Source organism: Phenylobacterium soli, from assembly GCF_003254475.1.
Classification (GTDB): domain Bacteria; phylum Pseudomonadota; class Alphaproteobacteria; order Caulobacterales; family Caulobacteraceae; genus Phenylobacterium; species Phenylobacterium soli.
This window is the reverse complement of sequence record NZ_QFYQ01000003.1, coordinates 1-55,142: the sequence shown is the minus strand read 5'-3', so window position 1 is coordinate 55,142 and position 55,142 is coordinate 1. Positions and strand designations below refer to the sequence as shown.

Below are 55,142 nucleotides of genomic sequence, written 5' to 3'. Positions count from 1 at the left end.
CGACAAGGCGAGCGGCCGGGTGCTCTACCGCTACAACACCGCCACCGTCTGCGCCCGCATGCTGCCGGCCTGCGACAGCCCGGGCGCGCGCACGGTCAAGGACCTCGCCGACGTCACCGCCAAGGACGGCCAGGCGCGGCGTCTGTCCTGCAACACCGCCGCCGACGGCTCGCGCGGCGTCGCCTGGGCCTCCGGCGTCCTGCCCAGGAAGGGCTACGTCTACGCCGCCGTCATGGAGGGCACGCGGACCTTCCCCGGCCTGATGATGGCCGAGCGCATCGAGCCGCGCCTCAAGGACCTCGGCCTGGACTGAGCCCTACCGGGCGAGCTCGTAGAGCCCGGTGATGTCGACCCGCACCTGCATCTCGCCGGGCGACACGGCGGTCTCGGCGCGGAAGCTCGCCTTGGGCGCGGCCATCATGATCGGCGAGGGCGGCCGCACGTCGAAGCTCGTGCCTTCGCTCAGGTTGACCAGCCGCAGCACCGGCCGGCCCACCGCCTTGGCGTAGAGGTCAGCCTTGGCCTGCAGGGCGCGCACCGCCGCCAGCCGCGCCGCATTCTCCGCCGCCGTCGGGTCGAGCAGGCCGAAGCTGATCGAATTGACGTTGGTCGCCCCGGCGCCCACCGCCGCGTCCACCGTCTGGCCGAGGCGCTTCAGGTCGCGGGCGGTGATCGTCACCTGGTTGGAGGCCTGGTAGCCGGTCAGCCGCGGCGGCTGGTTCTGCTCGTAGGCGTACTGCGGATTGACGCTGAGCTGGGAGGTGCGCAGATCGCGCTCGGCGAGGCCGGCCCGCTTCAGCGAGGCCATCACCCTGGCCATCTGGTCGGCGTTGGCGGCCAGCGCCTGGGCCGCGCTCGGGGCGTCTGTGGTCACGCCCAGGGTGATGGTCGCCATGTCCGGGACCACCTTGGCCTCCCCATAGGCCGAGAGGCTGAGGGTGGTGGCCTGGAAGACGGCGTCGGCGGCCGAATCCGGGGCCGGGGCCGGGGCCGATTGCGCGAGGGCGGCGGGCGCCGCGGCGCCCATCAGCGCCAGGCTAAGGGCGCCGGCGCGAAGCAGGGTCTTCATCGGTGTCTCCATCGAAGATCGGCGACCAAGTTCGCAAGGCCAAGCTGAACGCAAGCTTTAAGGCCCGTGCAGCCCATGGTAACCGCCGGGAACGCTGCGGGGGCCCGTAGCTCAATGGTTAGAGCCGGCCGCTCATAACGGTCTGGTTGCAGGTTCGAGTCCTGCCGGGCCCACCAGCGCCTATTCTTGCGGCGTGGGCCGTGGCGCTACCGATGTAGGCTGCCCACCGTCCGCATCTGACGCTCGGCGGGACCGTCCTTACCCGCGGAACTGGCGATTCAGCTTGCGCATGCCGCCGATCCACCGACCGTAATCGGCCGTCTTGTTGCGCATGTACTGCAGGACCTCGGGGTGCGGCAGGATCAGGAACTCCTCCCGCTCCAGGCACCCCACGGTGACTTCCGCCAGCTCCTCGGGCTCCATCATCCCGTCGATGGAGGCGACGCCGTCCGGATTGCCGGCGGTCATCGCGGTGCGCACCGCCTGGGGGCAGAGCACCGAGACCTTGATGCCGTCATCGCCGTGCGTGATGGCCAACCATTCGGCCAAGCCGACGGCGGCGTGCTTGGTCACCGCGTAGGGCGCCGAGCCGATCTGCGATAGCAGGCCCGCCGCGGAGGCGGTGTTCAGCAGGTAGCCGCCGCCGCGGGCGACCATCCGCGGCACCAGGTGGCGGGCGGCCCAGACGTGGGCCATGACATTGATGTCCCAGATGCGCTGCCAGTCGGCGTTGGCGGCCTCCGCGCCACCGCCCACGCCGATGCCCGCGTTTGAGCAGAAGAGGTCGATCGGGCCGATGTCGCGCTCGACCGTCTCGATGAGGCCGGCGATCTCGTCTTCCCGTGCGACATCGACGCGGAATGCGACGCCGCCAATGCCCGCTGCAGTGGCCTTGGCCCCGGCCTCGTCGCGGTCCGCGCAGACCACAGCCTTGGCGCCCTCGGCCGCGAACCGCTGAGCCAGCGCCCGGCCGATACCGCTCGCCGCGCCGGTGACGACGATGACCTTGTCCTTCAGTTCCATGGCGTTCCCTCTTCCTGACCCGACGCTTAGCGGGGATGGCCGCCGGACGCCACGGCGCGGTGCGGCTCGGAAGAGCGCGCTTGAGGTCGGCTGGAGGCGCGCCAACTTCCCTCTTGAGGCTTGGCCTGGCCACTCGGCCGGCTCTGCCGCAGGTCTGCGCGGGACGGTCGTCAGGACGGCAACGACGCTGATGCGCCCTCGGCCAAACGCCCGGCGGCAGCTCAAGAGCTGAGGAAGGCTTCAAGCTCCGCCATGAAGCCTTCGAGCTGATCGTGGTGGACCCAATGGCCGGCGTTCTCGAAATTGACGAGCCGGGCGTTGGCGAAATGCCTGATGCGCCCGTCGATCACTGGATCAGAGGCCCAGGAGTCTGCGCCGCGCACCAGCAACACAGGCGCCGTGATCTTGGCCCAGAGACGATGCTGGTCTTCGTGCGAGAGGCCGCCTACGCCACCACCCCAGCGCGTTGCGTTGTCGAATTTCCAGGAATAGGTCCCGTCTTCGTTCTGCTGGACCCCGTGCACCGTGAGGTGGCGCGCCTGCTCGGGGCTGAGGTGGGCATTCTCCTCGGCCATCCGCGCGACGGCGTCCTCCAGGCGTGCATACCGGCGCGCAGTGCGTCCAGAGTTCTGCCGACGGTCCGCCACCCAGGCGCGCAACCGCTCGTCGACAGCGCGTTTGGCCTGCTCGGCCATGACCCGAGGAGAAGGTCCAAGGCCTTCGATGGCCACGAGCTTGGCCACAGAGTCCGGAAACGCACCGCCGTAGTTCAAGGCAATGCCCGCGCCGAGCGAATGAGCGACCATGGTGACTGGAGCGGCCGTCTTCTGGTGGATGAGCTGGGCCAGATCGTAGACGTAGGCCCCCATGTCATAGCCACCCCCGACGGCCCAGGCGCTGTCGCCATGTCCGCGGAGGTCCGGAGCGATCACGTGATAGCGGTCGCGCAGCCGCTGTGCGACCCAGTCCCAGTTCCGGCAGTGATCCTGGCCGCCGTGCACCAGCACCAGCGGTGGCGCATCGCTGTTGCCCCAATCGACGTAGTGCAGCCGCAGGCGCTGAGAGAAGTAAAAGTGTGACGTGGGACCAGCCATGCCGCTGTTTAGGCCAGGCGCCGATCACCTTGCCACCCTCAAGTGTCCGCCGCAGCGGCAGCCGGGTGTGTGCGGGGCTGACGGCCTGAGGCCGCCGCGTCGAGCCTCGCCTAATCGGCCTTGCCGCTCGTCCGCCGGCGCCGGCCGCCGCTCAGGTGCAGGATGGCGAGCGCCGCGCCGGCGAGGCCGGTGGCGATCAGCACGGCCGGCGGCGGTCCGCGGCGCCCCGTGTGCACCACGTAGCGGTGGAAATCGGTCCCGTCGGAGGCCCACCAGGCGCCCGAGGGCTTATGGAAGCCGTGGTCGGCGAAGCTCTCGGCGCTGGCCCGGGCCAGGTCTGCGGCGTCGGACGCCGTGCGGCCGCTGGCGACGCGTTCGCGACGCGGGCGAATGACCTTGGGATCGTCGGTCAGCTTCCAGGATTCCCGGGTGACGTTGAACACGCGCCCCAGGGTCGGGCCCGCCGAGTGGACGGGCGCGTGTCGGAGAAAGCGGTCGAAGCGGCGCGACATGCGACAGGAAGTCCCTAGTGGGCGGTTCTGATCCGCGAGCCGTCGACGGCGGGCCTCGGCGGGTCTACGTCGGGGGACGCGAGCATCGGGTCTCCATGAAAGCCATCATCGATCTTAAAGGCGCCTCGGGCGCGACTTACCGGTTCCGGCTGTGGCCGCAAGGCGCGGCGCACCCACCGATGGCCGGCAACTATGCCTGCATCCGCATGCGCGGCGAAGAGGCCGAGATTCTCGGCGTCGGCGAGGCGCTCGACCTGTCGCGGCTACACGAGGCGCTTCCCAAGCGCGTGCGCGAGGCCGCGCCGCTGGTCTACACGCGCCTGAACGTGGCCAGGGCGACGCGCACCGCCGAGCACGAGGACCTCCTCGCCGCCCACGGTCCGGTGAAGCTGCGCGAGCGCGCCTGACGCACCGCTGACCGGAGTCCTCCCGGCGGCCCGACGGAAATACATCGTGAGACGATGGAACGGCGCGCGGCGCCTGGCCGTTTGCCGCCTTGGGTGGATCACGCGGGCGCGGCAGCGCCCCTGCCAGGACATCGCCATGCGCGCATGCCGCCTGGGCGGCCTTGTGGCCGCCGTCACCACCCTCGTCCCCGCGGCGGCGCTCGCCCAGGCGCAGCCACCTCAGAAGCCGCCTCAGGCGGACTCCCCCAGCAAGCCGCCCGCCGAGCACCTCCTCGGCGACTGGGCCGCTGGCCCCGCGGCGACGGGGGTCGAGCTCTCCCTCGAGTACAAGGGGGAGGTGGTCGGCAACCTCTCCGGCGGCCATGGCCACGGCCTCGACTATTCGCACCTGATCCTCGGCGAGGCGGCCCTCGACGGCGCGAAGCTGTGGAACTTGAAGGGCTTCAAGCTGTACGCCGCCTTCGCCAACGTCGCCGGCAACAGCCTGTCCGCCGACACCCTGGGCGACGACTTCCTGGCCGTGCAGGACGCCTATGTGCCGAACGTCACCGTCGGCGCACGGCTCGCCTGGCTCTACGGCGAGCAGTCCTTCGCCGGCGACCGGGTCAATGTCGCGGCCGGCCGGCTGCCGGTGCACCGCGACTTCGCCCGTTCGGACTTCTACTGCCGGTTCATGTCCACCGCGATCTGCGGCGGGCCGCACACCCTGCCGGCGCAGCCCGCCTTCACCGACCTGCCGTTCGCCACCTGGGGCGCGCGGGCTCAGGTCAAGCTCGGCGGCGGCCTCTCGACGACCCTCGGCGCCTACGAGGTCAATCCCAAGCACGGGGGCCCCTCGGGGCTGAACTGGTCGACGGGCGGCTCGACGGGCACGCTCTACCCCGTCGAGCTCGCCTTCGCGCCGGGGGGCAAGTCCGCGCGCCTGCCCGGTCACTACAAGCTCGGCTGGATGTACGACACCTCGGCCTATCCGGACCTCTACGCCGACGCCGCCGGCCAGCCGATCGCCGTCAGCGGCCGGCCGGGGCGCTCGCATCGCGGTCGACCGACCGGCTATGCGCTGTTCGACCAGATGCTGGTGCGGCACGGCAGGGGGAAGACCGCCGGCCTCGTGGCCTTCGGCGGCTACGTGCGGTCCGACCCGGCCACCTTCCGGCTCGCCCAGCTGTCGTTCCTGGGCCTGTCGGACGAGGGGCTGGTCGCTTCGCGCCCGAAGGACGTCGCCGGTCTGCTCGTCGCCCATACCCAGGTCAGTTCATCGCTCAGCCGCACCGAGCGCCTGCAGGCCGCCCTCGGCGAGCCGTTCACCGGCGGGGTCGACGGCGTCCAGCGGTCAGAGTGGGTGGTGGAGGCGAACTATGCCGTCCACGTGCGCGACGGGCTCACCCTGATGCCCGATGTCCAGTGGGTGCGCTGGCCCGGCGCGATCCGCGGCCACGGCGACGCCCTGGTGCTCGGCGCGCGGGCCGACATCCACTTCTGAGCTCAGCAGGGCGCGAGCGTCACCAGGCCCACGGTGTTGAAGACGATCAGCCCGGTGAAGCCGACGCTCGTCAACAGGGCGACCATGGCCAGGAAGCGGGTGCGCCCTTCGCCGATCTCGACCATCGCCCCGCGGCCGCCCTCGTGCTCGTGGCGCGTCCGCCGCCAGGCCCGCAGGCTGACCAGCACCGCCGCGACGCCGACGATCAGCGCCACGAGGTGAACCGTCCAGACGATCGGCTCGGTGGAGAACCGCGGGGCGGCCAGCGGATGGTCGGTGGGCAGGCAGGCGCGGCCGACCACGCCCATGCCGATCAGCGTCTCCAGCGCGGCCGCGGCCGGAGCGGCGAGCAGGCCGTAGAGCAGGGGCAGGACGCCGACCTCGTCCCGCGCCGGCGCCGGATGGCCCGCGCTCTCGCCGCTCGAGGGAATGGGGCCTGCCATCAGAAGATCCCCATGCGCGGCGTCAGGTAGAAGGTGGTGAACACCACGAGCCAGACCGCGTCGACGAAGTGCCAGTAGAGCAGGCCGACGCCGACGTGCTCGTGCCGCGCGGCGGTGAATTCGCCGAGCGCGGCCCAGACCAGCAGGGCGAGCAGCACGGCGAGCCCGACCGCCACGTGCGCCAGGTGGACGCCGGTGATGGTGAAGTAGAGCGACAGGTAGGCGCTGTCCGAGGGTCCGTGCGGCTTGGCCGCCCACTCCAGCCCCTGCACGCCCGCGAAAACGGCGCCTAGGACGAGGGCGATCGCCAGGCCGAGGACGAGCTGGCCGCGCCGGCCCCGCTCGATCCCCTTCTGGCCCCACCACGCCGCCAGGCTCGAGGCCAGCAGCACGACCGTGTTCGGCCCCGCCAGCCGCAGGGCCGGCGCGCCGCCGGGCGGCCAGGGCGTCGCCGACTGCGAGCCGAGATAGGCGTAGGCGAAGATCAGGAACACGAAGAGCGCCGCCTCGGTGGCGATCACCGTGGCGAGGCCCCACCAGCCGGACGAGCGATAGCCGGAGGGGGCGACGGGCAGCGGCCGGTCGAGGGACAGGTCAGCCACGGGCGCTCTCCTCGCGCGGGGCCCGGCGGCTGGGCCGAAGCCAGGCGGCGGTCAGCAGGGCGCTCACCACCAGCGCCGCGCCGGCCAGCCACCAGCCCTTCCACAGCAGGGCGAAGAACAGCACGGTGAGCGCCAGTCCGAGCAGCAGCGGGATCGGCGTGTCGCCCGGCATCCGCAGGATGGCGTCCGCCTCGGCGTCCAGCGGCGTGGTGGCGAGCGTTTCGCGCCCCTCGGTGAGCCGGATGTCGCTGTCCAGCACCGAGCGACCGGTGCCTTCGCCCAGGCGGTCCTCCCACAGCGGATGGCGGCTCGCCACGATCGGCAGGCGAGCGAAGTTGTAGGCCGGCGGCGGCGAGGCGACCGACCACTCCAGCGTCGGCGCGTCCCACGGGTTGGCGCCGGCCGGCGCGCCGCGCGTGCGGCTGCGGATCACGTTCCACACCGTCAGCAGCACCCCGGCGGCGAACACGAAGGAGCCGACCGAGGTGATCAGGTTCGGCCCGCCCCAGCCCATGCCGGCCGGGTAGGTGTAGATCCGCCGCGGCATGCCCATCAGGCCCGCCACGTGCATCGGGAAGAAGGCGACGTTGAAACCGATGAAGGCCGTCCAGAAGCTCCACTTGCCGAGCCGCTCGTCCATCAGCCGCCCGGTCATCTTCGGGAACCAGTAGTAGAGGCCACCGATCACCGGGAAGACGTTGATGCCCAGCAGCACGTAGTGCAGGTGGGCGACCACGAAGTAGGTGTCGGTGAGCTGCCAGTCGAGCGGCACGGCCGCGGTCATGAACCCCGACACCCCGCCGATCACGAACAGCAGGATGAAGCCCGCGAAGTAGAGGAAGGCGGTCGTCCAGACCGGCCGTCCGGTCCAGATGGTGGCGATCCAGGCGAACACCGAGACCGCGCTAGGGATGGCGATCACCATGCTGGCCGCGCCGAAGAAGCTCATGGCGAGCGGCGGCATGCCGACCGCGAACATGTGGTGCACCCACACCCCGAAGCCGATGACCATGGTCGCCACGGTGGCGAGGGCCACGGCCGTGTAGCCAACCAGCGGCCGGCGGCAGAAGGTCGGCAGGGCGTCCGAGACGATGCCCATGGCCGGCAGCACCAGGGCGTAGACCCAGGGATGGCCGAAGAACCAGAACAGGTGCTGCCAGAGCAGCGGCTGGCCGCCGCCGGCGATGTCGTAGAAGTGCATCCCGAACTGCCGGTCGAGCCACAGGAGGAGGCAGGCGGCGGTCAGGGCGGGCACGGCGAACAGGTTGGCCACCGAGGCGGTGATGGTGCCCCACACCAGGATCGGCATGCGGTTGATCGACATGCCCGGTGCGCGTGTGCGCAGCAGGGTGACGACGAAGTTGATAGCCCCGACGGTGGTGGAGACGCCCAGGAAGACGATGCCCAGCGCATAGACGTCGATGTTGAGGCCCGGGTCGTGCTCGCGCCCGGCCAGCGGCACGTAGTCGAACCAGCCGGCGTTGGGCGCCTGGCCCATGAACACCGAGGCGTAGATGAACACACCGGCGCCCAGGAAGGTCCAGTAGGAGAAGGCGTTGAGCCGCGGGAAGGCCATGTCCCGCGAGCCGAGGAGCAGGGGCCACAGGTAGTTGGAGAACCCCGACAGCACCGGCAGGGCGTAAAGGAAGATCATCGTCACCCCGTGGAGGGTGAAGATCTGGTCGTAGGCCTCGGGCGACAGCACCGCCTCGTTGGGCCGGGCGAGCTGCAGCCGCAGGATCAGCGCCTCCACCCCGCCGAGCAGCAGGAAGACGAAGGCCGTCACCAGGTAGCGCTTGCCGATCTCCTTGTGGTCGACGCTCGACAGCCAGCCGACGACCGTCCGCGGCGTCTCCCAGGTCTGGGCGAGCTGGCGCCGCTCGAGGACGACGGCTGGATCAAGGGCGCGGTCGACCATGGGCCTAGCTCAACGACTGGAGGTAGGCGACGAGGGCCGCGCGGTCACCGTCGGTGAGCGGCACGCGGGGCATCTCGTTGCCGGGTTTGATCGCCTGCGGGTCGGCGAGCCAGGCCGTCAGACCCTGAGGGTCGTTGGTCAGGGTCCCCGCGGCCAGCGTCCGCCGCAGCGCCAGGTGGCTGAGGTCGGGGCCGAACAGCCCGCCGGCCGGCGTGCCGCGGATCGCGTGGCAGGCGCCGCAGCGCGCCTGGAAGACTGCCGCCCCGGCGGCGATGGGTGGGGAAGCCGCCGGGGCGGGCGCGGCCAGTTGACGATCCCGCCAGGCCTGGAAGGCCGCCGGCGGGTCTGCGACGACCTGGAGAGCCATGCGGGCGTGTTCCAGCCCGCAGAATTCGCCGCATTGGCCGCGATAGTCGCCGGGCCGGTCCGCCTCGATCCAGGCCATGTTCGTGCGGCCCGGGATCAGGTCGGTCTTGCCGCCCAGCTTGGGAATCCAGAAGGAGTGGATGACGTCGGCCGAGCGCAGCTCCAGCCGCACCGGCTGGCCGACGGGGATGTGCAGCTCGTTGGCCGTGGTGAAGTCGCGCCCGGGCGCGTCGCCCAGGTAGCGCGCCTCCCACCACCAGTCGTGGCCGGTCACCTGGATGGTCAGGGCCGGCGGACGCGGCGGATGGCGCACCGCGGCCAGGGTGGTCAGCGTCCAGACGGTGGAGACGAAGAGGGCCAGGGTGGAAATCCCCACGCCGACCCAGACCCAGCGCAGGCCTGGCCCTCTCCGTTCCACCGGCAGTCGCCCCTCCGGGTCCGGCGACACCCCGGCGCGTCGCCGCCACAAGGCGCCCGCCAGGAGCGCGCCGACCATCAGCACCACCACGATCGAGATCGTCAGCAGGCCCCAGCCCAGCCGGGTGATCGGCGCGGCCGAGGCTCCGGCGGTAGCGAGGTACGACATGGGGTAGGCGCCTGCGGCCATGGCTCACCGCCGCGCCGCGCCGCCGGGCGCATGGGTCTCGCCCGCATTGGCGGCGTTCTGTGCGTTCTGGCCGGCCCCGCCGGGCGCCTTGGGAACCAGGTCTCCTTGCAGCCCGGCCTGGTACTGCCCGGGTTTCACCGCGCCGCCCTGGCTCTCGATATAGGCCGCCAGTTTCCAGATGTCCGACGGCGGCAGGGCCACGCCCCAGGCCGGCATCCCCTTCGGCCGGCCCTGGTAGATGCTCTGGTAGATCGCCGCCGGCGTGCCGCCGTAGCGCCAGTAGGTGTCCGTCAGGTCCGGGCCCATGCCGCCCTTCAGCTCATAGCCGTGACAGCCCGAGCAGTTCATCGCGTTGAACAGCCGATGGCCCTCGGCGATCGCCCCCGGATCCCCGGCGTAGGGGTTGGCGAACACCTGGCCGGCGGTGCTGGCCGCCGCGCCCGCCAGGTCCCCCGTCGGCATCTGCGGCAGGCCCCGGCCGGCGGGCAGCTGGGCGCCGCCCGCGCCGGTCGGGTGCAACTCGCGGCCGCAGCCGGCGAGGGCGAGGGCGAGGGCGGCCAGGCCAAGGGCGAGGGGGAGCTTCATGCGCGCCTCCTCACGTCTGGCTCGGGCTGGTGTTGTCGGGCTGGGCCGCCGGCTTGCCCGGCTGGCTGCTCAGCAGGCCTGGGCCCGAGTTGTTCGACGCTCCGCCGACCGAGAAGACGTAGAGGGTGTCGCCGCGCGGCGGGAAGCCGGGCTGCTGGGCGGCCACCATGGCCGCCCCGCCGACGCCCGCGTAGACCGCCACGTACTGCCGCCCGTCCGGGCCCAGGTAGGTGATCGGCTGGCCGATCACGCCCGAGCCCAGCTTCTGCGACCAGAGCACCTTGCCGGTGCGCGCGTCCACGGCCCGGAACCAGCCGTCCACGGTGCCGTAGAAGACCAGGTCCGAGCCGGTCACGAGCGCCCCGCTCATGGTCATGAACGGCTCCTTGATCGACCACACCTTGCGGCCCTGGATCGGGTCCCAGGCCATGAACTCGCCCCAGTTCCCGCCCGGCCCGGCGTGACGCTTCATCTCCATGCCGTCGTAGGGCGTGCCGGCGATGTAGGAGACCGGGTGGTCGGTCAGGTCCATGCAGATGTTGAAGATCCCGGCGTAGAGCAGGCCGGTGCGCGGGCTGAACGCCGCCGGCTGCCAGTCCTTCACCCCGATGTCCGTCGGACAGGCGTTGGGCAGCTTCACGCCGGGCTTGGGCTGCATCGCCGGATTGACGATCGGCTGGGCGGTCTTGGGATCGACGCCGAGCGCCCAGTTGAGGTTGCCGAACGGCTTGGCGACCAGCACCTCGCCGGTCTGGCGGTCGATGGTGTAGGCGAAGCCGTTGCGGTTGAACTGGACCAGCGCCTTGCGCGTCTGCCCTCGCCACGGGATGTCGATCAGCACGTCCTCGTTGACGCCGTCGTAATCCCACTGGTCGTGCGGGGTGAACTGGAAGGCCCAGCGGGCCATGCCGCTGTCGGCATCGCGGGCGAACATCGCCGCGCTCCACAGGTTCAGCCCCGGCCGCTGCGCCGGCACGCGCGGGCTCGGGTTGGCCGTGCCGTAGTAGATCAGGTTGAGGTCCGGATCGTAGGTGATCCAGCCCCACGAGGCCGAGCCGCCGTGCTTCCACATGTCCGCCGGCCAGGTGGTGGCGCCGAGGTCCTTGCCGCGCATCCAGGGATAGAAGGGCTTGAAGTCGGCCCCGATCTTCACCTGGTCGTCCGGCCCGGTGTTGTAGGCGCGCCAGAGCTCCTTGCCGCTCTTCAGGTCGAGGGCGGCCAGCCAGCCGTGGACGCCGAGTTCGCCGCCGGAGTTTCCGACGAACACCTTGTCCTTGTAGACGGTGGCGGCCATCGTCGTGGTCACCCCGTCCTCGACATTGGCGAGCTTGGTGCGCCACAGCTCCTTGCCGGTCTGGGCGTCCACCGCGACCGTGTGGTCGTCGAGGGTGTTGAAGATCAGCTTGCCGTCGGCCAGGGCCCAGCCGCGCAGGACGGCGTCGCAGCACGCCTTGCCGATCGCCATGGGCGAGGGGTTCGGCGAATAGGTCCACTTGATCGGCGCGCCGGGCTTGGTGAGGTCCAGCGCGTAGGCGACGTTCGGGAACGGCGTCACCAGGTACATGGTGTTGTCCGCCACCAGGGGCGCGCCTTCGTGGCCGTAAGGCACGCCGTCGGCGAAGCTCCAGGCCATCTTCAGCTCGGCGACATTGCCGGCGTTGATCTGATTGAGCGGGCTGTAGCGGGTGCCGGCGTAGTCGCGGCCCGGCCGGCGCCACTCGCCCGGCGGGTCGTTGGGGGCCAGGTTGGCGGCCGCGCCGTTCCAGCCCGGATCGTGGGCCATCTTGGCGACGGCCTGGGCGCCCAGCCCATGGTCGGCCTTCTGGCAGCCGGCCAGCCCGGCGCCGACCATCGCGGCCAGGGCGAGAAAGGTGCGCTTCGTCATGCCGGCGCCCTCACGCGAGCGCCGCTTCGGCGGCGTCGGCGCGGCGCATCGCGCGCACCAGCCCGAGGATCGAAATGGCCGCGAAGGCGAGGCATCCGGGCGCCCACATGATGAGGCCGCCGATCTGCTGGTCGTCGAGCGGGCTGAGCCCCCAGGCGGCGGTGGTCAGGGCGTGCGGCGCATAGAGCGGCCGCGGCGCCAGGGTCAGCAGCGCCCCCAGGAAGGTCATCTGCGCGGCCGACAGGATGCCTGCGCCCACCGTGCTCGCCGGCGCCTGCTCGAGCCCGTCCTGCAGGCCGGTCCACAGCAACAGGGCCGCGCCGAAGGCGGTCACGTGCATGCACCAGTAGATCGCGTCGCTGGTGAACGTCAGGTCGTAGGGAAGCGGCGCGTGCCAGTACCAGAGCGCCACGGCGAAGATGCCGGCCGCCAGCAGGGGCCTTGGCGGGGCCGCGGGAAGGTCGAGGCGCAGCAGCGCCTCATAGACCCGCCAGGGCCGGCCGTAGGCGACCAGCGGCGCGGCGGCGAGCTCCAGCAGCATGTGCTGGCCGACCCGGGCCGAGAACAGCGACACCGACAGCCGGCAGAGCGGGGAGACCAAGGCCAGGGTGGCGATCGTCCAGCCGAGATAGAAGGCGGCGCGCCGTCTCCGGCCAGGATCGGCGCGCCGCACGCCCGCCGCGTAGGCGGCCAGGAGTCCGATGGCCGCGGCGAGAAGGATGGGATCGAGGTTCCAGGCCGCCGCGATGCGACCTGGCGCGACGGGCGCTCCACAATAGGGAACAAGCGCAGCCTGCACGTGCGACCTCCCGGCTTGACGCTTGCGCGTCGGTCCAGAACCAGTCGCCTCCCCCGTCGTCGTGAGTTAGATCGTGACACGATATAATGGGGTGTTCAAGAGGGATTCCCGCCGCCCGCCTCGCCTTTTTCGCGGCCGATGCGCCGAACAGTCTTGAGCAGCTCACCGAAGATGGGGGCGCTGCTGCTCAGCTCGCGCAGGTTCCGGCGGGAGATCGCCTCCAGGCGCGACGCGGCCTCCGGCGTGAGGCTGAGCAGGATGCGCCGGCGATCCGCCTCGGACGGGCTGCGGGTGAGGAGCCCGGCGGTGACCAGCCGTCCGACCAGCTCCACGGCGCTGTGGTTCTTGATCAGCAGGCATTCGGCCAGCTCGCCGATGGTCATCGCCTCCACGCCGCTGTGGGCGCGCACGGCCAGCAGGGCCTGGTGCTGCTGGGCGGTCAGTCCTTCGGCGTGGGCCGAGGCGTCGCTGAAGGCCGCGAACTTGCGCAGCGCCAGCCGGAACGCCCCCAGCGCCTGGTAGTCGGAGAGGCTGATGCGGGTCTGGCGGCGGGCGCTTCGCGGTGAGGGTTTCGGTTTCAAGGCACCCCCCGGGGTCAGTGCAAGCCGAGCCGCTGCACCGCCTTTTATATCGCGCCACGATCTGATTGTCGCCACGACCCCGCGTGGGGCTATCCCGAAAGATCGACGGCCGGCGCGCGCCTTGCGCAGCCGGCCGTCGTGGTTCCCTTGGGCCGCGCCGCCCGGGGCGGCCCAGCGGCTAGCGGGCGGTGGCGCGGGCCTGGGTGGCCGGCTCGAGCTTGGCGAGCGCCAGGTCGACCTTGGCCAGTTCCATCTGCATCTCGCGGCGGCGGGCTTGCAGCTTCGCCAGCGCCGTCTGGCCGCGGACCTCTTCCTCGACGTCGAGGACGTCCTGAATGTCCTTCAGCGACAGGCCGGCCGCGCGCAGCGGGCCGATCCAGCCGAGCCGGCGGCGGGCGACGCCGTCGTAGAAGCGGCAGTTCATCCGGTCGCGGCGGACCTCGATGAGGCCCTTCTCCTCGTAGAAGCGGATGGCGCGGGCGGTCATGCCGAACAGGCGCATGGCTTCGCCGATGCCGATGCGGGGCAGGTGGCGGATGTTGTCTTCGGTCACTGGCGTGTCCTCCGAGGGGGAGCGGCGGAACGGGGTCCGGGGGGAAATCGGGTTCGCAGAAAACTGGGTTCGTGAAACTGAGTGGCGACTGCGCGGGGTGCCCCGGCTATGGCCGCGCTGCATTAGCCTTTGAGTTTACCTCGGTTTCAAACGATAAGGTGCGAAGTCTTCGCCGTTCCGCGGCGGCAAATTGTGAAACTGTGAAATGCGGTACAAGCTGTTCGTCGGCCCCAAGGTGCGGGCCCTGCGCGAGGAAAGGCGCTGGCGGCTCGAGGATTGCGCCGGCCGGCTCGGCATCTCGGTGAGCTATCTTTCGCAGATCGAGGCCAACCAGCGGCCGGTCACCTCGCGCGTCCTGATGGGCCTCGTCGACGTGTTCGGCGTGCGCCCCGAGACCCTCGACGCCGACACCGACCAGCACCTCATCGCCGACCTCCGCGAAGCGGCCGCCGACTTCGGCGGCGCCGACCCGATCCCCTTGAGCGAGCTGCGTCAGGCGGTGATCCACGCTCCCGGCCTGGCCCGCCGGTTCCTCGACCTGCACCGCGCCAACCACCGGCTCGGCGAGCGGCTGAAGATGACCGAGGAGGCCGTCGCCCTCGACGAGGCCACCGCCGCCTCGTCCCTGCTGCCGTACGAGGAGGTGCGCGACTTCTTCCACTACAAGGACAACTACGTGGACGCCCTCGACCGGGCGGCGGAGGACCTGGCGCGCGAGGTCGGGCTGGAGCCCTACGCCTCGGCCGAAATGCTGCTCGAGATGTACCTGCGCGAGCGCTGGGGGGTCAGCGTGCGACGCGACGCCGCGGGGGATGTCATGCGCCGCTACGACCCGGCCTCGCACGAACTGTCGCTCAACGCCGCCCAGCCGCCGACCACCCGGGCCTTCCAAATGGCCTTCCACATCGCCACCACCGCCCTGTCGGACATCATCGAGGCGGAGCTGGCGCGGGCCGGCTTCAAGAGCCGCGAGGCGGTGGATGTCTGCCGCGTCGGGCTCGGCAACTACGCGGCCGGCGCGCTCTTGATGCCCTATCGCCGCTTCGCCCAGGCCGCGCGCGAGAAGCGCCACGACGTCGAGCAGCTCGCCCTGATGTTCAGCGCCAGCCTGGAGCAGGTCTGCCATCGCCTCTCGAACCTGCAGCGGCCCGGGGAGCGGGGCGTGCCGCTCTACTTCGTGCGGGTCGACTACGCCGGCAACATCACCAAGCGCCACTCGGCCACGCGCTTCCAGTTCGCCCGCTTCGGCGGCGCCTGCCCGATGTGGAACGTCCACGAGGCGGTGGGCGCGCCCGACCGCTTCCTCGTCCAGGTGGCCGAGATGCCCGACGGCGTCCGCTACCTGTGCGTCGCCCGCAACGTCGTGAAGAGCTCGGACTCCTACCTCACGCCCGACCGCCGCTACGTGCTGGGCTTCGGCTGCGAGATCACCCACGCCTCGGAGCTGGTCTATTCCGAGGGCGTCGACCTGAAGGGCCCGGCCACCCCGATCGGCGTCAGCTGCCGGATCTGCGAGCGCGACGACTGCCTGCAGCGCGCCTTCCCGCCGGTCGACCGCTCGCTGCACGTGCCCCAGCACGAGCGGCGCACCGTTCCCTTCCGTCTCGCCAAGGGCTAGCGGCCGGTGGCCCGGGTCGTCGTCTTCGGCGAGTGCATGGTCGAGCTCAGCCTGGGGCAGGGCGCCTCGGCCGCGATCGGCTACGCCGGCGACACCTTCAACACCGCCGTCTACCTGGCCCGCGCCGGCCTCGAGGTCGCCTACGCCACCGCCCTCGGGTCCGGCGACCGCTTCAGCCAGGGCGTCATCGCCCTCATGCGGCAGGAGGGGATCGACGCCGGCCTGGTGACGGGGGTCGAAGGCCGGCTACCGGGCCTCTACGCCATCGAGCGCGACGCGGCCGGCGAGCGCAGCTTCCACTACTGGCGAGGCGAGGCGCCGGTGCGCGACTTCTTCCGCCTCGCCGATCTCGACGCCTTCGCCGCGGCGCTGAGTGCCGCCGATCTCGTCTATCTCTCCGGGATCTCCCTGGCGGTGATCGGGCCCGAGGGGCGGTCGCGGCTCACCACCATGCTCGCGGCATCCGGGACGCCGCTCGCCTTCGACCCCAACTATCGCCCACGGCTCTGGTCAGGCCCCGCCGAGGCCCGCGCCGCGGTCGAGGGGATCCTCCCCCTCTGCCGCTACCTCTCCTTCAGCGCCGACGACGCCGAGGCCCTTTGCGGCCGTCCGCTGCCGCCGGAATGGACAGTGGGCGGCGCGGAGGTGATCCAGCGGGACGCCGACCGCCGCGTCGGGGTGCTGAGCGGGGGCGAGATCGCCGACTTCCCGCCCGGGCCCGCGGGGTCAGTGGTCGACACGACCGGCGCCGGCGACAGCTTCAACGCCGCCTATCTCGCCGCCCGGCTGCAGGGGCGCTCCATCGTGGACGCGGTGGACGAGGCGAGGGCGCTGGCGGCCAAGGTCGTGGCCGCGCCGGGGGCGATCCTTCCGCGCGGCTAGTGCAGCCGCGCAGGGACCTCGATCTCGATGTCGAGCAGCTGTTGGGCCTTGCCCTTGGCCAGGGGATCGAGGCGCAGGCTGGAGAACTGGCCGCCGCCCAGCGCCTGGATGCAGTGGAAGTTGAGCGCGCCCATGCCGGGCAGCTCGTAGCGCAGCACCTTGGGCGCCTTGGCGCCCTCGAACTCGTGGGCGAACCAGGCCTGCACCGTCTCCGGCGTGAGCGCGCGGCGGATCCAGGGCAGGTATTCGGGCTTGCGGGCGATGACGCCGACGTTGAACGCGTCGCCCTTGTCGCCGGACCGGGCCCAGGCGAGCTCGACGAGCGGCCGGCGGGTGAGCGGCTCCTCGGCCGTCGGGTCGGCGGGAACGGTCGGGCGCACCACGGCGGTGGCGTCGAAGGCGACCTTCGGTGGCTCGGCCTTCACCTCGAAGCTGCGGTCGCCCAGGCTGACGGTGGCCGGCACGGTCTGGCGCGGCACGAAGACGGAGAACACCCGGGCGACGGGCGTGATGGTCGGCGCGCCGCCGAACCAGCCGGTGCAGCCGACGCTCATCGAGGTCGTCGGCGACTGGAATTCGCGCATCATCAGCCCGAGCGCATCGGCGCTCTCGTGCTCGGCGCCGACGCGGTAGACGACCTCGCGGGTCTGCTGGGCCAGGGCGCTGGCGTTGGCGCCGTAGGTGGCCTCCGCGCCGAGCACCTCGATGCGGGTGTCGCGCAGCGGCGGCAGGTTGCGGTCGCGCAGCATCTCGCCGACCCGTTCCAGCACCGCCGCGGCCTGGCGCTGCGCCTTCTTCGCCGCGTCGCGGCCGACGATCGGCATGGCCCCGATGAAGCGGAAGCCGTCCTCGAAGGTGACGCAGACCTTGTACTGCCCGCTGGGCGGATAGCCCTTGGCGCCGGAGACGCGGACGCGCTCGGCGCCGGCCGCCTCGACCTTCAGCTCGGTGAAGTCGCAGACCACATCGGGCAGGGCGTAGCCCTGCGGATCGCCGACCTCGTAGAGGATCTGCTCGGCCACCGCGGCCGGCGAGACGAGGCCGCCGGTGCCCGGCGGCTTGGTGACGACGAACGCGCCGTCGGCGTGGCACTCGACCACCGGATAGCCGATGTGGGCCCAGTCCGGCACGTCCTCCCAGTCGGTGAACAGGCCGCCCGTCGCCTGAGCGCCGCACTCGATCACGTGGCCGGCCAGCGAGCCGGCCGAAAGGCGGTCGTAGTCCTCGTCGGTCCAGCCGAACTCGTGCATCAGCGGCCCGAGCGTCAGGGCGCTGTCGACCACCCGGCCGGTGATGACCATGTCCGCGCCCGCCGCCAGCGCCTCGGCGATCGGCCGGCCGCCGAAATAGGCGTTGGCCGAGAACACCTTCTGAGGGTTCGGGAACGGGGCGTCGGTGTAGATTTCGCGAAGGGGCGTCAGCTCGGAGAGCCGGCCCATCAGGTCGTCGCCCTCGACGACCGCGATCTTGAAGGAGAGCCCGGCCTCGGCGGCCAGCTCCTCCATCCGCGCACGGCACGCCTGGGGGTTCAGTCCGCCGGCGTTGGTGACGATCTTCACGCCCTGGGCCTTGAGCTCGTGGAGGTTGTCCTTCCACACCCAGTCGGTGAAGTCGCGGGCATAGCCCTGGTCGGGACGCGCGGCCTTGAGCTGGCCGAGCGCCGACATGGTCGCCTCGGCCAGGTAGTCGAGGATCATGTAGTCGAGCTTGCCGCCCTTGAGCAGCTGTGGCGCGGCCACCGAGGAATCCCCCAGGAAGCCGCCAGCTCCACCGATCCTGACTACCTTGGCCATAGGCTCTACCGCTTAGATGCGCTCGATGATGATGGCCGGAGCCATGCCGCCGGCGGCGCACATGGTGACCAGGCCGTAGCGCTGCTCACGGCGCTCCAGCTCGTCGAGCACGGTGCCGATGAGGATCGAGCCGGTGGCGCCGATCGGGTGGCCGAGGGCCATGGCGCCGCCGTTCACATTGACCTTCTCGCGGTCGAGCTTGAGGTCGCGGATGAACTTCTCGGCGACCACCGAGAAGGCCTCGTTGATCTCCCACAGGTCGATGTCGTCGACGGTCAGGCCGGCCTTGGCCAGGACCTTCTTCGCCGCCGGCACCGGCGCGTTCAGCATCAGCGTCGGGCTGTCGCCCATGTTGGCCATGGCGACGATCCGGGCGCGCGGCTTCAGGCCGTGCTTCTTGGCGTAGCTTTCCGAGGCCAGCAGCACCGCGCCGGCGCCGTCGACGACGCCCGAGGAGTTCCCGGCGTGGTGGAAGTGCTGGATCTTCAGGTCCGGATAGACCTGGTTGATCAGGCCCGCGAAGGTCGTGCCGTTCTCGTCCAGCGGCACGTTGGCCATGGCCTCGAACGAGGGCTTCAGGGCCGACAGGCCTTCCATCGTGGTCTGCGGGCGGGGGAATTCCTCGTGGTCGAGGGCGACGCTGCCGTCCTCACGAAGCACCGGCACCAGCGACTTCTTGAAGCGGCCTTCCTTGATGGCCACGTCGGCGCGCTGCTGGCTGACCAGGGCGAGCTCGTCGAGCGCCTGGCGGGTGATGCCTTCCATGGTGGCGATGGCGTCGGCGCAGATGCCCTGGTGCGACTGCGGGTGCAGCTTGCGCAGGTGGGTGTTGCCGGCGTCCATCAGCGGCGGGCCTTCGCGCGGGTCGCGCTGGGCCGCGGTCGCCGCCGTGTAGGACATCATTTCGGTGCCGCCGCCGATGACGAGGTCTTCCATCCCCGACATGATCATGGCGGCCGCCAGGTTCACCGAGGTGATGCCCGAGCCGCAGAAGCGGTCCAGGGTCACGCCGCTGGCCTTGATGTCGAAGCCGGCGTCCAGCGCCGACATGCGGCCGAGGTCGCCCCCTTGCTTGCCGCGCTGGGACGAGGTGCCCCAGATCACGTCGTCGACTTCGGCGGTGTTCAGGTTGTTGCGCTCCTTCAACGCCTTCAGCACCGTGGCGGCCAGGTGCTGCGGGTGGAAGTCGGCGAGCGCGCCCTTGCCCACCTTGCCGATCCCTCGCGGGGTCCGGCAGGCGTCGATGATCAGGGCTTCCGGCATGGTCTTGTCCTCGTGTCAGCTCCGCGGGGCCGGCGGACGCCGGACCTTCGAACAGGTGTTTTGACCGGTGGCCCTAGCGTCAGTCCAGTGGCTGTTGAAAATGCGGCGACGCTCTGTCGCGGGCCGTGCAGGGGCAATTTCCCCAACTTTGACGCGCGGTTAACCAAGGCGCGGCAGCTTTCCGCCCAAATAACGGGGGGAGGCGGCTGTTGAGCGCGATTGCCGACAGCGTACAGGGCGTCTCGCCGCGCGGGGATCACGGGCAGGGCTGGCGCCTGTTCGCGATGTCCGCGCGCAACCTGATTCCGCGCCTGGTGAGCAGCCTGGCGGTGGGGTCGGTGGCGGCCTTCTACGTGGGTGTTCCCTGGACGCTGGCCTGGCTGTGCGCGGTCTGGGGCGGCCTGCTGGTCGGCGCCCGGCTGACCCGCGGCGGCGCGGCCGGGGCCGAGCGGCCGATGCTGGCCATCAGCCTCAACTCGATCCTCGCCACCCTCCTGCAGATCGTCATGATGCTGGCGCTGTGGCGCAGCGCCCAGCCGCTGGCGCGCGCCTTCGCCCTGACCAGCACCTTCATCGGCGCCAGCTACGTCATGCTGCAGTACTACGCCGAGCTCGGCCTCTTCCGGCTGCTGCTCGCGCCCTATGCGCTGGCCCTGCTCTACATGGGCTGCGACCTGGCCTTCGCGAGCGGCGTCAGGACGCCGGCGGTGGTCGTCGTCGCCGCCGGCTTCGTCAGCCTGTTCAACTACTTCTTCCTGGCCCGCCGCCAGCTCGACCGCTCGCGCAGCGCCATGCGCGCCGCCAAGCGCCGGGCCCAGGAGGGCGAGCTCGCCGCCGAAGCCGCCAACGCCGCCAAGAGCGCCTTCCTGGCGACCATGAGCCACGAGATCCGCACGCCCCTCAACGGCGTGCTCGGCATGGCCCAGGCCATGGCCGCCGACGAACTGAGCGAGGTCCAGCGCGAGCGCCTGACCGTCGTCCACCGCTCCGGCGAGGCGCTGCTCGCCATCCTCAACGACGTGCTCGACCTCTCCAAGATCGAGGCCGGCAAGCTCGAACTGGAATCCATCGAGTTCGACCTCGGCGACGTCGCCCAGGGCGCCTATTCGGCCTTCACCGCCCTCGCCAACAAGAAGGGCCTCTCCTTCGCCCTCGATATCGCCGGGGCGCGCGGCCGCTACCGCGGCGATCCGACCCGCGTCCGCCAGATCCTCTACAACCTGATCTCCAACGCCTTGAAGTTCACCGACGAGGGCGAGATCCGCGTCACCGCCCGCCGCGACGGCGAGCTCCTGGAGATCGCCGTGGCCGACACCGGCGTCGGCATCTCGCCGGAGAACCTCGTCCGCCTCTTCGAGAAGTTCGACCAGCTCGATAGCTCGACGACCCGCCGCTTTGGTGGCACGGGCCTGGGCCTCGCCATCTGCCGCGAGCTCGCCCAGCTGATGGGCGGGGAGATCGCCGTCGAGAGCCAGGCCGGCGTCGGCTCGCGCTTCCTGGTGCGCCTGCCGATCGCCTGGATCGGCGAGGAGCGCGCCCCGCCCCAGCTCGCCCCCCAGCCGCCGTCGGACCTCAAGCCCCACCGCCTGCGCGTGCTCGCCGCCGAGGACAACGCCGTCAACCAGCTCGTCCTCAAGACCCTGCTTCACCAGCTCGGGGTCGAGCCGACCGTGGTCGAGGACGGCCAGGCCGCCGTCGACGCTTGGGCCTCGGCCGAGTGGGACGTCATCCTGATGGACGTCCAGATGCCGGTGATGGACGGCCTTGGCGCCACCGCCGAGATCCGCCGCCGCGAGGCCGAGACCGGCCGCCCGCGCACCCCGATCATCGCCCTGACCGCCAACGCCATGGCCCACCAGGTCGAGCAGTACCGCGCCGTCGGCATGGACAGCCACGTCGCCAAGCCCATCGCCGCCGCCGACCTCTTCCAGGCCCTCGCCGAAGCCGCCGACCCGAACGAGACCGACGAGGCCGCCGAGGTCGCCTGACACCCTTCTCCTCTCCCAGGCGCGCAGCGCTGTGGGAGAGGCCGGGAGAGGATGCTTGGACTACCGATACCGCTCGAACCACCCGAGGATCGCGTTGGCCTTGGCGCCGGCCTGGCTCGGGCGGGCCGCCAGGCCGCCGTGGCTCGCGCCCGGCACGCGGACGAGCGCCGTCGGCACGCCGCGCAGCTGCAGGGCCTGGTAGAACTGCTCGGATTCCGGCGGCGGGGTGCGGAAGTCCTGCTCGCCCACCACAACCAGGGTCGGAGTCGTCACATTGCCGACCAGCGACAGCGGCGAGCGCGCCCAATAGCCCTGCGGGTCCTCCCACGGCATCTTCCCGAACCAGTACTTGGCCATGAAGTTGTAGCCGTCGACGGTCAGCACCTCGCTCGTCCAGTTGATCACCGGCTTCTGCGCCGCCGCCGCGCGGAAGCGATGGGTCTTGCCGACGATCCAGGCGGTCAGCGCCCCGCCGCCCGAGCCGCCGGTCACATAGAGCCGGTTCTCGTCGACGAAGCCCTTGGCGACGGCGGTGTCGACCACGCTCATCAGGTCGTCGTAGTCGTGGCTCGGGTAGTTGCGGTCGATCTCATTGGCGAAGGCGTCGCCGTAGGAGGTCGAGCCCCGCGGATTGGCGTAGACCACCACATAGCCGGCCGCCGCATAGAGCTGATCGTCGGTCGAGAAGTAGGGGCCGTAGGCCGCGAACGGCCCGCCGTGGATCTCCAGGATCAGCGGATACTTCTTCTGCGGATCGAAGTTCGGCGGGGTCACGATCCAGGCGTCGATCGGCTTCTTGTCATAGGCCGAGACCACCGGCATCGCCTCCACCTTCGCCAGGGTCTTGCCGGCGAAGAGGTCCTCGTTCAGCCGCGTCAGGCGGCTCACCTTGCCGCCGCGCGCCACGGCCAGGTCCGGCGGCTGGTCGGGGCCGCCCTGGGTGAAGGCCACCACCCCGCGCGCCTGGTCGTAGTCGCCGCCGGTGTAGGGCCGGTCCAGCTCCTCCGCCCCCGCGAGCCCGCTCGCCACGTCGGCGAGTTTCCCGTCGAGGCTCACCCGGGCCACCTTGCCGAGCCCGTGGTCCTCGTACTGGACGTAGATGCTGCGCCCGTCCGCCGCCCACTGCGGGGCGCCCACCGAGCGGTCGAGCCCGCCGGTCAGGACGCGCCGGTTCTTGCCGTCGCGGTCCATGACGTAGAGCCGGCTGTTCTCATAGCCGCGGATCCGGTCGTCGTAGCCGACGTAGGCGATCTTCGTGCCGTCGGGGGAGAGCGCCGGCTGCGCGTCCGGCCCCTTGCGGTCGGTGAGCCGGCTCAAGGTCCCGTCGGCCAGGGAGACGCGCCAGATGTCGCTCTCGCCGGGGTCGCGCTCGCGGTCCTCGGCGCGGTTGCTGGAGAACACGATCGAGCGCCCGTCGCGGTCGAAGCGGATCGGGCCGGCCTCGTCGTACTTGCCGAAGGTGATCTGCCGCGGCTGGCCGCCGTCGGCCGACACCGTGAAGATGTGCCGGTAGCCGGGCTTGAGGTAGCCGGCCCCGTCGGCCCGGTAGGTCAGCCGGTCGATGACTTTCAGCGGCTCCGCCCACTTGGCGCCCTCGGGCCGGGCGATCGGCGCGCCCAGCGGCTTGCCCTCGTCGAGCACCAGCATGGTGAAGGCCAGCGTCTTGCTGTCCGGCGACCAGGCGATCTGGTTCGGCGCCTGCTCCAGCGTGGCGACCTTCGCCGACCGGCCGCTGGCCATCCAGCGGACGTAGAGTTGCGGCGGTCCGCCGGCCCCGGCGACCACATAGGCGAGGCGCGTCCCGTCCGGCGACCAGCGCGGCGTCATGTTGGCGTTGTCGTCGGCGATCAGCGGCGACTGGGCGCCGGTCGCCAGGTCCACCAGCCAGATCGACGGCTTGGTGCTGTCGCTCATGATGTCGTTGGTCAGCCGCACATAGGCCACCTGGCCGCCGTCGGGACGGACCTGCGGATCGGAGGCGGCGCGCAGGCCGAAGAGGTCCCGCGGCGCGAAGCTCCGCGCAGGGCCCTCCGCCACCTGGGCCCAGGCGGGAACGGCGACAGGAACGGCCGTCGCGACAGACGCGGCGGCGAGCAGCACGGAAAGACGCATGGAACCCCCAAACACGGCCCGTTACACGGCCCGTTACTCGAAATGAGTATGCCGGCTCGACGCGCCGGCCCGGCATAAACGGACCGTCAAGGCCCGGCGGTCAAGCGTGGCTCGGTTTCAGCCGCGTAACCTGTCCATGGCCCCCTCCCGCACCCTTCCCAGCACCAGCCTGCGCCCGGCCGATCTCGGCGGGCTCAAGGTCCTGGTGGCCGACGACCACGCCGTCACCGCGCGGCTGATCTTCGATGTCCTGCGCGCCGCCGGGGTGGGGCAGGTGGAGCGCGCCGGCGACGGCCTGCGCGCCCGCGAGCTGCTCAAGGCCTGGGACCCGCACATCCTGTTCACCGACTGGAAGATGCCGCTGATGGACGGGCTGGAGCTCACCCGCTCGATCCGCCGCGCGGCGGTGGTCCGGGACCGCATGGTGCCCAATCCGCGCCTGCCGGTGATCATGCTCACCGCCGCCCGCAGCCAGGGGGAGGTCGAGCTCGCCCGCCGGGCCGGGGTCAACGAGTTCGTCATCAAGCCCTTCACCCCGGCCTCGGTGATCTCGCGCATCCAGCTCGTCCTGACCCGGCCGCGGGACTTCATCGTCTCCGACAAGTACATCGGCCCCGACCGCCGGCGGCGGGTGGAGATCAGCTACTCCGGCCCGCTGCGCCGGGCCGGCGACCCTGCCGAGGTGGTCGACCGCGGCGAGCGCGACGCCACCCGCGAGACCATCGGGGTCGAGCTTGAGGCCCTGCGCCGGCTGATCCGCACCCGCGGCGGCATGGACCGCGAGACCCTGCAGATGACCCACCGGGTCATGCAGCACACCCGCTTCCGCGCCCGCCAGGTCCGCGACCCGATGGTCGAGAAGGTGGCCCAGTCGATGCTCGACTACGCCGACGCCATGGGCGGGGCGGCCGCCTGCGATCCGGCGGTGCTCGAGGTCCATTTCGACGCCATCGGCGCCCTGCTCGGCGCGCCGCAGGGCGATGCGGCCCTGGCGGCGCGGGTCATGCGCGACCTCCAGCGCGCGGTGAAGAAGAAGCTCGCCAGCGCCGCCTGAGGAAGACCTCACGGAGAGCCTCGCCAGGGGGTTGCGCAGAAAGCTTGACGGACTCAGGTTCGAGGACCAGCGTTCTTATCCTGTGATCGGCCGAGCCCGCGGGGCCTGAGTCCCGTCGGAAGCGCGCTCCAGACGCTCAGAAGAGCCGATCCGAAGGGAGGCGACGATGCGCCACGCTGCGTTGGCGGTGTTGCTGGTCTTCTCCGCGGTCACGGCGGCCCACGCGGCCGACCCGTCACCGCTGACTCCGGCCGACATCCGCTATCTGAAGACCCTGGGCCAGTCCCAGGCCGAGCTCGTCAACATGCAGCCGACCGCCGAGATGCTCGACAAGCTGCACCAGCTGATCAACGACCCGCTCACGGCCCAGAAGCCCAAGGCCCGGTCCGACGCGGTCTTCCGGGAACTCGACCACATCAGCGCCCGCTCCCTCTGGTGCGCCGACCACCCCGCCGACAAGGACTGCGACGGCTTCAAGCCGGTGTCGACACGCTGACTCTCCTCCTCTCCCAGGCGTAGCGATGGGAGAGGCGGGAGAGGGCGGCTCAGCGACCCGGCCAGGCGTGGCCTTGGCCCCGGACGCACATGACCGATCCTTTTCCGCTTGCGGGAGAGGTGTCAGCGAAGCTGTCGGATGAGGGGGAACAACCGACCTCGGCGGCCGCATCAGTAGATCGGCTTCGGGTTCCACCCCGTGAAGCCAATCAACAAGACGCCAAGGTCATGGAAAGTCCCTGATGCGGGTGTCCAGCGCTTGAGCAGGCTGTAACGGCCCTGGTCCCTAGTCTCGATGATCCACTCCGAACCGTCCGCTCCGTTTCCGCAGCCGATCCTCGGAAGGCTCGCTAGCTGACTGTAGGCTTTTTCGTAGGCCTCGGCTTCTTCCGGCGAAAGCCGGCGGGTCACCCTTCGGTCAATCCTGCCCGGTTCGTAGCCACCGTTGCCCTGCAGCAAGGTGGCCGTGAGCCAATACGTCCCGCGCGCCGGTTCATCGATCCTGATGACGGCAGGCGCATGGAACGACCGCAGCCAAAGAAATCGCAGCGTGCGCCCCCTGAGTTCGCTCGCGGGTTGCCACAGGGACCGCTCCTGCGCGGCCCGTAGATGCGATCCGAACCAATTAGCCTCGAGATTATCGACCAGCTGTTCAGACCGAACGCCAGCGCGGGCCTGGTCCGGGGACCGCGCTCCCTCCGGATCGCAGTACATCAGGCTCGCCTGGGCAAACTGACGGGGAAAGTAAGGCTGTGGCGGCAATCGATCGAACCGCCCCGCTGCGGCGGCAGCCACCACTACGACGGCGGCCAGCGAGCACAGCACCAGTACGAAGGCGACGCGCGGGATCATGCCGGTTCCCAGCTTACGGTCGCGGCAAAGCCTAAGCTCAAATAGGTCCGCTAGCCACCCTTCGCCGACCTTCGGACGGTTCACATCCGAGAGGACGCGCACGAAATCCCTTGACCTCCCGCAATTTGAATGTTCTACGTTTGTTCCAATGAACCCCGCCCTCGACGAAATGCGCATGCGGATGCTCGGCAGGTTCGCCGAGATGGCGGTGGTGCTCGCCGAGGACCTGCAATGCGCGGCCCTGGCGGCGGAGGACACCGACGAGAAGGTCCGGCTCGCCGAGGCCTTCCATCGGGTGGGGCGGGGCCTGCGCCAGAGCCTGGCGCTGGATGCGAAGCTCGAGGCCGACCGGCATCGCGACGGGCGCGAGGCCGAGCTCCACCTCGCCAAGGTCGGCGATCTGCGCCGCGAACGCCGCAAGGCCGAGATCAAGGGCGTCGTCGAGGCGCTGGTCTGGACCGAGAAGGAGCGGCTGGACGTCGATCCCGACGACGCGGTCGAGGCGCTCGACGCCATTCTCGACGCCGAGGCCCAGGCCGCGGGCTTCATGGACACCGATCCGCAGGTCTTCATCGCCCGCCTGTGCAAGGCGCTGAAGCTGGAGCTCATCTCCCTGGAAGGTCATGGACCGCCTTGCGCCGGCCAGCCGGACGCCCCGAGTGACCTGCGGCCGGCCGCCTCCGCCTTGTCCCCGACGCCGACGCATCCGGGTCCCCGGGACAAGCCCGCGGATGACGGGTGGGCCGGCGAGTTCGACTCCTCCGCCTGAGGTGCCGCGCGGACGCGTGACCTTCGGCCCTCGCGGCACTACATCGGTCCCATGGCCGAAGCCTTCAACGACCTGACCCTGACCGGCTCCAAGGGCGAGCGCTACGCCGCGGTGGCCGAGGAGATCGCCTCCGTGCTGGAGGGCGAGCCCAATCGCACGGCGCGCATGGCGACCGTGTGCTCCATGCTGGCCGCCACCTTCGACCACTATTTTTGGACCGGGTTCTATGTGGTCGATCCGGACAAGCCGCGCGAGCTGGTGGTCGGCCCCTACCAGGGCACCCTCGGCTGCCTGCGCATCGCCTTCGGCCGCGGCGTCTGCGGGACCGCCGCCGAGACGGGCCGCACCCAACTCGTCGAGGACGTACATGCCTTCCCCGGCCACATCGCCTGCGACAGCCGTTCGGCCAGCGAGGTCGTCGTGCCGGTGCGCGATGCGACCGGCGCACTGATCGCCGTCTTCGATGTGGACTCCGAGGCTCCGGCGGCGTTCGACGCCACCGACGCCGAATGGCTCGAACGCATCCTAAAACAGGTGTTTGGGTGAGCCGTTGTCTTCCCCAACGGCGCCTTTCCTAAGAGGGGCGCCGACGCGCTGACCGCGCTCTGACGAACTCAAGGGAGTATGGATATGGCCGAGGCCTATATCGTCGCCGCCGCCCGCACCGCCGGCGGTCGCAAGGGTGGACGTCTTCGTGAATGGCACCCGGCCGACCTGGCCGCGGTGGTCCTCAACGACCTCGTGGACCGCACCGGCATGGATCCGAGCCGGATCGAGGACGTGATCATGGGCTGCGTGGGCCAGGTGGGCGAGCAGTCCACCAACATCGCCCGCAACGCGGTCCTCGCGTCGAAGCTGCCGGAATCGGTGCCGGCCACCTCGGTCGACCGCCAGTGCGGCTCCTCGCAGCAGGCGCTGCAGTTCGCGGCCCAGGCCGTGATGAGCGGCACCATGGACGTGGTCATCGCCTCGGGCGTCGAGAGCATGACCCGCGTGCCGATGGGCCTCGCCGTCGTGCTGCCGGCCAAGGAAGGCTTCGGCGTTCCGAAGAGCCCGCGCCAGGAAGAGCGCTATCCGGGCATCCAGTTCAGCCAGTTCATGGGCGCCGAGATGGTCGCCGAGAAGTACGGCCTGACCAAGGACCAGCTCGACGAGTTCGGCTACACCTCGCACCAGCGCGGCATCGCGGCCACCCAGGCCGGCGCCTTCAAGGACGAGATCGTCGCCGTCGACGGCAAGGACGCCGAGGGTAACACCGTCCGCCACGACGTGGACGAGGGCATCCGCTTCGACGTCTCGCTCGAGGGCATGAAGGGCGTGAAGCTGCTGCGCGAAGGCGGCCGCATCACCGCCGCCACCTCCAGCCAGATCTGCGACGGCGCCTCGGGCGTGATGGTCGTGTCGGAGAAGGCGCTGAAGGAGTTCAACCTGACGCCGCTGGCCCGCGTCCACCACATGTCGGTGATGGGCCATGACCCGGTGATCATGCTGGAAGCCCCGATCCCGGCCACCGCCCGCGCCCTGCAGAAGGCCGGCATGAAGATCGACGACATCGACCTCTTCGAGGTCAACGAGGCCTTCGCCTCGGTGCCGGTCGCCTTCGCCCAGCACCTGAACGCCGACCCGGCCCGCATCAACGTCAACGGCGGCGCGATCGCCCTTGGCCACCCGCTCGGCGCCTCCGGCACCAAGCTGATGTCGACCCTGCTCTACGCGCTCAAGAAGCGCGGCAAGCGCTACGGCCTGCAGACCATGTGCGAAGGCGGCGGTCTCGCCAACGTGACCATCGTCGAAGCGCTGTAAGTCTCCTTCTCCCCTCGCGGGAGAAGGTGTCGGCCAAGCTGACGGATGAGGGGTCGCACCGCGCGACCCCTTTTTCGTTGCCGCTGACTTGGGCATAGCTGGCGGCGAACGGAGGGACATCCATGGCCGGTCGCATCTACGCCATCACCGGAGCCTTCGGCGCGCTCGGCCGAGCCGTCGCCGAAGCCGCCGCCGCCGAGGGCGCGCGCCTCGCCCTCATCGACTTCGCGCCAAAGGCGCCGGACGGCCTGCCCAAGGACGCCCTGGTGTTGGCCGGCGTCGACCTCACCGACGCGGTCTCGGCGGGCGCGGCGATGGACGCCATCGCCGACCGCTTCGGCGGCCTCGACGCCCTCTTCAACATCGCCGGCGGCTTCCGGTGGGAGACGCTGGAGGGAGGGTCCTACGAGAGCTGGCCCGCGCTCTACCGGATGAACGTCCTGACCGCGGCCAACGCCGCCCGCGCCGCCATCCCGCACCTGAAGCGCAGCGCCTCCGGCCGCATCGTCAACGTCGGCGCCAACGCGGCGCTGAAGGCCGCCGCCGGCATGGGCCCCTATGCGGCGTCCAAGGCCGGCGTCCACGCGCTCACCCAGTCCCTGGCCGAGGAGCTGAAGTCCGACGGCGTGACGGTCAACGCGGTCCTGCCCTCGATCCTCGACACGCCGACCAACCGCGCCGACATGCCCAAGGCGGACGTCTCGGCCTGGGTCGCGCCGGCCGACCTCGCCGCGGTGATGCTCTTCCTGGCCTCCGAGGCGGGGAAGGCGGTCACCGGCGCCCTCGTGCCGGTCACCGGCCGGGTCTGAAACGGGCTCAGTTTCGGGGCGCGAACGGCTCTTCCAGGTCGGGCTGCGGTTCGGTGAACCAGGCCGCGCCGGTCTCGGTCACGTGGAAGTGGTCTTCCAGCCGCACGCCGAAGGCGTCAGGGATGACGATCATCGGCTCGTTCGAGAAGCACATGCCGGGCTGCAGCGGCGTGCGGTCGCCGCGGACCAGATAGGGCGCTTCGTGGATCGACAGGCCGATGCCGTGGCCGGTGCGGTGCGGCAGGCCGGGCAGCTCGTAGTCCGGCCCGAAGCCGGCCTCGGCCAGCACGCCGCGCGCCACCGCGTCGATCGCCTCGCACGGCACGCCTGGCTTCACCGCCGCGAAGGCCGCCGCCTGGGCCCGCTTCTCGACATCCCAGACACGGCGCAGCTCCGCGCTCGGCTCGCCGAAGACATAGGTCCGCGTGATGTCGGAGTTGTAGCCCTGCACCTGGCAGCCGGTGTCGATCAGCACCACCTCGCCCTTGGCCAGCGTCTGCTCGCCAGGCAGGCCGTGCGGATAGGCGCTGGCGAGGCCGAACTGCACCGCGCAGAAGGATGAGCCATTGTCCGCGCCCAGCGCCCGGTGCGCCTGGTCGATGAAGCGGCGCACCTCGCCGGTGGTGACGCCCTCGCGCAGGATCCGCGCGGCCCGCCGGTGGACCTCCAGCGTCATCGCCTTGGCCTGGCTCATCAGGGCGAGCTCGGCCGGCGACTTGATCATCCGGCAGCCGTCGACCACCGCGGCGCCGTTCACCAGCATCAGCCCGGGCGCGGCCACCCGCAGGCCGTCGTAAGCGAAGAAGGGCAGGGCCGGATCGATCGCCAGGCTCTTCGCGCCCAGTCCGGCCAAGGTTTCCGCCGCCAGCGCGTATGGGCTCTCGTGCTCTTCCCACAGCGCGACGCCGGCCTCGATCTGCAGGGACGCCTGCAGCGAGCCGAGCTCGAACCGCGGGCAGATCATCACCGGCTCCCCCGAGCGCGGCAGCACCATCGCCACCAGCCGCTCGGTCGCGCCCCAGGCGACGCCCGTGAAGTAGCGCAGCGAGGCGCCGGCTCCGATGATCAGGGCGTCGGCGCCAATGCCCGCCATCAGCCCCTGCGCCTTGGCGAGCCGGCTCTCCCGCTCCTGGCGCGAGATCGGCGGCGCCGGATTGGGCCAGGGCCTCAGCTCCGCAAGCTCCGCCTGCGCCGTCGAGCCGCCGATACCGCGCGCCATGTCCGATCTCCTGCTTGCCCTTCCGCGCGGGCGCCTTCTTAAGATGACCGCCTCAAGAAAAAGGGGACCCCCATGATCGGCTACGTCACGCTCGGCGCCAACGACCTCGAGCGCGCCCGCACCTTCTACGACGCCGTCCTGGCGCCGCTGGGCGGCAAGCGCATGTTCGCCAACGAGCGTCTGCAGTTCTACACCGGCCCGAATGGCGGCATGTTCGCGGTCGGCGCGCCCTACGACGGCGAGAAGGCCACCGCCGGCAACGGCTCGATGTTCGGCATGCCCGCCGCCTCGCGCGAGGTGGTCGATCAGGTGCACGCCGCCGCCATCGCCGCCGGCGCCAAGTGCGAGGGCGAGCCCGGCCTGCGCACCGACACCTTCTACGGCGCCTACTTCCGCGACCCGGACGGCAACAAGCTGTGCGTCTTCAAGATGGGCTGAGCGGGGTCCGCCTCGTAAGGCCGAGCCTCGAGTTCCTGCCCGCCTACAAGGCGGCGCTGGAGCGCGGCTGGTCGGCGGACAATGTCCGCGGATCGGCCGCGGCCGAGGAGGAGCTCGCCAGGATCGCCGCCGACCCGGCGGCCTTCGTGGCGTCTCTGGAACACCTGGAGCCCAGCGGCGAGACGATCACCCTGCCGGACGGCGCCAAGGCGCCGCGACTGCCGGGCTATCGCCGCTGGATCTGGGACGGCGAGTTCTGCGGCTCCATCGGCTTCCGCTGGCAGCCGGGCACGGCGGAACTGCCGTCCTACGTCCTTGGCCACATCGGCTACGCGGTCGTGCCTTGGAAGGAGGGCCGCGGCTGCGCCAAGGCCGCGCTCGCCCTGGTGCTCGAGGACGCCAGGGCCCGGGGGCTGCCGTGGGTCGAACTGACCACCACGCCCGACAACATCCCCTCGCAGCGGGTGATCGAGGCGAACGGCGGCGTCCTCGTCGGCCAGTTCGACAAGAGCCCCCACTACGGCGGCGGACCGGCCCTGCGGTGGCGCGTCGACCTCACTTAGCGGGCGTGACCCGCCAGACGATCCCGCCCACGTCGTCGACGACGAGCAGCGCGCCGTCCTTGGCGACGGTGACGCCCACCGGCCGGCCCTGGATCTTGTTCTCCGAATTGAGGAAGCCGCTCAGGAACACCTGCGCCGGCATCTGCGGCTTGCCGCCGGCGAACGGCACGAAGACCACGCGATAGCCGTTGAGCGGCTGGCGGTTCCACGAGCCGTGCTGGCCTACGAAGGCGCCGCCACGGTACTGGGCCGGGAAGGCGTCGCCCCGATAGAACGTCAGGCCAAGCGAGGCCGTGTGCGGGCCCAGCGCATAATCCGGCGCGATCGCCTTGGCGACGAGCTCGGGTCGTTGCGGCTGCACGCGGTCGTCGACGTGCTGGCCGTAGTAGCTGTAGGGCCAGCCGTAGAAGCCGCCATCCTTCACCGAGGTCATGTAGTCGGGCGGCAGGTCGGCGCCGATCTCGTCACGCTCGTTGACCGAGGTCCAGAGCGCGCCCGTCACCGGCTCGAAATCCATGCCCACCGGATTGCGCAGGCCGGTGGCGAAGCTTCGCACGCCCTTCGTGGCGAGATCGTACTGCCAGATCGCCGCCCGGCCTTCCTCGGCGGCCATGCCGTTGTCGCCGATGTTCGAATTCGAACCGATCGAGGCGTAGAGCTTGGTCCCGTCCGGGCTGGCGACGAGGTTCTTGGTCCAGTGGTGGTTGATCGGCCCGCCGGGCAGGTCGAACACCTTCTCGCCGGTTCCCGGGGCCGAGGTCTGGCCGTCCCTGTAGGGGAAGCGCACCACGCCGTTGTCGTTGGCCACGTACAGGCTGTCGCCCACCAGGGCCATGCCGAACGGCCGCGTCAGCCCCTCGGCGAACACCTGCTTCACCTCCGCCACGCCGTCGCCGTCGGCGTCGCGCAGAATGAAGATCTTGTTCGGGCTCGGCTTCACCGCGCCGACGCGCTTCATGACCAGCTTGGCAACGAGCGCCTCCAGGCCCTTCATGGTGTGATCGGCGGGGCTGGGTTCGGTCGCGGACTCCGAGACCAGCACGTCGCCGTTCGGCAGGACGTAGGCCCAGCGCGGATGGTCCAGTCCCCCGGCGAAGCGGGTTACGGTGAAGCCGGGCGGCGCCTTGGGCGTGGCCCCGGCCGGCCAGCCGACCACCTTCGGCGTGCCGACCTGCGGCAAGAGGAACGGCTTCTGCGGCTTCGGCAGGGCCGGGTTGGGGCCGAACCCCGCCAGCGGGTCCGAGGATCCCTGGCTCTGGCAGGCGGCGAGGGTCAGGCCGGCGAGGCCCACGAGAAGCATCTTGCGCATGGATTCGTCTCCGTCCCTGGCCGGGATCATAACCGCGACCGCAAAGCGTCCAAACTGACGTCGGGGCGCCATTGCCAAGAGGGCTCGGCGGCCTACAGGTTCCCGACAAGGGAGTGAAACCATGGACCTGACCCTGACGCCCGAGATGGCGCGGTTCCGCGACGAGGTGCGCGCCTTCCTGCAGGCGCACCGCAGCGAATACGACGCCGGCCAGCCGAAGGATGTGCTCGCCTGGCAGAGGCTGCTGATCGACAACGGCTACGCCGCCCGCACCATCCCGAAGGCGTACGGCGGCTACGGCGCCGAGCCCGACATCCTGAAGAGCCGGATCATCACCGAGGAGTTCATCCGCGCGGACGCGCCGCGCGGCATCGCCAACCAGGGCGTCTCCATGCTGGTGCCCACCCTGCTCGAGGTCGGTTCCGAGGAGCAGAAGAAGCAGTGGATCGGGCCGACGCTTCGCGGCGAGGTGATCTGGTGCCAGGGCTATTCGGAGCCGGGCGCCGGCTCGGATCTCGCCTCCCTGCAGACCAAGGCCATCGAGGCCGGCGACGACTTCCTGATCTCGGGCCAAAAAATCTGGACCAGCACCGCCCACCAGGCCGACATGATCTTCTGCCTGGTGCGCACCGAGCCGGACGCGCCCAAGCACGAGGGCATCAGCTACATCCTCTTCCCGATGACCACGCCGGGGATCGAGGTCCGCCCGCTGACCACCATGACCGGCCATGCCGAGTTCAACGAGGTGTTCTTCACCGACGTCCGCGTGCCCAAGGCCAACGTCGTCGGCGGGCGCGGCCGGGGCTGGTTCGTGGCCAACACCACGCTCAAGCACGAGCGCGGCATGCTCGGCGATCCGAACGCCACCGAGGCCCGCCTCAACGCCCTCATCGAGCTGATGAAGACCGAGACCGTGGGCGGCGAGCGGATCATCGACAACCCGCTCTTCCGCGACCGGCTGATGCAGCTCCAGGCCCGCGTGTTCGCCATGAAGTTCAACGGCATGCGGCTGCTGACGGCGGCCCAGACCGGCGAGGGCGCCGGGCTCGCGGGGCTGGTCGTCAAGCTTCAGGGCTGCGAGCTGAACCACCAGATTGCGGCGCTGGCGATCGACGCGCTGGGCGAGCTTGGCATCCTCTACCACGACGGCCCGCACCTGCGCGCCAGGGGCAACTGGCAGCGTAACTACATGTTCGATCTCGGCCTGATCATCGGCGGCGGCACGGCCCAGATCCAGAAGAACATCATCTCCGAAAGGGGGCTCGGCATGCCGCGCGAGCCCAGCCCGGCGAAGGCGTAAGAGCGATGCGGTTCGCACTGTCCGAAGACCAGAAGATGCTGCAGGCGAGCGTCGGGAAGGCGATCGCCGACCTCGCGCCGCTCGATCGCGTCCGGCGCTATGCCGAGGGCAAGGAGACCATCGCCGCCGACATCTGGGCGGGCCTCTCCGACCTCGGCCTTCCGGGGCTGATGATCCCCGAGGCTCACGGCGGGCTGGGCCTTGGCCTCCTCGAGGCCGCCGTGGCGGCCGAGGCGCTGGGGGGCGCGGTGGCGCCGACGCCCTTCCTGGGCAGCGCGGTCCTCGCGCCGCTGGCCCTGACGCTCGGCGGCACGCCGGAGCAGCAGGCGAGGTGGCTGCCGAAGCTGGCGTCCGGCGAGGCGACCGCAGGGGTCTGCATCGCCGAAGCGGTGGCGGGCGCGCGCGACGGCGCGGGCGTGGTGGCCAAGGACGGGCGGCTGGAGGGCTTCTGCCTGTTCGGCCTCGACGCCCAGGACGCCGACCTGCTGGTGGTGGCCGACCGCGACGGCAAGCTCTGGCTCGCGGAGCGGCCCGCCGAGACGGCGGTGATGAGCAGCATCGACGAGACCCGGCGCCTCTCCGAGGTGATCTTCGCCGGCACGCCGGCCGAGCCCCTGGCGTCGAACGAGGCCCTGACCCGCCTGCGCGATGCGGCCTGGGTGGTCCTGGCGGCCGAGATGCTCGGCGCCGGCCAGACCATGCTCGAGAAGGCGGTCGCCTACGCCAAGGAGCGCAAGCAGTTCGGCCGGGTGATCGGCTCGTTCCAGGCCGTGAAGCACCTGTGCGCCGAGATGGCCGCGGAGCTGGAGCCCGCCCGCGCGCTCGTCTGGTACGCCGCCTACGCCTTCGATCACGCGCCCGAGGAAGCGAGCCTGATGGCCGCCCACGCCAAGGCGCACCTCTCCGAGATCGGCCGCTTCGTCGCCCGGACCTCGACCGAGGTGCACGGCGGGATCGGCATGACCGACCTGCTGGGCCTGCACTACTGGTTCAAGCGCCTCGGCCAGAACCGGCAGCTGCTCGGCGGGCCGGAGAAGGTCCGCGAGTACGCCGCCCGCGTGCAGGGGCTGGCGGCCTAGGCGCGCACCGCCGGCGCTCGCTGCGCCCAGGGCCGCGCCGCCTCCAGCTCGTAGGCGAGCTCGAAGAGGGTGCGCTCCTGGCCGCGGCGGGCCGAGAACATGGCGCCGACCGGCAGGCCGGCCGCCGTCCAGTAGAGCGGCACGCTCATGGCCGGCGCGCCGGCGATGTTGTGCAGCGGCGTGTAGCCCACGTACTCCTTCAGCCGCGCCACCAGGGTGTCGAACGGAACGCTCGGCCCCACCTCGCCGAGCAGGGGCGCGGGCGTCGACAGCACCGGCGACAGCACCACGTCGAACTGGTGGGCCGGGAACCAGGTGTCATAGGCGAGCGCATCGGCTTCCAGCCGCTGCATGGCGGCCGGCAGGGCCTCCGGCGGCGCCTTCCGGAACATCTCCACCATGCCCAGGGTGAAGGGCTCGAGCACCGTCTCGTCGGGCGCCTTGCCCATCGCCTTGCCGATGCCGGCCGCGATCTCGGCGGCGCCCGCCGCCCAGACCAGCAGGAAGTCGTCGATGAAGCGGGCGCCGTCCTCCGGCCACTGCGTGATCTCCACGCGATGACCCAGGCTCGCCACCATCTTGGCGGCGGCGTCCGTGGCCGCGACGACCTCCGGCGAGGGGGCGTGGCCGAGGCCGTTCTCCATCAGGAGACCGACGCGCAGCCGGCGCTTGGCGGGTCCGGCGACGAGGCCGACCGGCGGGAGCTGGGCGCCGGGCTGGGCGTCCTCGGTCAGGGCGAAGAGGGCCGCGGAGTCGCGGACGCTGCGCGACAGCGCGTGCTCGACGCCGAGGTCGGTGATCTTGGTCTCCCCGCGCGTTCCGATCATCCGGCCCCGCGAGGGCTTGAGGCCGAACAGGCCGCAGTTGGAGGCCGGAATGCGGATCGAGCCGCCGCCGTCGCTGGCGTGGGCGATCGGAACGATGCCCGCGGCCACGGCCGCCGCCGCCCCGCCCGAGGAGCCGCCTGACGACCGCTGCGGATCCCAGGGATTTCGCGTCGGCCCGAACGCCAGGGGTTCGGTGGTCGGCAGGAAGCCGAACTCCGGTGTGGCGGACTTGCCGATGGTGACGAGGCCCGCGCGGTCGAAGGCGCTGATGTAGTCGGCCTGGCTCGCCGCCGGCGGGCTGTGCAGCGCGGCCCGCGTGCCGTTGCGGGTGGGCAGGCCGCGGTAATCGTTGAGGTCCTTCACCAGGAAGGGGACGCCCGCGAACGCCCCCTGCGGCGCGCCCGTCTTGGCCTTGGCGAGCGCCCTGTCGAAGTCGGAGTTGACCAGGAAATTGAGTGCCGGCTGCAGGCGTTCGGCGCGCTGGATGGCGGCCTCCACGGCTTCTGCGGCGGTCAGCTCGCCGCGTCGGATGCGGGCGGCGGTCTCGGTGGCGTCGGGCCAGGCCGGCTGCGGCGAGGCCGGCCTGGGCTTGGCTGCGGCGGCGTTGGCGACGGCGACAAGCGCCACGGGCGCGGCGGCAAGGCCGCGGCGGGTGATCTTGGACATACGCACGTCCCCCCTCAGGACTTTTGCCGGCCAGCTTGGCCTCAGTGGCGGCGCGTGTCGATGCCCACCACCACCGACATGCCGGGACTGAGGCGCGCGGCGAGCGGTTGGCCTGCATCGATGGCGATCCTGACGGGAATCCGCTGCGCCACCTTGGTGAAGTTGCCGGTGGCGTTGTCGGGCCGCAACACGGCGAACTCGGAGCCGGCCGCCGGGGCGATGCGCTCGAGGTGGCCCTTCAGCTCGGCGTGGTTCAGGGCGTCGACCCGGAAGGTCACCGGCTGGCCGACCCGGATCTTGGCCATCTGGTTCTCCTTCATGTTGGCGATGATCCAGATCTGGTCCGGAACGATCTGCATCAGTTGCGTTCCGGGCGTGACGTACTGGCCGACCCGCACGCCCACCTCGCCCAGGCGGCCCGCCTGCGGGGCCAGGATGCGCGTGTTCTGAAGGTCGATCTCCGCGAGCTGGACCGCGGCGCGGGCGCTCTCCACCTGCGCCTCGAGCCCCTCGCGGCCGACGACGGACGTGGTCACCGCCTGACGGGCCACCTCGCGACCTGCCTGGGTCTGGGCGACGGTGGCGGCCGCCTGACGTTCGGCCGCCAGCGCCTGATCGCGCTGCTGCGGCGAGACCCAGCCGCCGCGGATCAGGACGTTGGTGCGGTTCAGGTCGGCCCGGGCGTGGGCGAGCGCGGCCTGCGCGGAGGCGATCTGCGCGGCGGTCTGGGCGACGTTGGCCTGGGCGCTCTTCTGCTGCTGGGCGGAGTTGGCGAGCCCGGCCTGCTGGGCGCCGAGCTGGGCCTGAGCCTGGGCAAGCTTCTGGCGGTAGATGCGATCGTCGATCTGCGCCAGCGTCTGGCCCGCCACCACGCGCTGGAAATCCTGCACCGGCACGGCCGTGACATAGCCGTCGACCTTGGGGCTGATCACCGTCACCTGCCCGCGCACATAGGCGTCCTCGGTGCGCTCGACGGCGCTGGTGAAGGGCGGCAGACGCCAGGCGAACAGCACCAGCAGCACGCCGAGCGCCGCCGCCGCCAGAATCGGGATCGTGGCGCGCGAGCGCAGCAGCCACGGCCGCCGCATGTGGGCGTCGTCTTCGTCGCTCATCCGGCGACCTCCGCTGCGAGCGCCTGGCGGCGGCGCCAGATCCAGATCCTGAGGCGCAGGCCGACGATCCAGACGAAGGTCAGGAGCGCCAGCGCCGCCACCAGGGCGAAAGCGTCGTTGTAGGCCAGCACATAGGCCTCGCGCGTGGCCTGCTGCTGGAGCAGGGCGAGGCCCTCGGCGCTCCTGAGGCGCGCATCGCCCAGGGTGTGCGCATAGGCGCCCGCGAGCTGCCTCACCCGGGCCGCCACCTGGGGATCGGCGAGGCTCAGGCTCTGGGTGAGCTGGTTCGAGTGGAACTTCTCACGGACGATGACGAAGGTGCCGAGCAGGGACGAGCCCAGCAGGCTTCCGAGGTTCACGCCGGCCGAGAACAGCATCACGAAGCTCACGAAGTGCGCCTGGCTGCGGGCCATGGCGCGGCTGATCCCGAACATCTGGACGGGCGGCAGGAAAAAGGCGCCGGCGAACGCCATCAGGCCCTGGGTGAGGTACATCTGGGCCGGCCGCGTCAGGCTCGTGGAGTGAGCGTCGAGCCACGAGGCGGCGATGATCAGGCTCAGTGCGAAGGCGAGCGGCGTGAGCGGCCGCTCCGGCTTGATGGTCAGACCGATCCACACGAAGCCGACGATCATCGCGCAGAGTTCGATCCAGAACAGGGTCTGCATCTGGTCGTTGGTCAGACCGAGGACCTGCATGAACCCCACAGCGCCGGTCGTCTGCTCCGAGAGGGCCAGGCGGAACAGGACGACGCCCGCCAGCAGACGCAACATCTCGCCCGACGAGAGCCAGCGGATGTCGAGCAGCGGCCGTTCCCGGTGCAGCTCCAGGAGGATGGCGGCGGCGAGCAGCACCACGGCCGTCGCCAGGCAGACGCCGATCCACGGCGCCTCGAACCACCAGACGTAACGGCCCATGGTGATGGCGACCGCCAGAAGGCCAAGTCCCGGGGCGAACAGGGCGAAGCTCGCCAGGTCGCCCCATTCGAAACGCATGGTCCGGGGGATCGGGGGCAGGCGCACCAGGGTGATCCCGGCGAAGCAGACGAGCGCCAGGCCGAGCTCCAGGAGGTAGAGCCCGTGCCACTGGCCGATCTGCAGCAGGTCGGGCGAGATCACCCGCGCGAGCGGCACGCCGAGCTGGCTCGCGCCCATGCCCAGCGCCACCGCGGTGGCGCGCCTGGCTTCGGGCCAGGCGGCGGTCATGTAGAGGATGGCGAGGGAGGTCATGGGCGCGGCGGCGACGCCCTGAGCCGCCCTCAGCGCCACGGCCGAGCGGAGGTCGTTGGACAGCAGGTGCGCGGCCGTGACCAGGATGTAGAGGCCAAGGCCCAGATCGGCGAACAGGCGAAGGCCGAACTGGTAGCGGAATTTCACCAGCAGGGCCGAGAGGCTGATCGAGGTGGCGTAGTAGGCGGCGAGCAGCCAGGCGCCTTCTGTCGGGGTGGCGCCCAACGCGCCCTGGATCGCCGGCAGATTGGCCGTGACGATGTTGATGCCGAGCCCGCCGGTGATGCCGACCAGGACGGACATCGCCGCATACACCAGCCCCCGCCCCAGCTCGTAGGGCGGGGCGGCGGGCGGCGGCGAAGGGAGGGCGGCGGGCGGCTGGCTCACGGTCCGAAGCTTGGGCCCGAGCTTGGGCTCGCAGCTTCAATACGGAGCGCGGGCGCGGGTTCGCCCGCCCAACAAAAGATGCCCCTCCTCAGGAGCGGGCGGCGTGCTCCGGCTTACCCTTGCGCTTGGTGTGCGCCATCTTCTCCAGCTCCTTCTCGCTCATGGACTCGGCCATGTGCTTGGAGGGCTCGCGGGCCTTGGACTTCGGCGTGTCGCCGCGCTTGATCGACAGGGCGGCTCCGGCGGCCTTCTGCTGCGCCTTGGACTTGGCGGGCATGGGATGATCTCCTGCAAAGCGCCCGCGTACCTGCGGACGTGCAGGGGAACGGTCTCGGCGCGGGAGGGCTCCCGGCTCAGGCGTCGGGAAACTGAAGGACGAGCCGCATCTGCCCCGTCTTGGGGGGCGTGAAGGGGGCGCTGCGCGGCTTGGCCGCCGAATCCACAGGCTGTCCCTCGATCGTGTAGGTCCCGGCCGGCAGCCTCATGAGAATCCAGGGCGCGTCGCAGGAGAGGCTCAGCACCTCGGCGCCCTTCCTGTCCTTCACCGTCACCGAGCCGCCGCCGAGGTATTCGTTCAGCGCGTTGGAGAACTCCACGCGCACCCCATAGCCGGCCCACTTGGGATCGAGCCGAGTCTGGCCGATGCCCGTGCAGGCGACGGGCACGCCGCCGACGGTCGTCTCGGCGTCCACCGGGACGGGCGTGGCGGCCGAGGCGGATCCGGCGAGGAGGAGGAGGGCGGCGCCCGCGGCGAGGCAGGACCTGGTGGCAAGCGACATCGGGGGAATCTCCGTGTGAGCTGTGCGACCATCCACCCACTCCGCAACCCTGGCTTTGACTACGGTCAAGCTCGCTAGACGCGGGACGGGGAGATAGGAGACGGGGCGCGGCGCAATGTCGTAAGAACCCCGCGCAATCCCGACCTCAGGAGCCTGCCGATGAAGACCCGCGCCGCTGTCGCCTTCGAAGCCAAGAAGCCGCTGGAGATCGTCGAGGTGGATCTGGAGGGGCCGAAGGCCTTCGAGGTGCTGGTGGAGATCAAGGCCACGGGGATCTGCCACACCGACGCCTACACCCTCGACGGCTTCGACTCCGAAGGCATCTTCCCCTCGATCCTCGGCCACGAAGGCGCTGGCGTGGTGGTCGAGGTGGGGCCGGGCGTCACCAGCGTGAAGCCGGGCGATCACGTGATCCCGCTCTACACGCCCGAATGCCGGCAGTGCAAAAGCTGCCTCAGCCGCAAGACCAACCTGTGCACGGCGATCCGCGCGACCCAGGGCAAGGGCCTGATGCCGGACGGCACGAGCCGCTTCTCCTACAAGGGCCAGCCGATCTTCCACTACATGGGCTGCTCGACCTTCTCGAACTACACGGTCCTGCCGGAGATCGCGGTCGCCAAGGTCCGGGAGGACGCGCCCTTCGACAAGGCCTGCTACATCGGCTGCGGCGTCACCACCGGCGTCGGGGCGGTGGTCAACACGGCCAAGGTCGAGCCGGGCGCCAACGTGATCGTCTTCGGCCTGGGCGGCATCGGTCTGAACGTGGTCCAGGGGGCCAAGATGGCGGGCGCCTCGATGATCGTCGGCGTCGACATCAATCCCGACCGCGAGGAATGGGGCCGCCGCTTCGGCATGACCCACTTCGTCAACCCGAAGACGGTGGACGGCGAGCTCGTCCAGCACCTCGTCGCGCTCACCGACGGCGGCGCCGACTACACGTTCGACTGCACCGGGAACACGACCGTCATGCGCCAGGCGCTGGAAGCCTGTCACCGCGGCTGGGGCGAGAGCGTGATCATCGGCGTGGCCGAGGCCGGCAAGGAGATCGCCACGCGCCCGTTCCAGCTGGTCACCGGCCGCGTCTGGAAGGGCACGGCGTTCGGCGGGGCGCGCGGCCGCACCGACGTGCCGAAGATCGTCGACTGGTACATGAACGGGAAGATCGAGATCGACCCGATGATCACCCACACCATGCCGCTGGAGGACATCAACAAGGCCTTCGACCTGATGCATGCCGGCGAGAGCATCCGCAGCGTCGTCGTCTACTGAGCGGCGGAGGGCGCCCCCGTGTCCGAGGCCGAGGATCCTCCCTGGTCGGTCGCCTGGACCGGCGAACAGGCGTTCCGTGTCCAGCCGTCCGCCGATTTCCCGGGCAAGCTGGAGCTCGACCAGAAACAGGCGCGCGGCGTCGGCCAGCCGATTTTCGCCGCCGTCCACGTCACCCGCCAGCGGCGCGGCATGGTGGACCTGCTCTGCCATGTCTGCGGCGAACCGACCGCGCCGGGCGACCGCTACATCTTCCCGACGGCGTCCGGCGGGCTCGTGACCCTGCACGACGGCAGCCAGCAATACGGCTGCAACGTCCCGCCGATGCATCGCGCCTGCGCCGAGCGGGCGCGCGCTGCCTGTCCGCATCTTTCCAGGCTTGCCGAGAAGCCGCTGAGCTGCGGCGACGACGAAGGGCGGCTGATCGAACGCACGGACGTGACGCCGGGCCTTGAAGCCATCGCCGCCCAGTTGCCGAAGGACGCCCCGGTCGTCCTGTCCTGCTACCGGCTTTACGGGGATGCGCTCACGCGTTCGGTGCTCGAGGCCCGCGCCGAGTGGGAAGCCGCGGCGCGCGAACGCCGCGGCATGCGTCCCTAGGCGCCGAGGCTCACCGCCAGGCGGCGCCCCTTGTCGTCACGCGTGCAGGTGACGGCGGCGCCGAGCGGCTCCTGCTCGATCATCTTCTGCACCAGGGCCGGATCCTCGACCGCGGCGACGAAGCGTTCGTTCGCGGCGGTGCGGCAAACGAGGATGCCCGCCGGCTGCTCGCGGCCATAGTCGATCGTGTAGGTCTCGACCGTGCCGCTGAGGGCCTCGGCCGGGGCCGTGGTGGGCGGGGTCCAGCCGTCGATCTCTGCCTGCAGGGCCTTGGAGTCGAAGCCCTTCCATTCGGCCCGCTGGGTCGAATAGACGCCCACCGAATACTTCGACAGGAAGCCGCCGTTGGCCCCGACGAAGCCGTAGGCGCCGGGCGTGGCGCGCAGGCCGCGGACCATGCTCGCGATGGCGTGCATGGAGTAGTTGTTGCCCGCGCCGCCGAAGAACGGCAGGCCGCCGGTGACGGTCAGCGGCCGTGGGTCGTCCGCCGCGACGCCGAGGTCGTCGCGCACGTCGAACACCGCCACCGGGAAACAGGAGTAGAGGTCGAAGAGGGCGATGTCCTTGACCGCCACGCCGGCCACCTCCAGCGCCTTGCGGCTGGCCAGGGCCGCGGCCGGGTAGGCGGCCATGTCGACCCGGTCGAGCGGCGTGCGTTCCACGGTGTCGGCGCCGCCATGCAGATAGACCCAGCGATCCTCGGGCACGCCCATGGCGCGCGCCTTCTCCACCGAGGTCAGCAGGACGGCCGCGCCCTGGTTGGCCTGGTCGCGGGCCACCATGCGGCGCGGGAAGGGGTCGGCGACCAGGCGGTTCTTCGGCGTGACCGCGGCGAGCTCCTCGGCCGAGAACACCTCCTGGCTCATGGCGTGCGGATTGCCGTGCGCCACCTGCGTGAAGGGCGCGAACAGCCTGCCCATTTCGAGGCCGTAGGCCGCGCGGTCGAGGCCGGCCTTGCCGCGGCGGGCGTTCTCGAAGAGCGCGTAGACCTGGATCGGGGCGCGGGCGCCATGGCTGGCGAGGTCGCGGTCCAGCAGGCTGTCGACGCCGTAGCCCCGATCCTCGAGGTCCCCCTCGACGGTCTCGGCCCAGTCGCGGCTCTCGCCCTTGCCCATGAGGTGGCGGATGGTGGAGATCGCCTCCGAGCCGCAGATCAGCGCCATGCCGACCTCGCCCTGGGCGATCTTCTGGCTGAGCTCGTTGACGAGGTGCTGCGGACCCTGTCCGCCGACCGGCTCGAGGATCGCCCGCTTCGGATTGGCGTCAATGCGCTTGGCCACCGAGCGAGGGAAGTTGTTGGAGCAGCCGAACGGCGCGATCGCCTTGGGGCCGGAGATCTCGAACTGGCGGATGGCGGCGATCAGGTCGAGCTCGGGCGCCAGCGGCCGCTGGGCCTTGGCGTCGTCGAGGGCGGCCTGGGCGGCGCGGCCGGCCAGGTCCGCCGGCGACAGGGCCGCATAGTCGGGGGCGTCGATCCGCTCCGACGCCTCGCCCACTCCGATGATGATCGGCGTCAGATCCGCCACGCGCGCCTCCTCCAGGGTCTGTTTGCGCGGAACCTAGAGGAGTGACGCAGCGGCGGCCAAGCGCCGGCTTGGGCTAGAGACCCTGGACCAGGACCACCCGGTAGTCGGCGGCCTTCTTCCGATGGGCGAGCGCCTCCTGATAGGCCGGGCTGTTGTACCAGGCCCGCGCGGCGTCCATGTCGGGGAACTCGAGCAGCACGACGCCATCGGCCGTTTCGCCTTCCCAGGTCTCCGCCGCGCCGTAGTAGGCGAGGGGCTTCAGCTGATGATCGCCGCGCGCCGCGCCCGCCTTCTTGGCGTAGACGGCCAGCTCGTCCGGATCGTCGAGCCGGTTGCGGATGAAGATGGCGTACGCGGCCATGAGCGTTCCCCCTGTTCAGATCGGATCGTAGGGGAACACGGTCGCCGACGGGCCGAGGTCGGTGAAGGCGGCCTTCATCGACGGCATGGCCTGCTCGAGGATCGCTTCCGGGCTCCAACCCTCGACCTTGGTCACCGAGCGGACCGGGCGCGGCTGGTTGAACAGCACGATCTCGTTGCCGCGCGCGGCGAAGATCTGGCCCGAGACGTCCTTGGCCGCAGCCAGCGCCACCGCCAGCTGGGCCACCTGGTCGGCGCGCATGAAGTTCTTCATCCGGTCAACGCGCTGGGCCGAGGCCTCGTCCTTCACCGGGATGGTGGCGATCATCCGCGTCCAGGCGAAGGGCGCGATGATGTTGGAGCGCACGTTCTTGCTCGCGCCTTCCATGGCGACGATCCGCGACAGGCCCATCACGCCGAGCTTGGCGGCGGCGTAGTTCGCCTGGCCGATGTTGCCGATCAGGCCCGAGGTCGAGGTGAAGTGGACGTAGGCGCCGTCTTCCTGGTTGCGGAAGTGCTCGATGGTGGCGCGGGTCACGTTGTAGGCGCCGCGCAGGTGCACCTCGATGACCGCGTCCCAGTCGCTGTCGTCCATCTTGTGGAACATCTTGTCCCGCAGGATGCCGGCCGGGTTCACCACCGCGTTCAGCGAGCCGTAGGTGTCCATGGCCTGCTCGACCATGCGCTTGACGCCGTCCATGCTTGAGACGCTGTCGGAGTTCGACACCGCCTCGCCACCGGCCGCGCGGATCTCCTGCGCCGTGGCCTCGGCCGGGCCCGCATCGCCCACGTCGCCGCCGGCCACCGAGCCGCCGAGGTCGTTGACCACCACCTTCGCGCCGGCCTGAGCCGCGATGAGGGCGCAGGCCTTGCCGATGCCGCCCGCGCCGCCGGTCACCAGGACCACCTTGCCGTCCAGAACTCCCACCGTTCGTCTCCTCGTCTCTAGATTGGTTGCCGGGCCGGCGCTCAGGCCGCCTCGAAGATCGCGGCGAGGCCCTGACCGCCGCCGATGCACATGGTCTCCAGGCCGTACTTGCCGTCGCGGCGCTTCAGCTCGCGCAGCAGGTTGGCGAGGATGCGGCCGCCGGTGGCGCCGATCGGGTGGCCCAGCGAGATGCCTGAACCGTTCACGTTCAGCCGGTCGCGCTCGTCCCAGCCCCAGCCCTTCAGCACGGCCAGAACCTGGGGCGCGAAGGCCTCGTTGAGCTCGACGAGGTCGATGTCGTCCCAGCCCATGCCCGAGCGGGCGAAGAGGCGCTCCACGGCCGGCACGGGGCCGATGCCCATCCGCGCCGGATCGCAGCCGGCCGCGGCCCAGGAGACGAACCAGCCCATGGGCTCGAGGTTGAGCTCGGCCAGCTTGTCCTCGGCGACCACCAGGCAGGCGGCGCCGGCGTCGTTCTGCTGGCTGGCGTTGCCGGCCGTGACCACGCCGCCCTTCTCGATGGCCGGCAGCTTGGAGAGGCTCTCGAAGGTCACGTCGCCGCGAACGCCCTCGTCCTTGTCGAAGACGACCGGGTCGCCCTTGCGCTGCTTCACCGAGACCGGCACCAGCTCGTCGTCGAACTTGCCGGCGGCCCAGGCGTCGGCGGCGCGCTTGTGGCTCATGGCCGCGTACTCGTCGCACTCCTCGCGGCTGATCTGGTAGTCGCGGGCCAGGTTCTCGGCGGTCTCGATCATGCCGCTGATGACGCCGAAGCGCTCGATCGGCTGGCTCATCACGCGGCCGCGGGCCAGACGGTCGTGCATGGTCACCGAGCCGGCGCGCGCGCCCTTGCGCATGTCGAGGGTGTAGTACTCGGCGTTGGACATGCTCTCGCAGCCGCCGGCCACCACCACGTCCGCGGCGCCGGTCTGCACCATCATGGCCGCGTCGATCACCGCCTGCAGGCCCGAGCCGCAGCGGCGGTCGAGCTGATAGCCGGGGATCTCGATGGGCAGGCCCGCGGCGAGCGCCGACCAGCGGGCGATGCAGGGCGCCTCGCCGTTGCCGTAGCCCTGGGCGAAGATCACGTCGTCGATCTTCATGGGATCGATGCCGGTGCGCTCCACGAGGGCCTTCAGCACGGTCGCGCCGAGGTCGCCGGCGGTCACGTTGGAGAGGGCGCCGAGGTACTTGCCCACCGCCGTGCGGATCGGGCTGACGATGGCTGCGCGGCGAAGGGTCGACATGGCGGGTCTCCTGGGATCGGCTGGAGCGTCTGGGCGGCTTGTCTCTAGCGAGCGGCCGCCGTGGAGTCACGTTGGGGTTAATCAGCCTCCCCCATCGTCAAGCCAGGCCTTTCGCGGGCGGGATTCGATTGGCCTCCGTTACGTCAGGCGACCTAGCTAGACGGCATGCTGGAGACCCTCGATCTCGCCACGATCCCACCGGCCGACGAGGCCCTGCGGGGGCCCGTGCGCGCCTTCCTGGCCGAGCGGCTGGCCGACATGCCCGCGGCGCGCCGCGCCCGCTCCTGGATGGGCTTCGACGCCGATTTCAGCCGCGCGCTCGCCGGCCGCGGCTGGGTGGGCCTGACCCTGCCCAAGGACTACGGCGGCGGCGGCCGCAGCCACTTCGCCCGCTTCGTGCTGATCGAGGAGCTGCTGGCCGCGGGCGCGCCGGTGGCCGCCCACTGGATCGCCGAACGTCAGAGCGGCCCGCTCATCCTGCGCTACGGGACCGAAGCCCAGCGCCAGGCCATCGTGCCGGCCATCTGCCGCGGCGAGGCCTTCTTCTGCATCGGCATGAGCGAGCCCAACTCCGGCTCGGACCTCGCCAGCGTGCGCAGCCGGGCGGTGAAGACGGCCAACGGCTGGAAGCTCTCGGGGTCGAAGATCTGGACGACCTACGGCCACAAGGCCGACTACATGATCGCCCTGGTGCGCACGAGCGGCGGGCCCGAGGATCGCAACAAGGGCCTCTCGCAGCTGCTCATTCCGATGAACACGCCCGGCGTCACGGCCCGGCCGATCCGCGATCTGGCGGGCGACGAGCACTTTTCGGAGGTGCATTTCGACGAGGCCGAGCTGCCCGACGACGCCCTGCTCGGCGAAGAGGGCAAGGGCTGGGAGCAGGTCAACGCCGAGCTCGCCTTCGAGCGCAGCGGGCCGGAGCGCATCTACTCCAGCACCGTGCTCGTCGACGAATGGCTGACCTACGTCCGCGACCGCGGCCAGGTGAACGACGCCGAGCGCGAACTGGCGGGCCGCCTGCTCGCCCAGCTCGCGGCCCTGCGCAACCTGTCGCTCTCGGTCACCGCCATGCTGGCGGCCGGCAAGAGCCCGGTGGTCGAGGCCTCCATGGTCAAGGACCTCGGCACCACCTTCGAGCAATCGATCCCCGGCCTGATCGCCGACCACCTGGCCGGCGAGGCGCCGGGCAGCGTGCCGGGCGGCCTCCTGGCGACCCTCGAATATGTGGCGGGGATGAGCCCGACCTTCTCCCTGCGCGGCGGCACCCGCGAGATCCTGCGCGGCATCATCGCCCGCGGCCTGGGCCTGAGGTGAGCGAGATGAGCGACGACCTGCTGCTGGACCAGTACGCCCGCCTGCTGGACGCCGTGCCGGCCGGCGATCCGTGGCCGACCCTGGCCGAGTCCGGGTTCCTCGACCTGCTGCGGCCCGAACCCGCGGGCGGCGCGGGCCTCGACCTGGAGGCGCTGTTCCCGCTCGCCCTGGAGACGGGCCGCAGGGCCGATCCGCCGCCGGTGCTGGAGACCATGGCCGCGCGCCTGAAGGATCCCGAGGCGCTGGGCGTGGCGGACGTGGAGCCCGTCCTCGGTCGCCCGCTCGCCGCCGCCCTGGCCGCCGGCCAGATGGCCGGCGCCATGCTCGAGGTCCAGCGGATGACCGTCGATTACGCCCTCCAGCGCCAGCAGTTCGGCCGCGAGATCGGCAAGTTCCAGGCGATCCAGCACCAGCTCGCGGTCCTCGCCGAGGAGGCCATGGCCGCACGCATCGCCGCCCAGGCCGCCTTCGTGGGCTCGCCCCTCGAGGTCTCGGAGCGCCGCGCCGCGGTCGCCAAGCTGCGCGCCGGCCAGGCGGCCCTGCAGGTCTGCGCCATCGCCCACGCGGTGCACGGCGCCATCGGCGTCAGCCAGGAGCACGACCTGCACCACTACACCCGCCGGCTGCGCGCCTGGCGCCTCGCCCACGGCGGCGAGGCCTGGTGGGCGCGGCGTCTCGGCGACTGGGCGCTGGCCGAGCGCCAGGACGTCACCTCCCTGGCGCGGGCGATCTAGGTCCGGCCTCCTAGGTTGGGCGCCCCCTAGGTTCGGCGCCCCAGGGCCGCGTCGAGCTGGCGCAGCACGGCTTCGTCCCAGCCGTAGACGTCGTCGCGGAACGCCACCTGGTCGCCGTCCACCCAGGCGGTCCAGTAGTAGATGGCGACCGGGATCTGGGTCTTGAGCGCGATGGCGTGGGTGTCCGCGTCGGCGAGGTCCTCGTCGACCTGCTCGGGCGGCATGCCGGAGTCGCGGCCCAGGACGAACTTGGCGAGGTCGATCGCCTTCTCCAGGCGCACGCAGCCGTGGCTCACCTGGCGCTGAGGCCGGGTGAAGGCGGCCTTGGCCGGCGTGTCGTGCAGGTAGACGGCGTAGGCGTTGTCGAATTGGAACTTCACCTGGCCGAGGGAATTGCCGTCGCCCGGCTTCTGCACCAGCCGATCGCCCTCCTGCACGAAGTTGTGCGAGGCGAGGTAGGCCTCGCCCTTGGGCAGGATCTCCTTCTCGGCGATCTCCTTCGGCACGTTCCACGAGGGATTCAGCACCACGGTGTGGATCTTCGAGGTCAGGATCGGCGTCTCGTCGCCCGGCTTGCCGGCGGCGACCAGCATGTGCATGGCCGGCTGGCCATCGACGTACATGTCGAACAGGCCCGCCGCGGAATTCACTTCGATGCGGGTGGGCGGCGTCTCGCGCGGCGCCCAGCGCCAGCGCTCGAGGTTGGCGCGGATCTGGGCGGCCCGGGCGATGGCCGGGACATTCAGGGCGGCGAGGGTGTGGGCGTCGACCGCGCCGGTGGCCGGCAGGCCGTGGCGGGTCTGGAAGGCGGCGACCGCCTGGCCGAGCGCCGCGTCGTAGGGCGCGTCGGGCGCGGCCTGGGCGACGGCCGCGTCCTCGAAGCCCAGCCGCTTGCGCAGCGCCGCGACCCGCGGACCGCCGGCGCCCAATTTCAGCGCCGGACCGGTCGGCACCGCCGGCCAGCCCCCGTCATCGGCGATCTTCAGGTAGGTCGCATAGCCCTTGCGCAGCGCCTCGTACTGCGGCGCGGCGGGCGGCAGGCTGGCGAGCCACTCCTGCATCTTGTCCTGGGCCACCGCGGCGCGCAGCTCGGCGGCCGCGTCGTACTTGGCGCTCGAGCGCATGCCCCAGTTGGGATCCATGGCCCCCTTCGGGATGGCGAAGCCGTGCATGGCGCGGGCGTAGGAAACGAGTTCCGAGGCGAGCCGACGCTGGGCCGCCGTCCGCGTGCCGGCCTCGTCGGACTTGAGCTGGTCCTCCAGCCCATCCACCGGGAAGGCCGCGGGCGGGAAGCCGTGGCTGGGCGCTTCGGCGAGGACCTTCAGCGCCTGTTCGGCCTGGCTATCCGAAAGGGTGACGGCTTCGGCCGTGACCTGCCCCTGGGCGCCGCCCGGGCGCGAGCAGGCCGTCATCGGGCCGGCCAGAACCACCGCGGCCGTGGCCGCAAACAACCATCCGCGGCGCTCCAGGCCGCGGCTCCATGAACTCTGCAAAGCACTCTCTTTCGCGTGTCACCTGGCAAGACAACGCGAGCGGCGCAGGTTGGTTGTGGGATGGCCGCCTCAGTCGCCGTCCAGCGCCGCCATAACCTTCTCCGGCTGGCTGAGCGCCATCAGCCGTCCGCCGTCCTCCACCAGGCTGAAGACCGCGTCGGGCAGCACCTCGCGCCAGTAATCGAGCACCTGGATCGGGTCGTGCATGGTGTCGTGGGCCGCCACCAGGACGCGCCACCGGTCCGTGCCCGGGATCGGCCCGGGCTTTGAGCCGCGGACGAAGTCGGTCTGCTCGTTCACGTAGCCGGCGATGCGTCCCGTCGAGAACATCCGCTGGGCGTGGAAGTAGTCGCGCACCACGCCGGGGTCGCGGATGGCCAGCTCGTCGGCCGGGCTGCCGCTCATGCTCGCCTGCAGAAGGCGCAGCGTCCGCTCGTAGGTGAGGCCGCGCCCGATCACCCCCGCCGCGGTGCGGATCAGGGCCGGGTTGCCGAGATAGGCCTGCTTGAAGGCGCCGAGCGGCCCGACGATGCGGCTGCTGGCGGCCGAGTGCGGATCGGGATTGACCAGCACCGCGCGGTCGATGAGCTCGGGCGCGCGGCGGTGCAGCGCCAGGACGAACTGCGCGCCGCCGCGGGCGACCACGTCCAGCCGTCCGATCTTCAGTTTCTCGAGCACGAGGAGCGCGTCCTGAGCGGCCGTGGCGTAGGGGTCGTGCTCGCCGGGCTTCATGCCGGCATGGGTGTCGCTGAGGCCGAAGCCGGGCCGGTCGATCGAGATCGGACGGTAGCCTGCGCCCTGCAGGGCGCGCAGGAGACGGCGTCCGACCACCCGGCTGGTCAGGCTGGAGTGGACGACCAGGACGGGCTTGCCGGTCTTCGGCCCGTAGTCGCTGACCGCGATGCGGCTGCCATCGGCCCGCCGGACGAACTGCACAGGCTCGGCGCTGGTGTCGAAGAAGCCCATGTCGCCGGCCGTCGCCTGGGTGATCCAGCGCAGGGCGTTGGCCTCGGCCAGCCGCCGGGCCAGCCCCGCGGCCGAGTTGGCGTCGAGCAGCAGGTAGATCTGGTCGAGCTCCTTCTTGACCACGGCCTCGCTGATCCTGAGCGCGCTCGCGGCCATGGACCGCGAAAGCCCGTCGGCGATCAGCACCGCGATCGCCGCCTGGCGCGGAGTCAGGCCCCACTGGTCGGCCAGGGCTTCGGCCGCGTCCTCGTCCGGCACCAGGCCGAAGGCGAAGGAGGTGATGTGGTGCACCAGGGCGGGCAGGCGGCTGACGCCGACCCGCTTCATGGCCTCGGCGAGGGCTTCGCGGGCGGTGTGATACGAGATGCCGAGCGCCTCGGCCGCGGGCTTCACCCCGCCGCCGCGGATGGTGGCCAGCGCGACCCGCGACTGCAGGCCGCTGAGGCCGAACGATCGGCAGGCCTCGTCGAGCGAGCGTGCCGCCAGGGCCGAGCTGACCGTGACCACGACCACCGCCTCGGGCGCGGCCGCCGCAGCAGCGAGGAAGTCGGCGGGCAGGGGCCACCCGGCCGCCATGCCGGCGGGAGCGTAGGCGAACATCGCCGCGCCCGTCGAGCCGCCGCCGGCCGGAGCCTCTGGCTCCGGCGCGACCGAGGTCAGGAGCGGGGTGCGGCTGCGGGCCGCGCGGGCGATGATCTCCCTGTCGAGCCACCGGCGGTCGGTCTCGCGTGCGAAGGCCTCGGTGGCGCGGATCAGGGCGCCCCGCGGGCTGACCAGGGCCGCAGCGATGCTTTCGGGGCGGAACAGCGCGACCTTGGCCGCCTCGCTGACCTCGAAGCCGGCGTCCCTCATGAGCTGTGCGATCTGGCGGCTGTCGTCCGACATGGTGCGGGCTCAGCTCGCGTCCAGGGCGGCCAGCACCTTCTCCGGATGGCTCAGCGCCATCAGCCGGCCGCCGTCCGGAACCAGCGAGAAGGTGGCGTCCGGCAGGATGTCGCGCCAGTAGGCCAGGACCTCCCTCGGATCATGCAGGGTGTCGTGGGCGGCGACCAGCACCCGCCAGTCGGTCGTCCCCGGAACCGGGGGCGGCTTCGGCGCCCGGACGAAGTCGGTCTGCTCGTTGACGTAGCCGGCGATGCGGCCGGTGGCGAACATGCGCTGGGCGTGGAAGTAGTCGCGCACCAGGTCGGCGTCGCGGATCGCCAGCTCGTCGGCGGCGCTGCCCTCCATCCAGGCCTGCATCATCCGCGTCGTGCGCTCGTAGTTCAGGCCGCGGGCGATCACGGAAATCGACAGCCGGATGATCGCGGGGTTGCGGGCATAGGCGAGCTTGAGCGCGCCATAGGGTCCGATGTTGCGCCCCTCGGTGGTGGTCGGCGGGTCGGGATTGACCAGCACGACGCGCTCCAGACGCCCGGGCGCCTGGCGATGGAGGGCCAGGACGAACTGGGCGCCGCCGCGGGCGACGACGTTCAGTGCGCGGATCTTTAGCTGGTCGAGCACGCGCACGGCGTCCTCGGCCGCGGTCGCGAACGGATCGTGTTCGCCGGGCCTCTTTCCGGCATGCTCGTCGGTGAGCCCGAAGCCGGGGCGGTCGATGGAGATCGGTCGATAGCCGGCGGCCTGCAGGGCGCGCAGCAGGCGGCGGCCGACCACCCGGCTGGTCATGCTCGAATGGACGACGAGCACGGGTTTGCCCGACCTTGGCCCGTAGTCGCTGACGGCGATGCGGCTGCCGTCGGGACGCTTCACGAACTGCAGGGGCTCGGCGCTGGTGTCGAAGAAGCCGATCTCGCCGGCCGTCGCCTGGGTGATCCAGCGCAGGGCGTTGGCCTCGGCCAGCCGCCGGGCGAGCCCGGCCGCGGTGCTGGCGTCGAGCAGCAGGTAGATTTGGTCGAGCTCCTTCTTGACCACCGCCTCGCTGACGCCGAGCGCCGCCGCGGCCATGGCGCGCGAGAGGCCGTCGGCGATCAGCACGGCGATGGCCGCCTGGCGCCTGGTCAGGCCCCACTGGTCGGCCAGGGCGGCCGAAGCGTCGGCTTCGGGCAGCACGCCGAAGGCGAAGGAGGTCAGGCGATGCACGAACGCCGGCAGGCGGCTGACGCCGACCCGCTTCATCGCCTCAGCCAGCGCCTCGCGAGCCGTGTGGTACGAGATCCCGAGCTGCTGGGCGGCCGGCTTGACGCCGCCCAGGCGGATGGTCGCCAGGGCGATGCGCGACTGCAGGCCATTGAGGCCGAACGCGCGGCAGGCCGCGTCCAGAGACGCCTCGGCGAAGGCCATGCTGACCGTCACGATCAGCACGCTCTCCGGCGTCGCGGCGGCGGCCTCGAGAAGCGCCGGGGGCAGGGGCCATCCCGCCGCCATCGGGGCGGGGGCGTAGGCGAACATCACCGATGGCCCGCCCTGTGCGTCCTGCGGCGAGGCGGCGACGTCGAGCAGCGGCCGCTGGGTGTGCAGCGCCTGGGCGATCAGTTCGGGATTGATCCAGCGGCCGTCGGCGCCGGCCGAGAAGGCGTCGGTCGCGTGAAGCAGGACGCCTCGCGCGTCGAGGAGGGCGGCGGCGATGCTTTCTGGACGGAATAAAGCAACGTCGGGCGCTTCACTGATGTCGAATCCCGCGTCTCTGACGAGCTGCGCGACGACTGTACGCTCTACCGACAACTCGAACTAACTCCCCCACCCTTAATCACAAGAGATACACATTTACGCCGTCAGGCAAGTGCGGCGCCCCCCAATCGGGGATGTACTGAACTGTCGAGCCTTCCCTACTGGACGAGACGTGCTGGGCCTGCCGCGCCGAACGAGGCGTGGCCGGAGTGCGCTTGGGGGTGGCTTATGGACTTCACGGGAACGAGCGCGGACGAGAACGTCGCGGGCACGAGCGGCGACGACACGCTGAACGGTCTGGCAGGGAACGACACCCTGGACGGCGGCTCGGGGAACGACGCCCTCTACGGCGGCGACAACGACGACCAGCTGATCGGCGGCGACGGCTACGACGCGCTGCGTGGCGAGGGGGGCAGCGACACCCTCTCCGGCGGCAATGACGACGACTACCTGGTCGGCGGCGGCGGCGACGATCAGATCGACGGCGGGGCGGGGATCGACCGGGCGGCCTATGGTGGGGCGAGCGGCGGCGTCACCGTCGATCTCACCCTCCAGGGCCAGGTGCAGAACACCGGCCAGGGCAACGATACGCTCAATAACATCGAGCAGGTGTCGGCCTCCGCCTACAACGACGTGCTGACGGGCGACGACAATTCCAACTGGCTGTGGGGCGCCGGCGGCGCGGACACGCTCTCCGGCGGCAATGGCGACGACCTGCTGTCCGTGGGCAAGGGCGACTCCCACGTCGATGGCGGGGCGGGCACGGACGCCCTGTCGTTCTACAGCAATACCCTGGACGGGCCGGTGAACGTGTCGCTGGCCCTGCAGGGCCAGGCCCAGGTGACCGGCCAGGGCACGCTCACGATCTCGAACGTCGAGAACCTCTCCGGCGTCTGGAACGCCAACGACACCCTGGCGGGCGACGGCGCCGCCAACGTGCTGGCAGGCTGGAGCGGCTCGGACTCCATCTCCGGCGGATCCGGCGACGACACCCTCGTCGGCGACGGCTTGATCCACATCGATGACCACGGCACGGGCGGCGCGGGGCCGATCACCCTCTTCCTCGACGACGGCGATCCCACTTCGATCCTCGGCAACGACACCCTGGACGGCGGCTCCGGCAACGACAGCATCAACGCCGGCGGCGGCAACGACCTCGTCATTGGCGGGGTGGGCAACGACACCATCGACGGTGGGGCCGGGACGGACACCCTGACCTACGCCAACGCCTCGGCCTGGGTGAATGTCGACCTCAGCGCCGGCACGGTCGCGCAGAACGGCGCCGCCAAGGACCTGGTCTCGAACATCGAGGCGGTGGTCGGCTCCAACAACTGGGACAAGCTGGTCGGCGACGGAAACGCCAACCTGCTGTCGGGGGGCGCGGGGCACGACTATCTCTCGGGCGGGGCGGGGAACGATACGGTTCAGGGCGGCGCCGACGACGACTTCGTCTCCGGCGGCCAGGGCGACGATGTGCTGGACGGCGGGGCCGGCCTCGACCGCGTCGGCTTCAGCGCAGGGGCGACGGGCGGGGTGACGGTCAGCCTCGCGCTGCAGGGCCAGGTGCAGAACACCGGCCAGGGCAACGACCTCCTCACCGGCTTCGAGCACCTGTCGGGCACCCGCTACAGCGACAGCCTGACGGGCGATGCGGGCGACAACTGGATCTGGGGCGGCTCGGACGGCTCGGGTGTCACTGGCAACGACACCATCTCGGCCGCTGGCGGCAACGACCTCGTCCAGGTTGGCGCGGGCGACCATGTGCTCGACGGCGGCGCGGGGACCGACGCGCTCTCCTTCGAAGGCAACGCCACCGACATCAGCT

52 protein-coding genes and 1 tRNA gene (1 of these 53 running past the window's edge) are annotated in these 55,142 nt (G+C 71.0%); 22 read left to right on the top strand and 31 right to left on the bottom strand.

Going from position 1 to position 55,142, the window contains the following annotated elements:
• Positions 1–313, top strand: partial view of a hypothetical protein gene (locus DJ017_RS19555; RefSeq protein ID WP_133255516.1) — the 3' portion only. It extends 206 nt beyond the left edge of the window; 313 of the gene's 519 nt are visible here — the last part of the coding sequence; its start codon lies beyond the left edge, outside the window; its stop codon occupies positions 311–313.
• 3 nt (positions 314–316) lie between these two features.
• Here the strand turns inward: DJ017_RS19555 and DJ017_RS19550 are convergent, their stop codons facing one another.
• Entirely contained in the window at positions 317–1,069 is a 753-nt protein-coding gene (locus DJ017_RS19550) for an SIMPL domain-containing protein (RefSeq protein WP_227000266.1), read from the bottom strand.
• A gap of 100 nt (positions 1,070–1,169) precedes the next feature.
• Here DJ017_RS19550 and DJ017_RS19545 point away from each other — a divergent pair.
• A tRNA-Ile gene (locus DJ017_RS19545) sits at positions 1,170–1,245 on the top strand.
• 82 nt (positions 1,246–1,327) lie between these two features.
• Here DJ017_RS19545 and DJ017_RS19540 read toward each other — a convergent pair.
• From DJ017_RS19540 to DJ017_RS19530, 3 genes are all read right to left on the bottom strand, one after another.
• Complete coding sequence (locus tag DJ017_RS19540) at positions 1,328–2,092, bottom strand: SDR family oxidoreductase (protein ID WP_111530591.1); 765 nt, start codon at positions 2,090–2,092, stop codon at positions 1,328–1,330.
• Positions 2,093–2,313: 221 nt separating this feature from the next.
• Positions 2,314–3,186 carry an alpha/beta fold hydrolase gene (locus DJ017_RS19535; RefSeq protein ID WP_111530590.1) on the bottom strand — a complete coding sequence of 291 codons (873 nt, stop codon included), beginning with the start codon at positions 3,184–3,186 and terminating at the stop codon, positions 2,314–2,316.
• Between the two features lie 110 nt (positions 3,187–3,296).
• Positions 3,297–3,698 carry a hypothetical protein gene (locus tag DJ017_RS19530; protein ID WP_111530589.1) on the bottom strand — a complete coding sequence of 134 codons (402 nt, stop codon included), beginning with the start codon at positions 3,696–3,698 and terminating at the stop codon, positions 3,297–3,299.
• Between the two features lie 95 nt (positions 3,699–3,793).
• On the opposite strand from DJ017_RS19530, the gene DJ017_RS19525 reads away from it, so the two are divergent.
• Positions 3,794–4,105 carry a hypothetical protein gene (locus tag DJ017_RS19525; RefSeq protein ID WP_133255515.1) on the top strand — a complete coding sequence of 104 codons (312 nt, stop codon included), beginning with the start codon at positions 3,794–3,796 and terminating at the stop codon, positions 4,103–4,105.
• A 136-nt stretch (positions 4,106–4,241) separates the two neighbouring features.
• Positions 4,242–5,588, top strand: a complete 1,347-nt coding sequence (locus DJ017_RS19520) for a carbohydrate porin (protein ID WP_111530587.1) — start codon at positions 4,242–4,244, stop codon at positions 5,586–5,588.
• Positions 5,589–5,590: 2 nt separating this feature from the next.
• Here DJ017_RS19520 and DJ017_RS19515 read toward each other — a convergent pair whose 3' ends face one another.
• The 9 genes from DJ017_RS19515 to DJ017_RS19475 form a co-directional block, all read right to left on the bottom strand.
• Positions 5,591–6,031, bottom strand: a complete 441-nt coding sequence (locus DJ017_RS19515; RefSeq protein WP_111530586.1) for a hypothetical protein — start codon at positions 6,029–6,031, stop codon at positions 5,591–5,593.
• The gene (locus DJ017_RS19510; protein WP_111530585.1) at positions 6,031–6,633 is read right to left on the bottom strand and encodes a cytochrome c oxidase subunit 3; all 603 of its coding nucleotides are present in this window, start codon (positions 6,631–6,633) and stop codon (positions 6,031–6,033) included. The genes DJ017_RS19515 and DJ017_RS19510 overlap by 1 nt, the downstream gene beginning before the upstream one ends.
• Positions 6,626–8,551 carry a cytochrome c oxidase subunit I gene (gene ctaD, locus DJ017_RS19505; RefSeq protein WP_111530584.1) on the bottom strand — a complete coding sequence of 642 codons (1,926 nt, stop codon included), beginning with the start codon at positions 8,549–8,551 and terminating at the stop codon, positions 6,626–6,628. The genes DJ017_RS19510 and ctaD overlap by 8 nt, the downstream gene beginning before the upstream one ends.
• Positions 8,552–8,555: 4 nt before the next feature.
• The gene (coxB, locus tag DJ017_RS19500) at positions 8,556–9,503 is read right to left on the bottom strand and encodes a cytochrome c oxidase subunit II (RefSeq protein ID WP_227000265.1); all 948 of its coding nucleotides are present in this window, start codon (positions 9,501–9,503) and stop codon (positions 8,556–8,558) included.
• A gap of 24 nt (positions 9,504–9,527) precedes the next feature.
• On the bottom strand, positions 9,528–10,109 hold the full coding sequence (locus DJ017_RS19495) for a c-type cytochrome (protein WP_111530582.1): 582 nt from the start codon (positions 10,107–10,109) through the stop codon (positions 9,528–9,530).
• Positions 10,110–10,119: 10 nt separating this feature from the next.
• Positions 10,120–11,994: a PQQ-dependent dehydrogenase, methanol/ethanol family gene (locus DJ017_RS19490; RefSeq protein ID WP_227000264.1), complete on the bottom strand. Its 1,875-nt coding sequence runs from the start codon at positions 11,992–11,994 to the stop codon at positions 10,120–10,122.
• A gap of 10 nt (positions 11,995–12,004) precedes the next feature.
• Positions 12,005–12,793 (bottom strand): cytochrome c oxidase assembly protein, encoded by a 789-nt coding sequence (locus DJ017_RS19485; RefSeq protein ID WP_111530581.1) that lies wholly within the window; start codon positions 12,791–12,793, stop codon positions 12,005–12,007.
• A gap of 95 nt (positions 12,794–12,888) precedes the next feature.
• Positions 12,889–13,374, bottom strand: coding sequence for a MarR family winged helix-turn-helix transcriptional regulator (locus tag DJ017_RS19480; RefSeq protein WP_227000263.1), 486 nt, complete (start codon positions 13,372–13,374; stop codon positions 12,889–12,891).
• Positions 13,375–13,552: 178 nt separating this feature from the next.
• On the bottom strand, positions 13,553–13,927 hold the full coding sequence (locus DJ017_RS19475; protein WP_165830731.1) for a MerR family transcriptional regulator: 375 nt from the start codon (positions 13,925–13,927) through the stop codon (positions 13,553–13,555).
• Between the two features lie 205 nt (positions 13,928–14,132).
• Here DJ017_RS19475 and DJ017_RS19470 point away from each other — a divergent pair, with 205 nt between their 5' ends.
• Together DJ017_RS19470 and DJ017_RS19465 are read left to right on the top strand one after the other, a co-directional pair.
• Positions 14,133–15,545: a helix-turn-helix transcriptional regulator gene (locus DJ017_RS19470; protein WP_111530579.1), complete on the top strand. Its 1,413-nt coding sequence runs from the start codon at positions 14,133–14,135 to the stop codon at positions 15,543–15,545.
• Between the two features lie 6 nt (positions 15,546–15,551).
• Positions 15,552–16,427 carry a sugar kinase gene (locus tag DJ017_RS19465; protein WP_111530578.1) on the top strand — a complete coding sequence of 292 codons (876 nt, stop codon included), beginning with the start codon at positions 15,552–15,554 and terminating at the stop codon, positions 16,425–16,427.
• Here DJ017_RS19465 and DJ017_RS19460 read toward each other — a convergent pair.
• Entirely contained in the window at positions 16,424–18,220 is a 1,797-nt protein-coding gene (locus DJ017_RS19460) for an acyclic terpene utilization AtuA family protein (RefSeq protein WP_111530577.1), read from the bottom strand. The genes DJ017_RS19465 and DJ017_RS19460 overlap by 4 nt on opposite strands.
• Positions 18,221–18,232: 12 nt before the next feature.
• Complete coding sequence (locus DJ017_RS19455) at positions 18,233–19,483, bottom strand: acetyl-CoA C-acetyltransferase (RefSeq protein WP_111530576.1); 1,251 nt, start codon at positions 19,481–19,483, stop codon at positions 18,233–18,235.
• A gap of 209 nt (positions 19,484–19,692) precedes the next feature.
• Here DJ017_RS19455 and DJ017_RS19450 point away from each other — a divergent pair, with 209 nt between their 5' ends.
• Positions 19,693–21,471 carry an ATP-binding protein gene (locus DJ017_RS19450; protein ID WP_227000262.1) on the top strand — a complete coding sequence of 593 codons (1,779 nt, stop codon included), beginning with the start codon at positions 19,693–19,695 and terminating at the stop codon, positions 21,469–21,471.
• A gap of 60 nt (positions 21,472–21,531) precedes the next feature.
• Here DJ017_RS19450 and DJ017_RS19445 read toward each other — a convergent pair whose 3' ends face one another.
• On the bottom strand, positions 21,532–23,583 hold the full coding sequence (locus tag DJ017_RS19445) for an alpha/beta hydrolase family protein (protein ID WP_111530575.1): 2,052 nt from the start codon (positions 23,581–23,583) through the stop codon (positions 21,532–21,534).
• A gap of 136 nt (positions 23,584–23,719) precedes the next feature.
• On the opposite strand from DJ017_RS19445, the gene DJ017_RS19440 reads away from it, so the two are divergent.
• Both DJ017_RS19440 and DJ017_RS19435 read left to right on the top strand, forming a co-directional pair.
• Positions 23,720–24,637: a response regulator gene (locus DJ017_RS19440; protein ID WP_111530574.1), complete on the top strand. Its 918-nt coding sequence runs from the start codon at positions 23,720–23,722 to the stop codon at positions 24,635–24,637.
• Between the two features lie 166 nt (positions 24,638–24,803).
• Positions 24,804–25,133, top strand: a complete 330-nt coding sequence (locus tag DJ017_RS19435; protein ID WP_133255514.1) for a hypothetical protein — start codon at positions 24,804–24,806, stop codon at positions 25,131–25,133.
• Positions 25,134–25,303: 170 nt separating this feature from the next.
• Here the strand turns inward: DJ017_RS19435 and DJ017_RS19430 are convergent, their stop codons facing one another.
• Positions 25,304–25,984 (bottom strand): hypothetical protein, encoded by a 681-nt coding sequence (locus tag DJ017_RS19430; protein WP_111530572.1) that lies wholly within the window; start codon positions 25,982–25,984, stop codon positions 25,304–25,306.
• Positions 25,985–26,132: 148 nt separating this feature from the next.
• Here DJ017_RS19430 and DJ017_RS19425 point away from each other — a divergent pair, with 148 nt between their 5' ends.
• From DJ017_RS19425 to DJ017_RS19410, 4 genes are all read left to right on the top strand, one after another.
• A complete protein-coding gene (locus tag DJ017_RS19425; RefSeq protein WP_111530571.1) occupies positions 26,133–26,753 on the top strand; it encodes a hypothetical protein in 621 nt (206 codons plus the stop codon).
• A gap of 51 nt (positions 26,754–26,804) precedes the next feature.
• Positions 26,805–27,299, top strand: coding sequence for a GAF domain-containing protein (locus DJ017_RS19420; RefSeq protein WP_111530570.1), 495 nt, complete (start codon positions 26,805–26,807; stop codon positions 27,297–27,299).
• Between the two features lie 84 nt (positions 27,300–27,383).
• Entirely contained in the window at positions 27,384–28,556 is a 1,173-nt protein-coding gene (locus tag DJ017_RS19415) for an acetyl-CoA C-acetyltransferase (protein WP_111530569.1), read from the top strand.
• 122 nt (positions 28,557–28,678) lie between these two features.
• Complete coding sequence (locus DJ017_RS19410) at positions 28,679–29,365, top strand: SDR family NAD(P)-dependent oxidoreductase (protein ID WP_111530568.1); 687 nt, start codon at positions 28,679–28,681, stop codon at positions 29,363–29,365.
• Positions 29,366–29,372: 7 nt separating this feature from the next.
• Here DJ017_RS19410 and DJ017_RS19405 read toward each other — a convergent pair whose 3' ends face one another.
• On the bottom strand, positions 29,373–30,584 hold the full coding sequence (locus DJ017_RS19405) for a M24 family metallopeptidase (RefSeq protein WP_111530567.1): 1,212 nt from the start codon (positions 30,582–30,584) through the stop codon (positions 29,373–29,375).
• A 72-nt stretch (positions 30,585–30,656) separates the two neighbouring features.
• Between DJ017_RS19405 and DJ017_RS19400 the strand changes: the two genes are divergently transcribed.
• Complete coding sequence (locus DJ017_RS19400) at positions 30,657–31,022, top strand: VOC family protein (protein WP_111530566.1); 366 nt, start codon at positions 30,657–30,659, stop codon at positions 31,020–31,022.
• Entirely contained in the window at positions 31,001–31,585 is a 585-nt protein-coding gene (locus DJ017_RS19395) for a GNAT family N-acetyltransferase (protein ID WP_227000261.1), read from the top strand. Before DJ017_RS19400 ends, DJ017_RS19395 begins: the two co-directional genes overlap by 22 nt.
• Here the strand turns inward: DJ017_RS19395 and DJ017_RS19390 are convergent.
• Positions 31,578–32,894, bottom strand: coding sequence for a PQQ-dependent sugar dehydrogenase (locus DJ017_RS19390; protein WP_227000260.1), 1,317 nt, complete (start codon positions 32,892–32,894; stop codon positions 31,578–31,580). The genes DJ017_RS19395 and DJ017_RS19390 overlap by 8 nt on opposite strands.
• A 121-nt stretch (positions 32,895–33,015) precedes the next feature.
• Between DJ017_RS19390 and DJ017_RS19385 the strand changes: the two genes are divergently transcribed.
• Positions 33,016–34,194 (top strand): acyl-CoA dehydrogenase family protein, encoded by a 1,179-nt coding sequence (locus tag DJ017_RS19385; RefSeq protein ID WP_111530565.1) that lies wholly within the window; start codon positions 33,016–33,018, stop codon positions 34,192–34,194.
• A 5-nt stretch (positions 34,195–34,199) separates the two neighbouring features.
• Positions 34,200–35,273: an acyl-CoA dehydrogenase family protein gene (locus DJ017_RS19380; RefSeq protein ID WP_111530564.1), complete on the top strand. Its 1,074-nt coding sequence runs from the start codon at positions 34,200–34,202 to the stop codon at positions 35,271–35,273.
• On the opposite strand, the gene DJ017_RS19375 is transcribed toward DJ017_RS19380, so the two are convergent.
• The 5 genes from DJ017_RS19375 to DJ017_RS20570 all read right to left on the bottom strand — a co-directional run bounded on the left by DJ017_RS19375 (position 35,270) and on the right by DJ017_RS20570 (position 40,270).
• Positions 35,270–36,766, bottom strand: coding sequence for an amidase (locus DJ017_RS19375; protein WP_111530563.1), 1,497 nt, complete (start codon positions 36,764–36,766; stop codon positions 35,270–35,272). The genes DJ017_RS19380 and DJ017_RS19375 overlap by 4 nt on opposite strands.
• Before the next feature lie 41 nt (positions 36,767–36,807).
• Entirely contained in the window at positions 36,808–37,878 is a 1,071-nt protein-coding gene (locus DJ017_RS19370; RefSeq protein WP_111530562.1) for an HlyD family secretion protein, read from the bottom strand.
• Complete coding sequence (locus DJ017_RS19365) at positions 37,875–39,491, bottom strand: MFS transporter (RefSeq protein WP_227000259.1); 1,617 nt, start codon at positions 39,489–39,491, stop codon at positions 37,875–37,877. The genes DJ017_RS19370 and DJ017_RS19365 overlap by 4 nt, the downstream gene beginning before the upstream one ends.
• A gap of 88 nt (positions 39,492–39,579) precedes the next feature.
• Positions 39,580–39,768: a DUF3008 family protein gene (locus DJ017_RS19360; protein ID WP_111530561.1), complete on the bottom strand. Its 189-nt coding sequence runs from the start codon at positions 39,766–39,768 to the stop codon at positions 39,580–39,582.
• A gap of 76 nt (positions 39,769–39,844) precedes the next feature.
• Positions 39,845–40,270: a hypothetical protein gene (locus DJ017_RS20570; RefSeq protein ID WP_165830730.1), complete on the bottom strand. Its 426-nt coding sequence runs from the start codon at positions 40,268–40,270 to the stop codon at positions 39,845–39,847.
• 159 nt (positions 40,271–40,429) lie between these two features.
• On the opposite strand from DJ017_RS20570, the gene DJ017_RS19345 reads away from it, so the two are divergent.
• Positions 40,430–41,539, top strand: a complete 1,110-nt coding sequence (locus DJ017_RS19345) for an S-(hydroxymethyl)glutathione dehydrogenase/class III alcohol dehydrogenase (protein WP_111530558.1) — start codon at positions 40,430–40,432, stop codon at positions 41,537–41,539.
• A gap of 18 nt (positions 41,540–41,557) precedes the next feature.
• The gene (locus DJ017_RS19340) at positions 41,558–42,136 is read left to right on the top strand and encodes a hypothetical protein (RefSeq protein ID WP_111530557.1); all 579 of its coding nucleotides are present in this window, start codon (positions 41,558–41,560) and stop codon (positions 42,134–42,136) included.
• On the opposite strand, the gene DJ017_RS19335 is transcribed toward DJ017_RS19340, so the two are convergent.
• From DJ017_RS19335 to DJ017_RS19320, 4 genes are all read right to left on the bottom strand, one after another.
• Complete coding sequence (locus DJ017_RS19335; protein WP_111530556.1) at positions 42,133–43,662, bottom strand: acetyl-CoA acetyltransferase; 1,530 nt, start codon at positions 43,660–43,662, stop codon at positions 42,133–42,135. The two genes, DJ017_RS19340 and DJ017_RS19335, sit on opposite strands and share 4 nt — an antisense overlap.
• Positions 43,663–43,735: 73 nt before the next feature.
• Positions 43,736–44,023 (bottom strand): DUF1330 domain-containing protein, encoded by a 288-nt coding sequence (locus DJ017_RS19330; protein WP_111530555.1) that lies wholly within the window; start codon positions 44,021–44,023, stop codon positions 43,736–43,738.
• Between the two features lie 15 nt (positions 44,024–44,038).
• Positions 44,039–44,950, bottom strand: a complete 912-nt coding sequence (locus DJ017_RS19325) for an SDR family NAD(P)-dependent oxidoreductase (protein WP_111530554.1) — start codon at positions 44,948–44,950, stop codon at positions 44,039–44,041.
• Positions 44,951–44,991: 41 nt separating this feature from the next.
• A complete protein-coding gene (locus DJ017_RS19320; protein WP_111530553.1) occupies positions 44,992–46,197 on the bottom strand; it encodes an acetyl-CoA C-acetyltransferase in 1,206 nt (401 codons plus the stop codon).
• Between the two features lie 165 nt (positions 46,198–46,362).
• On the opposite strand from DJ017_RS19320, the gene DJ017_RS19315 reads away from it, so the two are divergent.
• Together DJ017_RS19315 and DJ017_RS19310 are read left to right on the top strand one after the other, a co-directional pair.
• Positions 46,363–47,514 (top strand): acyl-CoA dehydrogenase family protein, encoded by a 1,152-nt coding sequence (locus DJ017_RS19315; protein WP_111530552.1) that lies wholly within the window; start codon positions 46,363–46,365, stop codon positions 47,512–47,514.
• 5 nt (positions 47,515–47,519) lie between these two features.
• Positions 47,520–48,248, top strand: a complete 729-nt coding sequence (locus tag DJ017_RS19310) for an acyl-CoA dehydrogenase family protein (protein WP_111530551.1) — start codon at positions 47,520–47,522, stop codon at positions 48,246–48,248.
• A gap of 26 nt (positions 48,249–48,274) precedes the next feature.
• Here the strand turns inward: DJ017_RS19310 and DJ017_RS19305 are convergent, their stop codons facing one another.
• The 3 genes from DJ017_RS19305 to DJ017_RS19295 all read right to left on the bottom strand — a co-directional run bounded on the left by DJ017_RS19305 (position 48,275) and on the right by DJ017_RS19295 (position 53,371).
• Positions 48,275–49,699: a L,D-transpeptidase family protein gene (locus DJ017_RS19305; RefSeq protein WP_111530550.1), complete on the bottom strand. Its 1,425-nt coding sequence runs from the start codon at positions 49,697–49,699 to the stop codon at positions 48,275–48,277.
• A gap of 111 nt (positions 49,700–49,810) precedes the next feature.
• Positions 49,811–51,592 carry an alpha/beta fold hydrolase gene (locus DJ017_RS19300; RefSeq protein WP_111530549.1) on the bottom strand — a complete coding sequence of 594 codons (1,782 nt, stop codon included), beginning with the start codon at positions 51,590–51,592 and terminating at the stop codon, positions 49,811–49,813.
• Positions 51,593–51,601: 9 nt separating this feature from the next.
• Positions 51,602–53,371, bottom strand: coding sequence for an alpha/beta fold hydrolase (locus tag DJ017_RS19295; protein WP_111530548.1), 1,770 nt, complete (start codon positions 53,369–53,371; stop codon positions 51,602–51,604).
• A gap of 174 nt (positions 53,372–53,545) precedes the next feature.
• On the opposite strand from DJ017_RS19295, the gene DJ017_RS19290 reads away from it, so the two are divergent.
• A partial coding sequence (locus DJ017_RS19290) for a calcium-binding protein (protein ID WP_133255512.1) occupies positions 53,546–55,142 on the top strand: 1,597 nt, incomplete at its 3' end.

What these genes read in the sequence shown, in the direction of transcription:
- DJ017_RS19550 (WP_227000266.1), bottom strand. Translation starts at nt 1,069, where the DNA reads ATGAAGACCCTGCTTCGCGCCGGCGCCCTTAGCCTGGCGCTGATGGGC.
- DJ017_RS19540 (WP_111530591.1), bottom strand. Translation starts at nt 2,092, where the DNA reads ATGGAACTGAAGGACAAGGTCATCGTCGTCACCGGCGCGGCGAGCGGT.
- DJ017_RS19535 (WP_111530590.1), bottom strand. Translation starts at nt 3,186, where the DNA reads ATGGCTGGTCCCACGTCACACTTTTACTTCTCTCAGCGCCTGCGGCTG.
- DJ017_RS19530 (WP_111530589.1), bottom strand. Translation starts at nt 3,698, where the DNA reads ATGTCGCGCCGCTTCGACCGCTTTCTCCGACACGCGCCCGTCCACTCG.
- DJ017_RS19525 (WP_133255515.1), top strand. Translation starts at nt 3,794, where the DNA reads ATGAAAGCCATCATCGATCTTAAAGGCGCCTCGGGCGCGACTTACCGG.
- DJ017_RS19520 (WP_111530587.1), top strand. Translation starts at nt 4,242, where the DNA reads ATGCGCGCATGCCGCCTGGGCGGCCTTGTGGCCGCCGTCACCACCCTC.
- DJ017_RS19515 (WP_111530586.1), bottom strand. Translation starts at nt 6,031, where the DNA reads ATGGCAGGCCCCATTCCCTCGAGCGGCGAGAGCGCGGGCCATCCGGCG.
- ctaD (WP_111530584.1), bottom strand. Translation starts at nt 8,551, where the DNA reads ATGGTCGACCGCGCCCTTGATCCAGCCGTCGTCCTCGAGCGGCGCCAG.
- coxB (WP_227000265.1), bottom strand. Translation starts at nt 9,503, where the DNA reads ATGTCGTACCTCGCTACCGCCGGAGCCTCGGCCGCGCCGATCACCCGG.
- DJ017_RS19495 (WP_111530582.1), bottom strand. Translation starts at nt 10,109, where the DNA reads ATGAAGCTCCCCCTCGCCCTTGGCCTGGCCGCCCTCGCCCTCGCCCTC.
- DJ017_RS19490 (WP_227000264.1), bottom strand. Translation starts at nt 11,994, where the DNA reads ATGACGAAGCGCACCTTTCTCGCCCTGGCCGCGATGGTCGGCGCCGGG.
- DJ017_RS19470 (WP_111530579.1), top strand. Translation starts at nt 14,133, where the DNA reads ATGCGGTACAAGCTGTTCGTCGGCCCCAAGGTGCGGGCCCTGCGCGAG.
- DJ017_RS19460 (WP_111530577.1), bottom strand. Translation starts at nt 18,220, where the DNA reads ATGGCCAAGGTAGTCAGGATCGGTGGAGCTGGCGGCTTCCTGGGGGAT.
- DJ017_RS19455 (WP_111530576.1), bottom strand. Translation starts at nt 19,483, where the DNA reads ATGCCGGAAGCCCTGATCATCGACGCCTGCCGGACCCCGCGAGGGATC.
- DJ017_RS19445 (WP_111530575.1), bottom strand. Translation starts at nt 23,583, where the DNA reads ATGCGTCTTTCCGTGCTGCTCGCCGCCGCGTCTGTCGCGACGGCCGTT.
- DJ017_RS19440 (WP_111530574.1), top strand. Translation starts at nt 23,720, where the DNA reads ATGGCCCCCTCCCGCACCCTTCCCAGCACCAGCCTGCGCCCGGCCGAT.
- DJ017_RS19435 (WP_133255514.1), top strand. Translation starts at nt 24,804, where the DNA reads ATGCGCCACGCTGCGTTGGCGGTGTTGCTGGTCTTCTCCGCGGTCACG.
- DJ017_RS19430 (WP_111530572.1), bottom strand. Translation starts at nt 25,984, where the DNA reads ATGATCCCGCGCGTCGCCTTCGTACTGGTGCTGTGCTCGCTGGCCGCC.
- DJ017_RS19425 (WP_111530571.1), top strand. Translation starts at nt 26,133, where the DNA reads ATGAACCCCGCCCTCGACGAAATGCGCATGCGGATGCTCGGCAGGTTC.
- DJ017_RS19420 (WP_111530570.1), top strand. Translation starts at nt 26,805, where the DNA reads ATGGCCGAAGCCTTCAACGACCTGACCCTGACCGGCTCCAAGGGCGAG.
- DJ017_RS19415 (WP_111530569.1), top strand. Translation starts at nt 27,384, where the DNA reads ATGGCCGAGGCCTATATCGTCGCCGCCGCCCGCACCGCCGGCGGTCGC.
- DJ017_RS19410 (WP_111530568.1), top strand. Translation starts at nt 28,679, where the DNA reads ATGGCCGGTCGCATCTACGCCATCACCGGAGCCTTCGGCGCGCTCGGC.
- DJ017_RS19405 (WP_111530567.1), bottom strand. Translation starts at nt 30,584, where the DNA reads ATGGCGCGCGGTATCGGCGGCTCGACGGCGCAGGCGGAGCTTGCGGAG.
- DJ017_RS19400 (WP_111530566.1), top strand. Translation starts at nt 30,657, where the DNA reads ATGATCGGCTACGTCACGCTCGGCGCCAACGACCTCGAGCGCGCCCGC.
- DJ017_RS19390 (WP_227000260.1), bottom strand. Translation starts at nt 32,894, where the DNA reads ATGCGCAAGATGCTTCTCGTGGGCCTCGCCGGCCTGACCCTCGCCGCC.
- DJ017_RS19385 (WP_111530565.1), top strand. Translation starts at nt 33,016, where the DNA reads ATGGACCTGACCCTGACGCCCGAGATGGCGCGGTTCCGCGACGAGGTG.
- DJ017_RS19380 (WP_111530564.1), top strand. Translation starts at nt 34,200, where the DNA reads ATGCGGTTCGCACTGTCCGAAGACCAGAAGATGCTGCAGGCGAGCGTC.
- DJ017_RS19375 (WP_111530563.1), bottom strand. Translation starts at nt 36,766, where the DNA reads ATGTCCAAGATCACCCGCCGCGGCCTTGCCGCCGCGCCCGTGGCGCTT.
- DJ017_RS19370 (WP_111530562.1), bottom strand. Translation starts at nt 37,878, where the DNA reads ATGAGCGACGAAGACGACGCCCACATGCGGCGGCCGTGGCTGCTGCGC.
- DJ017_RS19360 (WP_111530561.1), bottom strand. Translation starts at nt 39,768, where the DNA reads ATGCCCGCCAAGTCCAAGGCGCAGCAGAAGGCCGCCGGAGCCGCCCTG.
- DJ017_RS20570 (WP_165830730.1), bottom strand. Translation starts at nt 40,270, where the DNA reads ATGTCGCTTGCCACCAGGTCCTGCCTCGCCGCGGGCGCCGCCCTCCTC.
- DJ017_RS19345 (WP_111530558.1), top strand. Translation starts at nt 40,430, where the DNA reads ATGAAGACCCGCGCCGCTGTCGCCTTCGAAGCCAAGAAGCCGCTGGAG.
- DJ017_RS19330 (WP_111530555.1), bottom strand. Translation starts at nt 44,023, where the DNA reads ATGGCCGCGTACGCCATCTTCATCCGCAACCGGCTCGACGATCCGGAC.
- DJ017_RS19320 (WP_111530553.1), bottom strand. Translation starts at nt 46,197, where the DNA reads ATGTCGACCCTTCGCCGCGCAGCCATCGTCAGCCCGATCCGCACGGCG.
- DJ017_RS19315 (WP_111530552.1), top strand. Translation starts at nt 46,363, where the DNA reads ATGCTGGAGACCCTCGATCTCGCCACGATCCCACCGGCCGACGAGGCC.
- DJ017_RS19310 (WP_111530551.1), top strand. Translation starts at nt 47,520, where the DNA reads ATGAGCGACGACCTGCTGCTGGACCAGTACGCCCGCCTGCTGGACGCC.
- DJ017_RS19300 (WP_111530549.1), bottom strand. Translation starts at nt 51,592, where the DNA reads ATGTCGGACGACAGCCGCCAGATCGCACAGCTCATGAGGGACGCCGGC.